Source organism: Maritimibacter sp. DP1N21-5 (assembly GCF_019218295.1).
Classification (GTDB): domain Bacteria; phylum Pseudomonadota; class Alphaproteobacteria; order Rhodobacterales; family Rhodobacteraceae; genus Maritimibacter.
The window spans coordinates 1,066,580-1,123,357 of sequence record NZ_JAHUZF010000006.1; the positions used below are offsets into that span (position 1 = coordinate 1,066,580).

At 64.9% G+C, this 56,778-nt stretch carries 52 protein-coding genes and 1 tRNA gene (2 of these 53 only partly in view); 29 read left to right on the forward strand and 24 right to left on the reverse strand.

What is annotated here, in order from left to right:
* From KJP29_RS12925 to typA, 7 genes are all read left to right on the forward strand, one after another.
* A protein-coding gene (locus KJP29_RS12925; RefSeq protein ID WP_218463950.1) for an NADP-dependent isocitrate dehydrogenase crosses the window boundary here: on the forward strand, window positions 1–75 show its end. 1,137 nt of this gene lie to the left of the window's left edge; 75 of the gene's 1,212 nt are visible here — the last part of the coding sequence; the start codon falls outside the window, past its left edge; it ends in the stop codon at window positions 73–75.
* 134 nt (window positions 76–209) lie between these two features.
* Window positions 210–527: a divalent-cation tolerance protein CutA gene (gene cutA / locus KJP29_RS12930; protein WP_218463951.1), complete on the forward strand. Its 318-nt coding sequence runs from the start codon at window positions 210–212 to the stop codon at window positions 525–527.
* Entirely contained in the window at window positions 528–857 is a 330-nt protein-coding gene (locus KJP29_RS12935; protein WP_218463952.1) for an SMR family transporter, read from the forward strand.
* Window positions 857–1,474: a YitT family protein gene (locus KJP29_RS12940; protein ID WP_218463953.1), complete on the forward strand. Its 618-nt coding sequence runs from the start codon at window positions 857–859 to the stop codon at window positions 1,472–1,474. The genes KJP29_RS12935 and KJP29_RS12940 overlap by 1 nt, the downstream gene beginning before the upstream one ends.
* 45 nt (window positions 1,475–1,519) lie before the next feature.
* Window positions 1,520–2,206, forward strand: coding sequence for a YitT family protein (locus KJP29_RS12945; RefSeq protein WP_255553610.1), 687 nt, complete (start codon window positions 1,520–1,522; stop codon window positions 2,204–2,206).
* Window positions 2,207–2,260: 54 nt separating this feature from the next.
* Window positions 2,261–3,223, forward strand: a complete 963-nt coding sequence (locus KJP29_RS12950; RefSeq protein WP_218463954.1) for an alpha/beta fold hydrolase — start codon at window positions 2,261–2,263, stop codon at window positions 3,221–3,223.
* A gap of 60 nt (window positions 3,224–3,283) precedes the next feature.
* The gene (gene typA, locus KJP29_RS12955) at window positions 3,284–5,101 is read left to right on the forward strand and encodes a translational GTPase TypA (protein ID WP_218463955.1); all 1,818 of its coding nucleotides are present in this window, start codon (window positions 3,284–3,286) and stop codon (window positions 5,099–5,101) included.
* A gap of 117 nt (window positions 5,102–5,218) precedes the next feature.
* Here the strand turns inward: typA and KJP29_RS12960 are convergent, their stop codons facing one another.
* From KJP29_RS12960 to dksA, 8 genes are all read right to left on the reverse strand, one after another.
* Window positions 5,219–5,506 carry a DUF1330 domain-containing protein gene (locus tag KJP29_RS12960; RefSeq protein ID WP_218463956.1) on the reverse strand — a complete coding sequence of 96 codons (288 nt, stop codon included), beginning with the start codon at window positions 5,504–5,506 and terminating at the stop codon, window positions 5,219–5,221.
* A gap of 1 nt (window position 5,507) precedes the next feature.
* A complete protein-coding gene (gene alaS, locus KJP29_RS12965; protein ID WP_218463957.1) occupies window positions 5,508–8,153 on the reverse strand; it encodes an alanine--tRNA ligase in 2,646 nt (881 codons plus the stop codon).
* 208 nt (window positions 8,154–8,361) lie between these two features.
* Complete coding sequence (recA, locus tag KJP29_RS12970; protein WP_218463958.1) at window positions 8,362–9,444, reverse strand: recombinase RecA; 1,083 nt, start codon at window positions 9,442–9,444, stop codon at window positions 8,362–8,364.
* A 210-nt stretch (window positions 9,445–9,654) separates the two neighbouring features.
* Complete coding sequence (locus tag KJP29_RS12975) at window positions 9,655–11,910, reverse strand: PAS domain-containing hybrid sensor histidine kinase/response regulator (protein WP_218464951.1); 2,256 nt, start codon at window positions 11,908–11,910, stop codon at window positions 9,655–9,657.
* 285 nt (window positions 11,911–12,195) lie between these two features.
* Window positions 12,196–13,380, reverse strand: a complete 1,185-nt coding sequence (locus KJP29_RS12980) for an RsmB/NOP family class I SAM-dependent RNA methyltransferase (RefSeq protein WP_218463959.1) — start codon at window positions 13,378–13,380, stop codon at window positions 12,196–12,198.
* Window positions 13,380–14,834: an IMP dehydrogenase gene (gene guaB, locus KJP29_RS12985; protein ID WP_218463960.1), complete on the reverse strand. Its 1,455-nt coding sequence runs from the start codon at window positions 14,832–14,834 to the stop codon at window positions 13,380–13,382. Before guaB ends, KJP29_RS12980 begins: the two co-directional genes overlap by 1 nt.
* Window positions 14,835–14,962: 128 nt before the next feature.
* Window positions 14,963–16,180 carry an FAD-dependent monooxygenase gene (locus KJP29_RS12990; protein ID WP_255553611.1) on the reverse strand — a complete coding sequence of 406 codons (1,218 nt, stop codon included), beginning with the start codon at window positions 16,178–16,180 and terminating at the stop codon, window positions 14,963–14,965.
* 193 nt (window positions 16,181–16,373) lie between these two features.
* Window positions 16,374–16,796, reverse strand: coding sequence for an RNA polymerase-binding protein DksA (gene dksA, locus KJP29_RS12995; RefSeq protein WP_218463961.1), 423 nt, complete (start codon window positions 16,794–16,796; stop codon window positions 16,374–16,376).
* A 408-nt stretch (window positions 16,797–17,204) separates the two neighbouring features.
* Here dksA and KJP29_RS13000 point away from each other — a divergent pair, with 408 nt between their 5' ends.
* From KJP29_RS13000 to KJP29_RS13030, 7 genes are all read left to right on the forward strand, one after another.
* Complete coding sequence (locus KJP29_RS13000) at window positions 17,205–18,047, forward strand: MoxR family ATPase (protein ID WP_218463962.1); 843 nt, start codon at window positions 17,205–17,207, stop codon at window positions 18,045–18,047.
* 843 nt (window positions 18,048–18,890) lie between these two features.
* Window positions 18,891–20,294, forward strand: a complete 1,404-nt coding sequence (locus KJP29_RS13005) for a DUF2927 domain-containing protein (protein ID WP_255553612.1) — start codon at window positions 18,891–18,893, stop codon at window positions 20,292–20,294.
* Window positions 20,295–20,335: 41 nt separating this feature from the next.
* Window positions 20,336–20,500, forward strand: coding sequence for a hypothetical protein (locus tag KJP29_RS13010; RefSeq protein ID WP_218463963.1), 165 nt, complete (start codon window positions 20,336–20,338; stop codon window positions 20,498–20,500).
* 14 nt (window positions 20,501–20,514) lie between these two features.
* Window positions 20,515–21,699 carry a VWA domain-containing protein gene (locus KJP29_RS13015; RefSeq protein WP_218463964.1) on the forward strand — a complete coding sequence of 395 codons (1,185 nt, stop codon included), beginning with the start codon at window positions 20,515–20,517 and terminating at the stop codon, window positions 21,697–21,699.
* Window positions 21,700–21,701: 2 nt separating this feature from the next.
* Complete coding sequence (locus KJP29_RS13020; RefSeq protein ID WP_218463965.1) at window positions 21,702–22,076, forward strand: hypothetical protein; 375 nt, start codon at window positions 21,702–21,704, stop codon at window positions 22,074–22,076.
* Window positions 22,073–22,690 (forward strand): DedA family protein, encoded by a 618-nt coding sequence (locus KJP29_RS13025; RefSeq protein ID WP_218463966.1) that lies wholly within the window; start codon window positions 22,073–22,075, stop codon window positions 22,688–22,690. Before KJP29_RS13020 ends, KJP29_RS13025 begins: the two co-directional genes overlap by 4 nt.
* 90 nt (window positions 22,691–22,780) lie before the next feature.
* Complete coding sequence (locus KJP29_RS13030; protein WP_218463967.1) at window positions 22,781–23,476, forward strand: M48 family metallopeptidase; 696 nt, start codon at window positions 22,781–22,783, stop codon at window positions 23,474–23,476.
* Between the two features lie 22 nt (window positions 23,477–23,498).
* On the opposite strand, the gene KJP29_RS13035 is transcribed toward KJP29_RS13030, so the two are convergent.
* Entirely contained in the window at window positions 23,499–24,053 is a 555-nt protein-coding gene (locus tag KJP29_RS13035) for an RSP_2648 family PIN domain-containing protein (protein ID WP_218463968.1), read from the reverse strand.
* Window positions 24,050–25,258 (reverse strand): RSP_2647 family RNA methyltransferase, encoded by a 1,209-nt coding sequence (locus KJP29_RS13040; protein ID WP_218463969.1) that lies wholly within the window; start codon window positions 25,256–25,258, stop codon window positions 24,050–24,052. Before KJP29_RS13040 ends, KJP29_RS13035 begins: the two co-directional genes overlap by 4 nt.
* Window positions 25,259–25,437: 179 nt before the next feature.
* On the opposite strand from KJP29_RS13040, the gene edd reads away from it, so the two are divergent.
* Both edd and eda read left to right on the forward strand, forming a co-directional pair.
* Window positions 25,438–27,243 (forward strand): phosphogluconate dehydratase, encoded by a 1,806-nt coding sequence (gene edd, locus KJP29_RS13045; RefSeq protein ID WP_218463970.1) that lies wholly within the window; start codon window positions 25,438–25,440, stop codon window positions 27,241–27,243.
* A gap of 10 nt (window positions 27,244–27,253) precedes the next feature.
* Window positions 27,254–27,895, forward strand: coding sequence for a bifunctional 4-hydroxy-2-oxoglutarate aldolase/2-dehydro-3-deoxy-phosphogluconate aldolase (eda, locus tag KJP29_RS13050; protein WP_218463971.1), 642 nt, complete (start codon window positions 27,254–27,256; stop codon window positions 27,893–27,895).
* Between the two features lie 131 nt (window positions 27,896–28,026).
* Here the strand turns inward: eda and KJP29_RS13055 are convergent, their stop codons facing one another.
* Window positions 28,027–28,299, reverse strand: a complete 273-nt coding sequence (locus KJP29_RS13055; protein WP_218463972.1) for a hypothetical protein — start codon at window positions 28,297–28,299, stop codon at window positions 28,027–28,029.
* Window positions 28,296–31,133 (reverse strand): glutamine-synthetase adenylyltransferase, encoded by a 2,838-nt coding sequence (locus KJP29_RS13060; RefSeq protein WP_218463973.1) that lies wholly within the window; start codon window positions 31,131–31,133, stop codon window positions 28,296–28,298. Before KJP29_RS13060 ends, KJP29_RS13055 begins: the two co-directional genes overlap by 4 nt.
* Before the next feature lie 65 nt (window positions 31,134–31,198).
* Here KJP29_RS13060 and KJP29_RS13065 point away from each other — a divergent pair, with 65 nt between their 5' ends.
* The 5 genes from KJP29_RS13065 to KJP29_RS13085 all read left to right on the forward strand — a co-directional run bounded on the left by KJP29_RS13065 (window position 31,199) and on the right by KJP29_RS13085 (window position 35,425).
* Complete coding sequence (locus tag KJP29_RS13065) at window positions 31,199–31,669, forward strand: YbaK/EbsC family protein (RefSeq protein ID WP_218463974.1); 471 nt, start codon at window positions 31,199–31,201, stop codon at window positions 31,667–31,669.
* Between the two features lie 114 nt (window positions 31,670–31,783).
* Window positions 31,784–32,269, forward strand: a complete 486-nt coding sequence (locus tag KJP29_RS13070; RefSeq protein WP_218463975.1) for a DUF2852 domain-containing protein — start codon at window positions 31,784–31,786, stop codon at window positions 32,267–32,269.
* 85 nt (window positions 32,270–32,354) lie between these two features.
* Entirely contained in the window at window positions 32,355–32,819 is a 465-nt protein-coding gene (locus tag KJP29_RS13075) for an RDD family protein (RefSeq protein WP_218463976.1), read from the forward strand.
* Between the two features lie 214 nt (window positions 32,820–33,033).
* Window positions 33,034–33,867, forward strand: a complete 834-nt coding sequence (locus KJP29_RS13080; protein ID WP_218463977.1) for an arginyltransferase — start codon at window positions 33,034–33,036, stop codon at window positions 33,865–33,867.
* A gap of 175 nt (window positions 33,868–34,042) precedes the next feature.
* Window positions 34,043–35,425: a uracil-xanthine permease family protein gene (locus KJP29_RS13085; protein ID WP_218463978.1), complete on the forward strand. Its 1,383-nt coding sequence runs from the start codon at window positions 34,043–34,045 to the stop codon at window positions 35,423–35,425.
* Window positions 35,426–35,483: 58 nt separating this feature from the next.
* Here KJP29_RS13085 and KJP29_RS13090 read toward each other — a convergent pair whose 3' ends face one another.
* Complete coding sequence (locus KJP29_RS13090; protein ID WP_218464954.1) at window positions 35,484–37,325, reverse strand: PhoX family phosphatase; 1,842 nt, start codon at window positions 37,323–37,325, stop codon at window positions 35,484–35,486.
* A 489-nt stretch (window positions 37,326–37,814) separates the two neighbouring features.
* On the opposite strand from KJP29_RS13090, the gene KJP29_RS13095 reads away from it, so the two are divergent.
* From KJP29_RS13095 to KJP29_RS13105, 3 genes are read left to right on the forward strand one after another with little or no spacing between them, the layout of a single operon-like run.
* A complete protein-coding gene (locus KJP29_RS13095) occupies window positions 37,815–39,569 on the forward strand; it encodes an acetolactate synthase 3 large subunit (RefSeq protein ID WP_218463979.1) in 1,755 nt (584 codons plus the stop codon).
* 12 nt (window positions 39,570–39,581) lie between these two features.
* Complete coding sequence (ilvN, locus tag KJP29_RS13100; protein ID WP_218463980.1) at window positions 39,582–40,145, forward strand: acetolactate synthase small subunit; 564 nt, start codon at window positions 39,582–39,584, stop codon at window positions 40,143–40,145.
* The gene (locus KJP29_RS13105) at window positions 40,142–40,570 is read left to right on the forward strand and encodes a hypothetical protein (protein ID WP_218463981.1); all 429 of its coding nucleotides are present in this window, start codon (window positions 40,142–40,144) and stop codon (window positions 40,568–40,570) included. Before ilvN ends, KJP29_RS13105 begins: the two co-directional genes overlap by 4 nt.
* A gap of 205 nt (window positions 40,571–40,775) precedes the next feature.
* Here the strand turns inward: KJP29_RS13105 and KJP29_RS13110 are convergent, their stop codons facing one another.
* The 6 genes from KJP29_RS13110 to pdxH form a co-directional block, all read right to left on the reverse strand.
* Window positions 40,776–41,072: a hypothetical protein gene (locus KJP29_RS13110; RefSeq protein ID WP_218463982.1), complete on the reverse strand. Its 297-nt coding sequence runs from the start codon at window positions 41,070–41,072 to the stop codon at window positions 40,776–40,778.
* A gap of 12 nt (window positions 41,073–41,084) precedes the next feature.
* Entirely contained in the window at window positions 41,085–44,801 is a 3,717-nt protein-coding gene (locus KJP29_RS13115) for a vitamin B12-dependent ribonucleotide reductase (protein ID WP_218463983.1), read from the reverse strand.
* A gap of 671 nt (window positions 44,802–45,472) precedes the next feature.
* Window positions 45,473–45,549, reverse strand: a tRNA-Pro gene (locus tag KJP29_RS13120).
* A gap of 41 nt (window positions 45,550–45,590) precedes the next feature.
* Window positions 45,591–46,109: a DUF192 domain-containing protein gene (locus KJP29_RS13125; RefSeq protein WP_370630872.1), complete on the reverse strand. Its 519-nt coding sequence runs from the start codon at window positions 46,107–46,109 to the stop codon at window positions 45,591–45,593.
* Window positions 46,110–46,113: 4 nt separating this feature from the next.
* A complete protein-coding gene (locus KJP29_RS13130) occupies window positions 46,114–46,656 on the reverse strand; it encodes a cold-shock protein (RefSeq protein WP_218463985.1) in 543 nt (180 codons plus the stop codon).
* A 110-nt stretch (window positions 46,657–46,766) separates the two neighbouring features.
* Window positions 46,767–47,372, reverse strand: a complete 606-nt coding sequence (pdxH, locus tag KJP29_RS13135) for a pyridoxamine 5'-phosphate oxidase (RefSeq protein ID WP_218463986.1) — start codon at window positions 47,370–47,372, stop codon at window positions 46,767–46,769.
* Window positions 47,373–47,500: 128 nt separating this feature from the next.
* Between pdxH and fabI the strand changes: the two genes are divergently transcribed.
* Both fabI and gpt read left to right on the forward strand, forming a co-directional pair.
* Window positions 47,501–48,325: an enoyl-ACP reductase FabI gene (gene fabI / locus KJP29_RS13140; RefSeq protein WP_218463987.1), complete on the forward strand. Its 825-nt coding sequence runs from the start codon at window positions 47,501–47,503 to the stop codon at window positions 48,323–48,325.
* Entirely contained in the window at window positions 48,322–48,825 is a 504-nt protein-coding gene (gpt, locus tag KJP29_RS13145; protein WP_218463988.1) for a xanthine phosphoribosyltransferase, read from the forward strand. Before fabI ends, gpt begins: the two co-directional genes overlap by 4 nt.
* Before the next feature lie 50 nt (window positions 48,826–48,875).
* On the opposite strand, the gene KJP29_RS13150 is transcribed toward gpt, so the two are convergent.
* The 3 genes from KJP29_RS13150 to KJP29_RS13160 are packed head-to-tail and all read right to left on the reverse strand — an operon-like array spanning window position 48,876 to window position 50,936.
* Window positions 48,876–49,397, reverse strand: coding sequence for a gamma carbonic anhydrase family protein (locus KJP29_RS13150; protein ID WP_218463989.1), 522 nt, complete (start codon window positions 49,395–49,397; stop codon window positions 48,876–48,878).
* A complete protein-coding gene (gene gmk / locus KJP29_RS13155) occupies window positions 49,394–50,035 on the reverse strand; it encodes a guanylate kinase (protein ID WP_218463990.1) in 642 nt (213 codons plus the stop codon). Before gmk ends, KJP29_RS13150 begins: the two co-directional genes overlap by 4 nt.
* A gap of 10 nt (window positions 50,036–50,045) precedes the next feature.
* Window positions 50,046–50,936 (reverse strand): YicC/YloC family endoribonuclease, encoded by an 891-nt coding sequence (locus tag KJP29_RS13160; protein ID WP_218463991.1) that lies wholly within the window; start codon window positions 50,934–50,936, stop codon window positions 50,046–50,048.
* Window positions 50,937–51,092: 156 nt separating this feature from the next.
* Between KJP29_RS13160 and KJP29_RS13165 the strand changes: the two genes are divergently transcribed.
* A complete protein-coding gene (locus tag KJP29_RS13165) occupies window positions 51,093–51,758 on the forward strand; it encodes a PAS domain-containing protein (RefSeq protein ID WP_218463992.1) in 666 nt (221 codons plus the stop codon).
* Between the two features lie 81 nt (window positions 51,759–51,839).
* On the opposite strand, the gene KJP29_RS13170 is transcribed toward KJP29_RS13165, so the two are convergent.
* Window positions 51,840–53,210 carry a class II 3-deoxy-7-phosphoheptulonate synthase gene (locus KJP29_RS13170; protein WP_218463993.1) on the reverse strand — a complete coding sequence of 457 codons (1,371 nt, stop codon included), beginning with the start codon at window positions 53,208–53,210 and terminating at the stop codon, window positions 51,840–51,842.
* A 201-nt stretch (window positions 53,211–53,411) separates the two neighbouring features.
* Here KJP29_RS13170 and KJP29_RS13175 point away from each other — a divergent pair, with 201 nt between their 5' ends.
* A complete protein-coding gene (locus KJP29_RS13175) occupies window positions 53,412–54,464 on the forward strand; it encodes a GlxA family transcriptional regulator (protein WP_218463994.1) in 1,053 nt (350 codons plus the stop codon).
* Window positions 54,465–54,470: 6 nt separating this feature from the next.
* Here the strand turns inward: KJP29_RS13175 and KJP29_RS13180 are convergent, their stop codons facing one another.
* Entirely contained in the window at window positions 54,471–55,601 is a 1,131-nt protein-coding gene (locus KJP29_RS13180; RefSeq protein WP_218463995.1) for a PQQ-dependent sugar dehydrogenase, read from the reverse strand.
* A 199-nt stretch (window positions 55,602–55,800) separates the two neighbouring features.
* On the opposite strand from KJP29_RS13180, the gene KJP29_RS13185 reads away from it, so the two are divergent.
* Window positions 55,801–56,778 carry the 5' portion of an ABC transporter substrate-binding protein gene (locus KJP29_RS13185; protein ID WP_218463996.1) on the forward strand. Its footprint extends 219 nt past the window's final position, so 978 of the gene's 1,197 nt are visible here — the first part of the coding sequence; its start codon is at window positions 55,801–55,803; the stop codon falls past the right edge of the window.

Here is a 56,778-nt window from a genome sequence, read left to right on the forward strand (position 1 = left end):
CCCGATCAGGGCTGGCTCACCACCACGGGTTTTCTCGATGCGGTCGACCGGAACCTGCAGAAGGCGCTGGGGTAGAGGCGCGGACACGACCGTTCCGCCACTGGTCGAGGTGAAACCGGCAACAGGTCCCGGGCGCGCGTCCCGATCGGGCGTTCGACGGCTTCCCTTTCGCCGGTCCGCGTCCTAGCGTGGCGGCAAGAGGACCCGCCATGACCGACGCCGTCGAACTTCAAGTCACCTTCCCCGACGCGCGGTCCGCGCAGGACGCCGCACGTGCGGCGGTGGAGAACCAGCTCGCTGCCTGCGCCCAGATCACCCAGGTCCAGTCGCTCTATCTCTGGCAGGACGTGATCCAGAACGACGCGGAATGGCTCGTCACCTTCAAGACACTCGCCGCGGCGGTGCCGGATCTGAGCGGCTTCCTTCGCGACATCCATCCCTATGACGTGCCCCAGATGACGGCCTTGCCCGTGGTCTGGACAACCGAGGACTACCTCGGCTGGATCGCGCGGAACGTGAGACACTGAATGCCCTACCTTATCCTCTTCTTCGCGGTGGTCGCCGAGACCATCGGAACCACCGCCCTGCAGGCGAGCCAGCAGTTCACCCGCCTTGGTCCTTCCATCGTCGTGGTGATCGCCTATGCCGTGGCCTTCGTGCTTCTGGGCTGGACGCTCAAGTTCCTGCCGGTGGGCATCGCCTATGCGATCTGGTCCGGTCTGGGTATCGTGCTCATCGCGGTGATCGGCTTTCTGGTCTTCGGGCAGAAACTCGACCTCGCAGCGCTTCTTGGCATGGCGATGATCCTTGGCGGTATCCTCGTCATCCACCTCTTTTCCCGCGCGACGCCGCACTGATGGCGTTCCTGTCGTCCCAGTCAGACCGTCATTCACTGATCGAAGATGCCTTCGCCTTTCTCACCGGCGCCGCGCTCATGGCGCTCTCGGTGCAGTTCCTGCAGTCTGCCGGCCTCTTCACCGGGCAGGTCGCCGGCGCGTCACTAATCCTGTCCTACCTGTCGGGCTACAGCTTCGGCGTGGTGTTCTTCGTTCTGAACTTGCCCTTCTATGCCTTTTCGCTCCTGCGCATGGGATTGCGTTTCACGTTGAAGAGCTTCGGGGCCGTGCTTCTGATGGCGGTGGTTGCGAATGCCATGTCGCGCCACATGGTGATCGAAGTTGCGCATCCCGCCGCCGCCGCGGTGCTCGCCGGTCTGATCGCAGGCGCGGGGCTGCTCGTCCTATTTCGCCACGGGGCGTCGATGGGCGGGATCGGAATGATGGCGCTTTTCCTGCAGGACAACCTCGGCATCCGGGCGGGTCTGGTGCAACTTGGCTTCGACGCCTGCATCTTCGTCATCGCCCTGTTCTTCTTTCCCTTCCCGCTCGTCATCTGGTCGCTTCTGGGAGCCGCCGTGCTCAATATCGTGATCACGCTGAACCACCGGCGCGACCGCTATATCGCAACGTCCTGAGCGCGCGCCCTTTCGCCATCCGCCAGAGCGTGGCACAATAAGGTCATGAATGCTGACCTTACGCCGAGACCGGACCCCGCGATGACCCATCCGCATCCCACGCCGCAGCACCCGCCCCATGTGGACGTGCCCCGCGAAGAGCCGCACTATTCGCTCTTCGAGGACTTGCAGGGCATCCTCATTGCGTCCGTGCAGGCGGCGCTCGGGATCCACCTCCTGCGCACGGCGGGGCTCATGACCGGGGGCACGGCCGGGCTCGCCCTCGTCATCGCCTACGCGACGGGCTGGAACTTCTCGCTCACCTTTTTCGCGATCAACATTCCCTTCTTCGCGATCGCCTGGTGGGCGCGCGGGCCGGTGTTCTTCGTCAAATCCATCGCTACGGTCACGCTCGTGTCGCTCATGGCCGAAGCGATCAAGCCGCTCCTCCAGATCGCCTCGATCCTCCCCGCCGCCGCTGCGATCCTCTTTGGCGTGAGCGCGGGCGTCGGGCTTCTGGGCCTGTTTCGCCACTCGGGGTCGCTTGGCGGCGTGTCTATCATCGCGCTCATCCTTCAGGACCGGTTCAACTTCCGCGCGGGCTATACCCAGCTCATCCACGACAGCGCGCTCTTCGTCATCGCCTTCCTCATCCTGCCCGCCGACAGGGTGCTCTGGTCGCTGCTGGGCGCGCTCATCCTCAACCTCGTGATTGCCTTCAACCATCGTCGCGACTGGTATGTGGTGACGTAACGGCCCGTTTGACTTGTGCACCTGCCCCGCGCCCCATGGCGGCAGGAGGACATCATGACGGAACCGGCATTGATCGAGGTGAACGGCATTCGCCTGCGCACATGGACCCTGGGCGATGGTCCGTTGGTGATCCTTGTCCACGGCTTTCCCGAGACGGCTCATAGCTGGCGTCATCAGGTCGCCGCCCTCTCCGCCGCAGGCTACCGCGTCGCGGCGCCCGATGTGCGCGGTTACGGCGGATCAGACGCGCCGGAGCCGGTCGAGGCCTATGCGATGGAGGAGATGACCCGTGATTTCGCCGACCTCGCGACGGCGCTGTCCCCCGATCCGGCGGTGATCGTGGGTCACGACTGGGGTGCGCCGCTCGCCTGGAACACGGCGCGGCTGTTTCCCGAGCGTTTCCGCGCCGTCGCGGGCCTGTCAGTGCCTTATGCCCCGCCCGGCGACCACGCACCCATCGACATCTACCACAAGCTCTTCACCGAGAAGGACCGCTTCTTCTATCAGGTCTACTTCCAGGACGAAGGCGTGGCCGAGGCCGAGCTCGAGGCCGATCCCGAGGATAGCCTCGTCAAGTTCTACTACGCATGGTCCGGCGACGCGCCCGAACACGGCTGGCCCACGGACAAGAAACACGGCGACAAGGTGCTGACCGGGCTCACCCGCCCTGATCTCCCGCTCTCCTGGTTCACCCAAGAGGACCTCGACGCCTATGCCGCCGCCTTCGAGGTCTCCGGCTTTCGCGGTCCGCTCAACCGCTACCGCAACCATCGGCGCGACCACGACTTCCTGAAGGCGCATCCGTCGAACCCGATCATCCAGCAGCCGAGCCTGTTCATCTATGGCGACCGCGACCCGGTCTTGACCATGTTCCGCACCCCGCCGGAAAAGCTCCTGCCCGCCACCCTCGCCGACCTGCGCGGTGTGCACCGCTTGCCGGGGATCGGCCACTGGACCCAGCAGGAGGCCCCGGAAACGGTCAATCGCCTGCTGATCGACTGGCTCAGGGCGCTATAGCACTGGCCTTTCCGGTCCTCCCCATGTATGCGCCCCGCAAGACGCGCATAAGGACGGACCATGGATCTTCGCAACATCGCCATCATCGCCCACGTCGACCACGGCAAAACGACGCTGGTGGACGAACTTCTGAAACAATCGGGCACCTACCGCGCCAATCAGGCGGTCGCCGAACGGGCGATGGATTCGAACGATCTCGAACGCGAGCGCGGGATCACCATTCTTGCCAAGGCGACCTCGGTCGAATGGAAAGGCACGCGGATCAACATCGTGGACACCCCCGGCCACGCCGACTTCGGCGGCGAGGTGGAGCGCATCCTGTCGATGGTCGATGGCGTCGTCCTGCTGGTCGATGCCGCCGAAGGCCCGATGCCGCAGACGAAATTCGTGACCTCGAAGGCGCTGGCGCTTGGCCTGCGCCCGATCGTGGTCCTGAACAAGGTCGACAAGCCCGACGCCGAACCCGACCGGGCGCTTGACGAGGTCTTCGACCTCTTCGCGAACCTCGGCGCCGATGACGACCAGCTCGATTTCCCGCATATGTATGCCTCGGGCCGCTCCGGCTGGGCCGACAACGAGCTCGACGGGCCGCGCAAGAACCTCGACGCGCTGTTCAAACTCATCGTCGACCACGTTCCGAAACCGCGCCAGCAGGCGCATCAGAACGAAGATTTCCGGATGCTCGCCACCACGCTCGGCGCCGACCCCTTCGTGGGGCGGATGCTGACCGGACGGATCGAGTCCGGCAAGATCAAGCCGGGCGCGACCATTCAGGCGATCTCCCGCGTGGGCCAGAAGATCGAACAGTTCCGCGTGTCCAAGATCCTCGCCTTCCGCGGCCTTGCCCAGACCGAGATCGAAGAAGGCGTGGCCGGTGACATCGTCTCGCTCGCCGGCATGTCGAAGGCCACCGTCTCCGACACGCTCGCTGCCCTCGCCGTGGACGAGCCGCTCGAAGCCCAGCCTATCGACCCGCCGACCATCACCGTGACCTTCGGCATCAACGACAGCCCGCTGGCGGGCCGTGACGGGAAAAAGGTGCAGTCGCGCGTGATCCGCGAGCGGCTCATGAAAGAAGCCGAATCCAACGTCGCGATCAAGGTCAAGGACACCCCCGGCGGCGAGGCTTTCGAAGTCTCTGGCCGTGGCGAATTGCAGATGGGCGTGCTCATCGAGAACATGCGCCGCGAGGGCTTCGAGCTGTCGATCTCCCGTCCGCAGGTCATCATGCGTGAAGAAGACGGCAAGCTCCTCGAGCCGGTCGAAGAAGCCACCATCGACGTGGACGACGACTATACCGGCGCCGTTATCGAAAAGCTGACCGGTCCGCGCAAGGGCGACCTGGTCGAGATGAAACCGGCGGGTGCCGGCAAGACCCGGATCATCGCCCATGTGCCGTCGCGCGGTCTCATCGGCTATCACGGCGAGTTCCTGACCGACACGCGCGGCACTGGCGTGCTGAACCGCGTGTTCCACGGCTGGACCCCGCACAAGGGCCCGATCGAGGGTCGGCGCGCCGGCGTGCTCATCTCCATGGAAGACGGCGAGGCGGTCGCCTATGCGCTGTGGAACCTTGAAGAACGCGGCAAGATGTTCGTCGTGCCGCAGGACAAGATCTATCAGGGCATGATCATTGGCGAGCACTCCCGTGACAACGACCTCGAAGTGAACCCGCTCAAGGGCAAGAAGCTGACCAACGTGCGCGCCTCCGGCACCGACGAGGCGGTGCGCCTGACCCCGATCACCAAGATGTCGCTGGAACAGGCCATCGCCTACATCAACGACGATGAGCTCGTCGAAGTGACGCCCAACGTGGTCCGGCTGCGCAAGCGCCACCTCGACCCGCACGAGCGCAAGCGCGCGTCGCGCGGGGCCTGAGGGCCTGCGATTGATCCGAAAGGGGCCCGGCGGTGATCGCCGGGCCTTTTTCGTTGTGCGCCATGACAAAGGGCCGGCGCTTTCGCCCGGCCCTTTCGCGTGTTGGTCCTGCGCCGATCACTCGGTGGTTTCGACGATCACCAGATCCCGTTCGCTTGCGCCCCGTGCATGATCGAGCGCCGCCTGGTATTCTTTCGAATGATAACAGGCTTCTGCTGCCTCGAGGGTCGGAAACTTGGCCACCACGTTGCGCGGCCGGTCCTTGCCTTCGAGCTGAACATAACGACCGCCGCGCGCGATGAAGGCGCCGCCGTGTTGCGCGATGGCGGGTCCGGCAAGCTCGGCATATTTCTTGTAGCTGTCCGGGTCCGTGACGTCGACATGTGCGATCCAGAGTGCGGGCATCTTAACCTCCGATGACGGCTTCGGCCGCCTTGATAGCATCTTCCGCTGCCGAGGCATCGCTGCCTCCGCCCTGCGCCATATCGGGCCGGCCACCGCCGCCCTTGCCGCCGAGCTTTCCAACCGCAGCGCGCACCAGATCGACCGCCGAAAGGCGTTCGGTCAAATCCCCGGTCACGCCCGCAGCCACGGCCGCCTTGCCTTCCACGTCCGCGATCAGAAGCACGGCGCCCGAGCCGAGCCGCGCCTTGTGTTCGTCGATGAGCGGCGGCAGATCCCGCCCGGAGACCCCCGACAGCACCTGTGCGAGGAACGTCACCCCATTTACTTCGCGGGCTTCGGCGGAGGCGCTCGGCCCGCCCGACATGGCAAGCTCCCGGCGCAGGGTCGCGACCTCGGAGGAAAGGGCCTTGCGTTCGTCCAGAATGGCCTGCAGGCGCGCCAGCACGTCCTGTTCCCCGGTCTTGAGCAGCCCCTCGACCTCGGACATGAGCACGTCGCGGCGGCGCAGTTCGCGCATCGCCTCTGCCCCGGTCAGCGCCTCGATCCGGCGCACACCGGCGGACGACGCGCTCTCTGCGGTCAGCACAAAGGCCCCGATGTCGCCCGTGCGCGCCACATGGGTGCCGCCGCAAAGTTCGATCGACCAGGTGTTCTTGTCCACGCCCTTGCCGGTCGGGGCGCGGCCCATCGACACGACGCGCACCTCATCGCCGTATTTTTCGCCAAAGAGCGCCTGCGCCCCCATCGCGCGGGCATCGTCGGGCGTCATGATCCGGGTCTCGACGGGCGAGTTCTGCCGGATGAAGGCGTTCACGTCGTTCTCGACCTTGGCCAGTTCCTCGCGGGTCAGAGCCTTCTGGTGCGTGAAATCAAAGCGCAGCCGGTCGGGCGCGTTGAGCGAGCCACGTTGTGCCACATGATCCCCGAGCGCCTCCCGCAGCGCTTCATTGAGAAGATGCGTCGCCGAGTGGTTGGCCCGGATGGTGGACCGGCGGTCGTGGTCCACGACCAGCTTCGCGCCCTGCCCGCGTTCGATCTTGCCTTCTTCGACGTCCGCGAAATGGATGAAGACGCCAGCGACCTTCCTGGTGTCGGTCACGCGGGCGCGTCCCGTGTCGGTCGTGATCGTTCCGGTGTCGCCCACCTGACCGCCCGCCTCGGCATAGAAGGGCGTCTGGTTCACGACGATCTGCACCGTGCCGGTGGCCGCCTCGACCTGTCCGCCCTCGGCGACCAGCGCCACGATCTGCCCTTCGGCGCTCTCCGTGTCATAGCCCAGAAACTCGGTCGTGCCCTTCGCCTCGGCGATGTCGTACCAGACGCTCGCATCAGCGGCCTCCCCCGACCCGGCCCAGGCCGCCCGCGCCTTGGCCTTCTGTTCGGCCATGGCGGCATCGAAACCGGCCGTGTCCACGATCCGGTCCCGCTCGCGCAGGGCGTCCTGCGTGAGATCGAGGGGGAACCCATAGGTGTCGTAGAGCTTGAACGCCGACTCGCCCGGCAGAGCGGCGCCTTCAGGCAGGCGGTCCAGTTCCTCGTCGAGCAGCTTGAGGCCCCGGTCGAGCGTTGCCTTGAACCGGGTCTCTTCGGCCAGCAGCGTCTCTTCGATCATCTTCTGGCCCTGACCCAGCTCGGGATAGGCCTGCCCCATCTGCTGGACGAGCGCCGGAACCATCCTGTGCATCACCGGGTCCTTCGCCCCCAGAAGATGCGCGTGGCGCATGGCACGGCGCATGATCCGGCGAAGCACGTAGCCACGCCCTTCGTTCGACGGCAGCACGCCCTCGGCAATCAGGAACGAGGTCGACCGCAGGTGATCCGCGATCACCCGGTGGTGGACGTTCTGGTCGCCATAGGGGTCGACACCGGTGGCCTGCGCCGAGGCCTCGATCAGCGCCTTGAAGAGATCGGTCTCATAGTTGTCATGCGTGCCCTGCAGGAGTGCTGCGATCCGTTCGAGCCCCATGCCGGTGTCGATCGACTGCATGTCGAGCGCACGCATCGAGCCGTCCTCGAACTGCTCGTTCTGCATGAAGACGACGTTCCAGATCTCGATGAAGCGGTCGCCGTCTTCCTCGGGCGAGCCGGGAGGACCGCCCCAGATATGATCGCCGTGGTCATAGAAGATTTCGGTGCAGGGGCCGCAGGGGCCGGTCGGGCCCATCTGCCAGAAGTTGTCCGACGTCGGGATCCGGATGATCCGGTCCTCGGGCACGCCGACCTTCTTCCAGATCTCGAAGGCCTCGTCGTCGGTGTGATAGACCGTGGTCATCAGGCGCGACTTGTCGACACCGAAGTCCTTGGTGATCAGCTCCCAGGCAAAGGGGATCGCTTCGGACTTGAAGTAATCGCCGAAGCTGAAGTTGCCCAGCATCTCGAAAAACGTGTGGTGGCGCGCGGTGTAGCCCACATTGTCGAGGTCGTTGTGCTTGCCGCCGGCCCGCACGCATTTCTGCGCCGTGGTCGCGCGCGTGTAGTCGCGTTTCTCGAGGCCGGTGAAACAGTTCTTGAACTGCACCATGCCCGAATTGGTGAACATCAACGTCGGATCGTTGCGCGGCACCAGGGGCGAGCTGTCGACGACCGTGTGGCCTTGACGTTCGAAATAGGAAAGAAAGGTCGAGCGGATATCGTTCAGGCTAACCATGGGTCCGGGGCTTCACTGGTTTCGGTTCGCCCGGTTTATCGACGGCATCACGGACTGTCCACCACGACAGGCGACGGACGAGCGGCCCATCACGAAAAAGGACGGGTCATCGTCGCCGATGCCCGTCCTCTCGCAGTATTCTCCGCCCCGGCGTGCCGGACCGTGGGCCGTTTCCGGAGTCAGCCCTCTCCGTTCCCGCGACGGAGGATCAGTCCTCCATGACCTCGCCGGTTTCCTCGTCGTAGTCGCCCGCGCTCATGTCGAAATCGAGCCCGTGCGCGGCCCGGATCTTGTCCTCGATCTCGGCGGCGACCTTGGGGTTTTCCTTCAGGAAGGTCTTAGAGTTCTCGCGGCCCTGCCCGATCCGTTCGTCGCCATAGCTGAACCAGGCGCCGGACTTCTCCACCACCCCGGCCTTGACGCCAAGGTCCAGAAGCTCGCCGGTCTTCGAGATGCCCTCGCCATACATGATGTCGAATTCCACCTGCTTGAAGGGCGGGGCCACCTTGTTCTTGACCACCTTGACGCGGGTCGCGTTGCCGACCACCTCGTCACGGTCCTTGATCGCACCGATGCGCCGGATGTCGAGACGGACCGAGGAATAGAACTTGAGCGCGTTGCCGCCCGTCGTGGTTTCAGGCGAGCCGAACATAACCCCGATCTTCATGCGGATCTGGTTGATGAAGATCACCGTGCATTTGGACCGGGAAATCGACCCGGTCAGCTTGCGCATGGCCTGCGACATGAGACGGGCCTGCACGCCGACCGAACTGTCACCCATGTCACCTTCGAGTTCCGACTTCGGTGTCAGGGCGGCGACCGAGTCGACCACCACCATGTTCACCGCGCCCGATCGCACCAGCGTGTCGACGATTTCGAGCGCCTGTTCCCCGGTGTCGGGTTGCGAGATGAGAAGCTCGTCCAGATCGACGCCCAGACGTTTTGCATACTGCGGGTCGAGCGCATGTTCGGCGTCGACGAAGGCGCAGACGCCGCCCTTCTTCTGTTCTTCGGCCACGCAATGCAGCGTGAGCGTCGTCTTGCCCGAGCTTTCAGGCCCGTAGATTTCGATGATCCGCCCCTTGGGAAGGCCGCCGATCCCCAGCGCGATGTCAAGCCCGAGCGACCCGGTCGAGGTCGACTCGATCTCGGCCACGGGATTGTCGGCCCCGAGCTTCATGATCGAGCCCTTGCCGAATTGGCGTTCGATCTGCGCGAGTGCGCTGTCGAGGGCTTTCTGCTTCTCGCTGTCGCGTTTCATTTCAAAGTCCAGAAGATTTGCTGTCGCCATGGTTTTCCATCCTTATTCCACACCCGGGTCCGGGCGGCAATTGGTGCTCTTGTTCACCTCTTGTTCTTGCGGTCCTTCATGAAGAACAAAGGAGAACATTTCAAGAATTTTCTTTCCTCGTGATCTTGCGGCAGGACAGGTTAACAAAGACTTAGCGTCGGTCGGGCCTTGGCGAGGATCTGCCATACGTGACGCAAGCGAATGACAAACCTAGTGAATTTGTGCCGAAACCGTGGCGGTCAATTCCGACAACGAGAAAGGTTTGGGCAGAAAAACCGAATTGGGGATTCGCTTCTGGTGCTCGGATACCGACTCTTCGGCATAACCTGACACGAAGACCACCTTGACGCCCGGCCGGGTCAGGATCGCCTGCGCCACCCAGGTCGGGCCGTCCATGCCGGGCATGACGACGTCCGTCACCACCACATCGACGCGAAGGTCCGGATCTTCGAGGAGCCGCAGCGCAACTTCGGCGTTCTCCGCCTCGATCACCTGATAGCCGCGCAGTTGCAGGGCGCGGGAGGCGAAAGCCCGCACGGGCGCCTCGTCCTCGACGAGGAGCACCGTGCCGCCCCGATCCGGCCCCGGCTCGTGTGTCGCGCGGGGCAGAGGAACGGTGGTCGGAGCCATGCGGACGCCGGGGTCTGACCCGTCGGTGGTAACGGGCAGAAGGACGGTCTCGGGCTCTGCCGGCGGATGATAGACCGGGAAATAGAGCGTGAAGGTCGTGCCGGATCCTTCGACCGAATCCACGAAGATATAGCCACCCGACTGCTTCACGATCCCGTAGGCCATGGAGAGGCCGAGACCCGTGCCCTTGCCCGCGCCCTTCGTTGTGAAGAAAGGCTCGAAGATCTTGGTCAGTTTATCGGGCGCGATCCCAGTCCCCTCGTCGATCACCCGAAGCGAGACGTATTGCCCCGGCGGGACCCGGACCTGGTCGCGTTCGAGGACCCGGTCGAGGGCGATATTGCGCACGTCCAGCCGGATCAGCCCGCCCTCCGGCATCGCATCGCGCGCATTCACAACGAGGTTCATCACCACCTGTTCAAGCTGCCGCCGGTCGGCGCGCACCGGCGCGATGTCCCTGTCATGGGCAAAGTCAATCCGGATTCTTTCGCCCACGAGGCGACCGAGGAGATGGGACAGGTCGGCGACCCCGTCGGCAAGGTCGATGACATCGGGCTTCAGGGTCTGCTTGCGGGAGAATGCCAGAAGCTGGCTCACCAAAGCAGCGGCGCGATTGGCGTTCTGGGAAATCTGGGTCAGGTCGGCAAAATCCGGGTCGCGGCTGTCTCGCCTGAGCAGAAGCAGGTCGCAGTGACCGGAAATCGCCGTGAGCAGGTTGTTGAAATCATGTGCGATTCCACCGGCCAACTGCCCGATCGCCTGCATCTTCTGGCTTTGCACGAACTGATTTTCGAGCGACTTCAGCTCGGTCGCGTCGTTCATCACCACGATAAGCGCGGGACCGCCGTCTTCCTCCATGAGATCGAGCGAGATCTGCAGGAAGGTCTCGTCCCGGCGGCGCACCGCCTTCACGGTTTCGGTCCGGCCGAGGTTGCGGCCCTGCCAGGCCTCGGCGAGCCAGTCGGTAATCGGCCGACCGAGCCCGTCGATCAGCCGGGCCAACGGTTGTCCGACGATGTCTTCTTCGCTCAGAAGCCGACGTGCCCGCGCGCTTGCCATCACGACGGTGCCATCGGGCGCGAGCTTCAGGATCGGCACCGGCAGCCCTTCCACGACGCCCCATTCGGTAGCTCCGGCCACCCGTTTGCGCGGCTCGGGCAGCAGAAAGACCTCGCGTCGGCCGGCAGAGAGATCGACTTCCGACACCAGCATCGGGACCGGCCCCTGCGCCGTCTGGACGAGGTTCACCTCACCCGACCGGAGCGGCAATTCGGGAAACACCTTGTCGATGGTCCTTTCCTGCCCGCCCAGCAACCTTTGGACAGCCTCGTTCATGGAGAGGATGACTCCGCTGCGAGCGACGGTCAGCATTGGAAGCCCCACGACTTCTGTGGCCTGAGCCTCGGCCGGGCTGTCGTCTATCCAGTCCAGACGCCAGAGAAACCCGTCGCGACCGATCGTATGGACCGAAATCACCGCCCGCCCGGCGCCAAGCACGACTTCGTCGCGGGCCGAGCCCGTCGCCAGTGCCCGGTTCTGCAACCGGCAAAGTAGCGCGCCGGGTTGCACCAGCAGATCGCCCAAGGCGGCGATTATGGAGCCTCCCGCGGCGGCGCCAAAACGCGCGATGGCGGCGTCATTCACGAAATGCACTTCGCCGTCTCGGTCCGTTGTCAGAACGGGAGAGGGATCGTCGGCGGCAATCGCCGTCAATGTCCGGGCCAATGTCCCATCGGACATCCGCGCGCGCCAGTCGATGGCCAGCGCCATAAGCGCGAAGGTCAGGACGGAACCGCCCAAGATCAGGAGCACCAGCGCCGGTAGCGGCGCGCTCATGAAGACGCCCGCGAACAAGGCTCCCGCGCCGATCAGGAAGACCCAACTGCGCGACGCTACATCGCCTGCGGCATTGCGCAACGCGCCCGCGGTCAGGACGAAGGTCGGTGCAGAACGGGGCAAGCTGTTTCCTCCGGTCGGGTCCGGCCACGCCGGATGGCTCTTCGTCCATATGCCGGGGTCCGTATTAACAAGCCCTTAACCCCGCACTGAAGCCTAGCGCGGCGACGGAATACAATCCAGAGTTGATTATCGCTACCTCACTGCACCTGCGACGTTGGCAGGTCAGCGCCGCTCAAACACGGCGACGTAGAACCCGTCGCCCCCGTCGAGCGGCGTGAACTGGCGTTCGGTCACGAGATGCCAGTCCGGATGGCGGGAGAGGAACGCCTCGACCTGCGCCCCGTTTTCCTCGTGCAGCAAGGAACAGGTCGCATAGCCGATCCGCCCGCCCGGTGAGACATGCGTCACAAGATCGTCAAGGATCCCGGCCTGAACCCGGCACAGCCGGTCGAGGCCCGCTTCGGTCAGGCTCCATTTCCCCTGCGGCGCCCGACGCCACGAGCCCGAGCCGGAACAGGGTGCATCCGCGAAAACGAGATCGAAACGCCCCTGCACCGCGCCGGACTTCGACAGCTTGATCCGCACGCCGGCCCGCTTGGCCCGGTCCGGGATGTCGCGCATCCGGCCGGCGTCCACATCATGCGCCGTCACGTGTGCCTCCCGCGCGGCGAGCGCGAGCGCCTTGCCTCCGCCACCTGCGCAATAGTCGAGCACGTCCAACCCGTCGACCGGCCCGAGCGCCTCGACCACGGCCTGACTGGCGGCGTCCTGCAATTCGACGAGACCGTTCTGATAGGCCTTGGACTGGCGCAGCCGTCGCGCGCCCTCGGTGATTTCGAGCGCCGTCCCGGCGAGCGGATGCGGGCGTGTCTCGATCCCCTCTCGGGCCAATGCGGCCTGCGACTCCAGAACCGCATCGGCGCCGCCCTTGGCGAGATTGACCCGAAGGAAAACGGGCGCGCGATGTCGCAGGACCGCCGCGACCGCGTCGAAGTCTGCGCCCAGCGAGGCCCGCATCCGGGGCAGGATCCAGTCCGGCATGTCGGATGCCACGTCTTCCGGCAGGTCTTCGAGCCCAACTGAAAGCGCCGCTTCGGCCTCGGTCAGCTCGTCGGGCGCAAAGCGCGCTCCGGTGAAGACCTCGGCCGGATCCCCACCCTGCGCCCGGATCCCGCCCAGCACGAGCCCGCGTCCGGTCTCGGCCCCCGGCGCGTCTCCTGCGAGCGCGGCAAAGGACCGGCGGCACCGGATCGCGTCATAGACGATGTCGCGCACGGCGGCGCGGTCGCCCGACCCGGCATAGCGGTTGGACCGCGCCCAGTTCGTGAGGAGCTGTTCCGCCGCCCCGCCCGCGAGCCAGTCGTCCAGAATGCGGATCGCGGCGGCATGTCGGGCGGCCGGGGTCATCAGCCGATCCGGTAGTTCGGGCTTTCGCGGGTGATCTGGACATCGTGGACGTGGCTTTCCTTGAGCCCCGCGCCGGTGATCTTCACGAACTGGCAATTCTTGCGCATCTCGTCCACCGTCGCGTTGCCGGTGTAACCCATCGCGGCCCGAAGCCCGCCCACGAGCTGGTGAATGACCGCCCCGGCCGAGCCCTTGTAGGCCACCTGCCCCTCGATCCCTTCTGGCACGAGCTTGTCGCTCGCCGCGTCCTTCTGGAAATAGCGATCCGCCGAGCCGCGCGCCATGGCACCAAGCGACCCCATCCCGCGATAAGACTTGAAGCTCCGGCCCTGATAGAGGATCACCTCGCCGGGGCTTTCGTCGGTGCCCGCGATCATCGAGCCGACCATCGCGCAGGAGGCCCCCGCCGCGATGGCCTTGGCGAAGTCGCCCGAGAACTTGATGCCGCCGTCGGCAATGACCGGAACGCCGGACTTGTCGGCCTCTTTGGATGCGTCCGAAATGGCGGTGAGCTGCGGCACGCCGACGCCTGCGACCATCCGCGTCGTGCAGATCGAGCCGGGCCCGATACCAACCTTCACCGCGTCGGCCCCGGCCCCGATGAGCGCCTTGGTCGCCTCGGCTGTGGCAACGTTGCCCGCGATCACCTGCACCTCGTTGGACAGCTTCTTGACCCGCGTCACGGCGTCCAGAACACCTTGGGAATGGCCATGGGCCGTGTCCACCACGACGATGTCGACGCCTGCGTCAATGAGCGCCTCGGTGCGCTCGAAACCGCTGTCGCCCACACCTGTCGCCGCCGCCACGCGCAACCGGCCCAGCGGGTCCTTGCAGGCGGTCGGGTTCAGAACGGCCTGCTCGGTATCGCGCAGCGTAAGAAGTCCGGTCAGTTTGCCCGCCGCGTCAGTCACGAGCAGTTTCTCGATCCGCCGCGCCTTCATGAGGCTTTTCGCTTCTTCGAGGTCCGCGGGCTCGCGCAGGATGGCAAGATCGTTCGAGGTCATCATCGCCTTGACCGGCGTCTTGTCGGAGGAGGCGAAGCGCATGTCGCGATTGGTGAGGATACCGACGACGTGGCCCTTTTCATCGACCACCGGGAACCCCGTGAAGTTGTAGCTGTCCACCAGCGCCTGCGCATCGGCCAGCGTCTGCTCGGGGGTCAGCGTCACGGGATTGTAGACGATCCCGCTCTCGAACCGCTTCACACGGCGGACCTCGTCGGCCTGCTGTTCCACCGTCAGGTTCTTGTGAATGACCCCGATCCCGCCAGCCTGTGCCATGGCGATGGCCATGCGCGCTTCGGTGACTGTGTCCATCGCCGAGGACAGAAGCGGGATATTCATCCTGATCGACTTGGTCACATAGGTCGTGGTGTCCGCCGTTGAGGGCAGAACGACACTGGCCGCTGGCACAAGCAATACATCGTCGAAGGTAAGAGCCTCGCGAATCTCCATGACCGGTCTCCTTTGGAGCTTTCGTTTGGCACTTCCCTATTTCATGGGGCGGCCGGAATGGAAAGGGCCGCCGGGCGATTTTGTCCGCCTCTTACGGGCAGCCGCCCGCGGTCCGAAAATCGCTGGCCTCAGCCCTCGCGCGTCACGTCCACGTCGTAGATCCAGTCGAACTGGCCGATCATGCGCGCGGGTGCGAACTGGCCTGCGAGGCGCAACGCATTGTGGCCCATGAAGCGGAGAACCGGGTTCGCGTAGTGATAATTGCGCGCGTTTCCGTTCGCCGCCTCGATCACCCGGGCCACGCGGCTGCGGCGCCGCGCCTGATAGAGCGCGGGCCCTTCGTCGAGCCCCGCCACGGCGAGGCAATGCGCCAGCACCCAGGCATCTTCCAGCGCCATCACCGCCCCCTGCGCCATGAAGGGCAGCGTCGGATGGGCCGCGTCGCCAAGGATCACGGCGCGATGCTTGTGCCACTGATCCGCGACCGGATGTCGAAAGAGCCCCCAGATATTGACCTGCTCGACCCGGTCCAGAAGCGCCCGGGACCCCGGCGCGAACTGCGAAAAGGCCCGGCGCAGGGCCTCGGGGTCGTCCTCGTGATGCCAGCCCTCCTCGGCCCAGGCCTCGCGTTCTTCGACCGCGACGATGTTGATCTCCCGCCCGCCGCGCAGCGGATAGGTCACCATGTGCCGGCCCGGCCCCATGAAGACCCGCGCCCGCGCCTTGGCCAGATCCACCTCACCCGGCTCTGCCGGCACGATCGCTCGCCAGGCCACCTGCCCCGTGAAAAAGGGTTTGCGCACGCCGTTGAGGACCGGGCGCAGCACCGAGTGGAGCCCGCCCGCCCCGACGGCGAAATCCGCGCTCCGGTCGCCCGCCTCGGTCGAAAGTACGGTCTGGTCAGGTTCGAGTCTGACCCCCGTCACGCGCTGCCCTGTCTCGATCGTAACGCCCAAGGCACGGGCACGTTCGGCCAGAACCGCGATCAGGTCGGCCCGGTGGAGAAGCAGGAACGTCTGCCTTGGCCGATGCGTGGCGAGGTCCATGTCGATGACCTGCCGCCCGGACAGACCGTCCATAAGCGTGACACCCTGGGACCGGACGGCCTGCGCGCGCGCCGCGTCGCCCAACCCGAAACTCTCGAGCACGGCCAGTCCGTTCGGGCTGATCTGGATGCCAGCCCCTGCTTCGCGTATCTGGTCGGCCTGTTCGAGGACCGTCACCCGCGCCCCGCGCATGGCGAGTGCGATGGCCGCCGCCAGCCCGCCGATCCCGGCGCCCAGAACCGTGATTTCCTGCCCGATCACCATCCGTCGATTCCCTTTCGCCGCTTCCCACGGTCTCATGACGGCCCTCCGGAGTGCAGGCCCCTTGCCAACAAAAAAGCACCGGGCGCGTTTGCGCCACAGTGCCCCGGCCCCATGGACCCTTTTCCATCAGTCCCGCCCGACCTGCCATCAGCGGTCCCTGCACTGCTTTGGCAAGACCTCGACCGCCACAGCCCCGAGGGCTGCCCGAACGATCCGGCGGACTGCGACCTCAGTCGTCGCGATGCACCCGTTCGCGTCGCTCGTGCCGTTCCTGTGCCTCAAGGCTCAGGGTCGCGATCGGACGCGCATCCAGCCGCTTGAGCGAAATCGGCTCCCCGGTCTCGTCGCAGTAGCCGTATTCGCCTTCTTCGATCCGGCGCAGCGCCGCGTCGATCTTGGCGACCAGCTTGCGCTGACGATCCCGCGTGCGCAGTTCCAGGGCCCGGTCCGTCTCTTCCGAGGCCCGGTCGGCGATGTCGGGAATGTTGCGGGTGGAATCCTGCAGCCCCTCGATCGTATGTTTGCTTTCGTTAAGAAGTTCGGCCTTCCAATTCAGGAGCTTGCGGCGAAAATATTCGAGCTGCCGCTCATTCATGAAAGGTTCGTCCTCGGCCGGAATATAGTCCTCCGGCAGGAAGGTCTCTGCCCTCATCCCACTCTCCTCTTCACCCGAGCGCGAGCCTGAAATGCCAAGTCTTGCAACCATATCGACCACCTAGCTCGCTCCTCAGGGCACGCTTTACTCCACGCTCCACGGGATGTCACTAGCCAAACGGGACGATGTGTTCACGTTTTGGCCGCCCGTGGACTAGGGGTTACAATTCTGTGCTCTTTCAAGCCCATTGGCAAGTGTAAGTAATTGATCAATCGCGGCATTTGCATGATTTGACACTGGGAGTCTCTGCACACCCGGACCGCCAGGTGGTTGACATCCGCTCAATTCTCCGGGCCCGTCAGGCACCTGCCCCGCGGATCGCAACGTAAGTGTCCCCCGCCCTTGCCTTTCTGGCCCCGAGACGATTACTTCCCCGGAACCACGAGGACCCGCGAGGAAGACCCCATGCGTTTTGAGAGCACCGACAGCTACGTCGCCACCGAAGATCTCAAGGTGGCCGTGAATGCCGCCGTGACGCTGGAGCGGCCGCTTCTGGTCAAGGGAGAACCGGGCACCGGCAAGACCGAGCTTGCCAAACAGATCGCCCAGTCGCTGGGTCTGCGGATGATCGAGTGGAACATCAAATCCACCACCCGCGCCCAGCAGGGTCTTTACGAATACGACGCCGTCAGCCGCCTGCGCGACAGCCAGCTGGGCGACGAACGCGTGCACGACGTCGCCAACTACATCAAGAAGGGCAAGCTCTGGACCGCCTTCGAGGCCGACGAAAAGGTCGTGCTCCTGATCGACGAGATCGACAAGGCCGACATCGAGTTTCCGAACGACCTCCTGCAGGAACTCGACAAGATGGAGTTCCATGTCTACGAGACTGGCGAGACGATCCGCGCGCGTCACCGCCCGGTCGTGATCATCACCTCGAACAACGAGAAAGAGCTGCCCGACGCCTTTCTGCGCCGCTGCTTCTTTCACTACATCAAGTTTCCCGACGTAGAGACGATGCGGAAGATCGTCGAGGTTCATCACCCCGGCATCAAGGAAGCGCTGCTCACCACCGCTCTCACGCAGTTCTACGAGATCCGGGAACAGACCGGGCTCAAGAAGAAGCCCTCGACCTCGGAAGTGCTCGATTGGCTGAAGCTCCTTCTGGCCGAAGACATGACGCCCGAGGACCTCAAGCGCGATGGCGGCTCGGCTCTGCCGAAGCTTCACGGCGCGCTCCTGAAGAACGAACAGGACGTGCATCTCTTCGAGCGTCTCGCCTTTCTCGCCCGCCGCGATGGCCGCTGACCATCTCCTGACCGAGACTCCGCGCCCGATATAAGGGCGCGGGTGGTATCTGCGGCCGGAATGAAGAAGCTGCCGCGCGGATACCCCGTAAAGACCGCCTCCTCGCCCCAAATTCGAGCGAAACGACCGCGACCGTGAACCTGATATGGTTACGATTCGCAGGTCATACGCCTTTGCGCCCCGCGGCGCGCCACAGTTTCGCCCTATTTCGGGGCGTCACCTTGTGACGCACGGACACAGGCCCGCAACATCTTGTGGGCCGATTGTTTCCCGCCACGCGACAAACCATCTTTCGCCCCATTTCGGCCATTTTTCGTTTTGGGAATCAGGGAAACCGTGTCTTACCCTAGGACTGCCTGGGGGGGCACAGAACGGTGAGAGAGTATTGGTCTTGGGAGACAATACGCATATCGCCGTCCGTTCGCTGATGCGAGCCGACGCGCCCCAGTGGCCCTGCCCCTGGTCAGTGCATCCGCCATCCGAACGGTCGTTGACCGCGCAAGGGGTGTGCCTGCCTCCTGCCCGGTTCCACGACCGAAGGACACGCGGAGACCTGACCACATGGTGGTCGGGACATTCGTGTCGCGTCACGGGCCGGACGCCCGGGGATCTGCCCCCCGGTTGCCCTGCCCACCGACCGACCCGACGCCACGTCCATCGGCCAAACCGCCCCCTGCCACGGGTCGGTCTGCGCCGCCAAATGCCTGAAATCGCGGAACAACGCCGCGTCATGGGCATTGGATCCTGGACAGATGGCGACGGATCGCAGCCGGGCAAGCTCCATTCAACGACAGGACAGCGTTCGCCGGACTCCCGTAACCCTGTAAGGTGAGGTTGAAGGGGATGACGAAGAGCTACCTGAGAAGCGCGGCCCTGGCAGGCCTGTTGGTCATGGCCTCCTGCTCCACGAATGGGAGTGACGCGCCCGCCCGCGACGACACCGCGCCCGAGGTGACGGCGCGCCAGACGAACCTGCCCACCGAATTGCCGCCGATGCGCGCATTCACCTCCGGGGCGGTGCTGCCGGTCAGCCGGTCGAATGCCGCCATCGCCGCCGATTTCCTCGATCTGTCCTTCGAGCTTGAGAGCGGTCGGGCATTGCCCGTCCTGTCACGCTTCGAGGGCCCGGTCACGATCCGCGTCACCGGCCGCGCGCCCGCCGTTCTGTCGGACGACCTCAACCGGCTTGTCGTGCGCCTGCGCAATGAGGCGGGGATCGACATCACCCGCGTCGCGCCGGCCACCGACGCGTCGATCACGCTCGAGATCATATCGAAGGCCCAGCTTCAGCGCCTCGTGCCCGGTGCGGCCTGTTTCGTGGCGCCAAACGTGGCGTCCTGGTCGGAGTACAAGTCCAAGCGCGGCACGGCGGACACTGACTGGACCGCGGTCCGCGAGCGCAGCCGCATGTCGATCTTCATCCCGGGCGACGTCGCCCCGCAGGAAATGCGCGATTGTCTGCACGAGGAAACCGCGCAGGCACTGGGGCCCGTGAACGACCTCTGGCGTCTCTCTGACAGCGTCTTCAACGACGACAACTTCCACACGGTGCTGACCGGCTTCGACATGCTGGTTCTGCGCACCTACTATGCGCCAGATTTCCATTCCGGCATGACGAAAGACGAGGTCGCGGCCCGGCTTCCAGGTGTTCTGGCCCGCCTCAATCCCGGCGGGGGCAGTGGTGCACCTGTCCCCGCCTCGAAGACCCCGGTCCTTTGGAAACAGGCGATCGAAACCGCGCTCGGCGGCCGCGTTCCGGCCGCAACGCGCCGGGTCGCTGCCGGGCGGGCCGTCGACATGGCGCGGGTCATGGGCTGGCGCGACACGCGGCTCGCCTTCGCGCTTTTCGTGCAGGGTCGGCTGAACCTCGGCGTGAACTCCGACGTCGCGCTCGCGTCGTTCCGGGAAGCCGAGGCAATTTATGGATCGACCCCCGGCAACCGGCTTCAGGCCGCCCATATGGGGGTCCAGCTCGCCGCGCATGCCCTGTCTATGGGCAATTCGGCCACCGCGATCCGCATCGCCGACGCGCATCTTCCATCGGTCCAGAACGCCCAGAACGCCGCCCTTCTCGCCACGCTCCTCATGATCAAGGCCGAGGCGCTGACCCTCGAGGGACGCGTGACCGAGGCGCAGCTCGTTCGCCTCGACAGCCTCGGCTGGGCACGGTATGGCTTCGGCTCTGACAGCGAAGTGACCGCGCGGCTCAATGAAATCGCGGCCATCTCGCCCCGTTCCCGCGGCTAGAACCCGATGAACCGGGCGGCCGCCCTTACAGGAGGCCGCCCTTGATCATTCTCGCCTTCGCCGTCTTCGGCGCGCTGCTCGGAGCCCTGCAGGCCCGCAATCGCAAGGGCAAACCGCTGGACATCGCGCAATATGCCGCCGTCTTCGCGATGATTTTTGCCATTCTCGGGGTTTTTGTTACGGTGTTCCTCAGCCGAGGCGCCTGATCAGGAGAACCCCCTTGTTCGTCCCCTTCTTCGAAACCCTTCGCGCCAACAAGGTGCCGGTCTCGCTGCGCGAGTATCTATCCTTTCTGGAAGCCATGAAGGCCGGGCTCGTCACTTATGACGTGGAAGGCTTTTACTTCCTCGCCCGGGCAGTGATGGTGAAGGACGAACGCAACCTCGACAAATTCGACCGCGCCTTCGCGATGACCTTCGAGGGGCTGGAGGCGATCACCTTCGACCAGGTGCTGGAAGCCGTGGATATCCCCGCGGGCTGGCTCGAGAAGATGGCCGAGAAGCACCTGACCGAAGAAGAGCGCGCCGAGATCGAGGCTTTGGGTGGTTTCGACAAGCTCATGGAAACGCTCAAGAAACGTCTCGAGGAACAGAAGGACCGCCATCAGGGCGGCTCGAAATGGGTGGGCACGGCCGGCACGTCGCCCTTCGGAGCCTATGGCTACAATCCCGAAGGCGTACGCATCGGTCAGGACAAATCGCGCCACCAGCGCGCGGTCAAGGTCTGGGACAAACGCGAGTTCCGAAACCTCGACGACAGCGTCGAACTGGGCACCCGCAACATCAAGGTCGCGCTCAAGCGCCTGCGCAACTGGGCGCGCGATGGCGCGCATGAAGAGCTGGACCTAGACGGCACGATCCGTTCGACGGCCGAGCATGGCTATCTCGACGTGAAGGTCCGCCCCGAGCGGCGCAACGCCGTGAAAGTGCTCCTCTTTCTCGACGTGGGCGGCAGCATGGACCCGCATATCAAGGTGGTGGAAGAGCTCTTCTCCGCCGCCCGCGCCGAGTTCAAGCATCTGGAATACTACTACTTCCACAACTGCCTTTACGAAGGCGTCTGGCGCGACAACCGCCGCCGCTGGGCCGAACAGACCCCGACCTGGGACGTGCTGCGCACCTATGGCTCGGACTACAAATGCATCTTCGTGGGTGATGCGAGCATGTCGCCCTATGAAATCGCGATGCCCGGCGGTGCCAACGAGCACTGGAACGCGGAAGCCGGCGTCACGTGGCTTGCCCGGGCCCGCGACCAATGGCCGGACAACCTCTGGATCAACCCGCTGCCCGAGAAGCACTGGCGCTATACCCAGTCGGTCGAGATGATCCGCGAGATTTTCGAGGACCGCATGGTGCCGATGACGCTCGAGGGCATCGACCGCGGCATGCGCGCCTTGGGCCGGTAGCCATGCCCGACCCCGCGCCGAAGCGGCCGCGACCGGCGACCGACCGGGCCTTCCGCCGACACCCGGTCCTGTTCCCGCTGTTTCTACTCGCGCTTCTCGCCATCGTCTGGTTCGGCGTGAAGTCCACGCAGGACATGATCGGCATGAAGTCGCGCTTTTCCGCCGATCCCGAGGTCGCAGGCTGGATGACGCCTCGCTACATCGCGCGAACGTGGAACATTCCTCCCGAGGTCATCCTTGAGTCGCTGGACCTCACCGCCGAACCGAGAAAGCGCATGACGATTTCCGAGATTGCCTTGGACAAGGGGCTCACCACACCGGACTACGCCGCCGAGGTCGAAGCGGCCCTCGACGCATGGGTGGCGGCCAACCGATGACCGGCGATCTCGTGGCCCTCGTGCCGACCTACGGGCTCGCGCTCCTTGGCGCGGCGACCTTCTTCTCCTGCATAGCGGTGCCGATCCCGGCTTCGCTCATCATGCTGGCAGGCGGCGCCTTCGCCGCAGGGGGCGATCTCGACGTTGCGACGACTTTCATTGCCTGCCTCGCCGGGGCGCTCGCGGGCGATCAGGCGGGCTATGCCATCGGCCAGCGGGGCGCAACGCTGATCGACCGGATCGAAGCGCGTTATCCCGCCCGCGCCGTTGTTCTCGCCCGTGCGCGCACCTTCACGGCCAAGTGGGGCGCGCCTGGCGTGTTCCTGTCTCGCTGGCTGGTGAGCCCGCTCGGTCCCTATGTGAACCTCCTCTCCGGCGCTTCGCGCACCCACTGGCGCGTGTTCACAATCTGGAGCGCCCTGGGCGAGGTCATCTGGGTCGGGCTCTACGTGGGGCTGGGCTTCCTCTTCTCGGCCCATATCGCCGATATCGCGCAGATCGCCGGGAACTTCTCGGGCCTTCTCGTCGCCATTCTCGTGGCCGTGCTCCTAGGCCGGATCATCTGGACCCGCATCGTGGAGCACAACACCGACGCGGCCCCCGACCCGACCTGATAGCGCCTGTGCAGGCTCCTGCCTCACGCTCCGGTGTGCGCTCTCACCAAGGCACTTTCGCGCAGGCGCAAAAGGCCACATATTCCACCTATGCTCAAACTCACGCCGCTTCTCATCGCCGCGCTCTATGGCTTCATCTTGTGGTGGTTCTCGGCCCTGCGCCTACGCCACGAGCTCGACGCCAAGTCGACCGAGCTTGCCGATCCGAAGCTCAAGACCCTGACCGACCGGATGGCCGGCGCGCTCGATCTGCCGCGCATCCGGGTGAACATCTATGAAATCGAGCCGGTGAACGGCCTCGCCTCGCCCGATGGACGCATCTTCATCACCCGCGGGTTCTTCGACCAGTATCGCGCCGGCAAGGTCACGGCCGAGGAAATGGCCAGCGTTATCGCCCACGAGCTTGGCCATGTGGCGCTGGGTCACGCGCGGCGCCGGATGATCGACTTCTCCGGGCAGAACGCGCTGCGCACCGCGCTCATGGTGGTGATCGGGCGCTTCATTCCGGGGCTCGGCCCGATCCTCGCGAACGTGTTGACCTCCATGGTGGCCGCACGCCTGTCGCGCGGCGACGAATACGAGGCCGATGCCTATGCCACGGCACTCCTCATCAAATCCGGGATTGGCGCGGGCCCGCAGAAAACGCTGTTCACCAAGCTCGAGGACCTCACCAAGATGCGTGGCAAGGGTCCGCCCGCCTGGCTCCTCAGCCACCCCAAGACCGAACAGCGGATCGCCGCCATCGAGGCGAACGAGGCGAAATGGACGGCGCCGGTCACGCACTGAGGCGCTGACAGACGTCTCGCAGTTATTCGACCCCTGCCGCCTCCAGCGCCTTGCCATACCTTGGCAGCCGCGCCTTCTTCATCAGCCGCCGCGCGCTCCAATTCTCGCCGGAAAGCCGCACCGCCTCAACCAGAATGGCGCGTCCCACGGCGATCATCGCCGCCTCGTTCGCGGCCCAGCATTCCATCACGAAGAGGTCCGGCACCGCAAGACGGAGCCCCTCTTCCGCAACGGTCGAACGGGGGAAGTCCTTCACGTTCATGGTCAAGAGCACATCTGCCGACCCGGCAATGGCCGCTGCCAGCACATGGACGTCGTTCGGATCGGGCAGCCAGAGCCGCGCCATATCGCCAGCCCGGACCTGAACGCTTGCCCTTGGAAAGGCCGCGACGAGTGCCGCGACCTCGGCCCGCGCCAGAGCCTCCTGCCCGGGGCCCAGCTTCGCCGCCGCCCGCGCCCATTCCTCGAGGATGCGCTCGGACCACAACGGCTGGAAGATCCCCGCCCGCGCCGCGCCCAGGACCACCTCGCGCATGACGGTGGGGTAAAGGACGCAGGCGTCGATCAGGACTTTCACGGGAGCAGCCGGTAGAACAGGGCCTTGAGATACCCGCTTTCGGCCAGGGCCGGATGCATCGGGTGATCGGGTCCGGCGAACCCGGTGTGAACGAGCTGCGCCGCGCGACCGGCCCGCCCAATGCCCCGGGTCGAGGCCTTGCGGAAGGCGTCGAGGTCGGCGGCATGGGAACAGGAGCAAAGGCCCAGATAGCCGCCCTCGGCCACCAGCGGCGCGGCCAGCCGCGCGATCCGCTCATAGGCCCGAAGCCCCGCCTCGAGCGCCTGCTTGTTGGGGGCGAAGGCGGGCGGGTCGCAGATCACCACATCGAAACGTTCGCCCTCGTCGGCCAGAGCCGCCAGCACGTCGAAGGCATCCCCTTGCCGGGTCGCGAAGCGGTCGGACATACCACTCGCCTCGGCGCCCTGCCGCGCGAGGTCGAGCGCCGGGGCGGAGCCATCGACCGCCAGGGCCGATTGCGCCCCGCCTGCCAGACAGGCGAGCGAAAACCCTCCGACGTGGGAAAACACATCGAGCACCCGCGCGTCCCGGGCCAGCCCGGCGGCAAAGGCATGGTTCGGGCGCTGGTCGAAGAAGAGACCGGTCTTCTGACCACCCAGGAGATCGGCCATATAGGTGGCGCCGTTCATCGGCACCGGAACGTGACCGTCCAGCGCCGCCCCCTCGCCCCAGAGGGTCACGCCTTCGTCCAGCCCTTCGAGCGCCCGGGCGCGTCCGGCGGCGTTCTTGATCACACGAGTGACGCCGGTCACCTCGACCAGCACGCGCGCCAGGTCGTCGAACAGCACATCTGCCCAGGCCGCGTTGGGCTGGACCACCGCCGTTTCGCCGAAGCGGTCGATCACCACACCCGGCAGACCGTCTGCCTCGGCATGGACGAGCCGGTAGAAGGGCGCGTCATACAGCCGGTCTCGATGGGCAAGTGCCGCCTTGATCTTGGCGCGCAGCCAGTCGGCACCAATCTCGGCTTCGGGGTCGCGGTCCAGCATCCGGGCGAAGATGCGCGAGTTCGGGTTGACCCCCACCGTGCCCAGCGGTGTCCGTTCGGCATCCTCGAGCCGCGCGATCGTGCCGGGCGCGATGGATTTCGACCGGCGGTCTGTCACGAGCTCGTTGTCGAAGACCCAGGGCGCGCCATGGCGGATCGCGCGGGCGTTGGCCTTGGGCTTGAGACGGATGGTCGGGCGGGAGGTGGTGTCGGTCATGGCGGCTCGCTTTCTTTCTCCCCTCCCTACACCGGGCCCGGTGCCCCCGAAAGCCCCGATGGGCCCGGTCTCGTGCGTCGCCCGCGCCTTTGAAAATGACCGGACAGCGCGGGTTGTTAGCGCTAAACCTCCGTGCTAAAGAAGCCGCGAAACCGCGCCAGTATCGAGCAGGACCTCCTATGCCCCTCCACTCCGACATAGCCCGCGTCACAGACCGTATCGCCGAACGCTCTCAGGCGCGCCGCAGCCGCTACATGGAGGTGATCCGCGCCCAGATCGACAAGGGACCAAAACGCGCGCATCTGTCCTGCTCGGGTCAGGCCCATGCCTATGCCGGGGCGGGACCCGATCAGGCAGCACTGGCGACCAAGCCCGGGCCCAACATCGGGATCGTGACGACCTACAACGACATGCTCTCCGCGCATCAGCCCTTCGAGCGCTTCCCGGCCCTGATCAAGGAGACAGCCCGCGCCGAGGGGGCCACGGCCCAGGTCGCCGGCGGCGTTCCGGCCATGTGCGACGGGGTCACGCAGGGCGAGACCGGGATGGAGCTGTCGCTCTTCTCGCGTGACGTGATCGCGCTCGCTTCCGGGGTCGCGCTGTCGCACAACACCTTCGACGCGGCCCTCTACCTGGGGGTCTGCGACAAGATCGTGCCGGGACTGATCATCGCCGCAGCCACCTTTGGTCATATCCCGGGCATCTTCCTGCCGGCCGGCCCCATGACCTCGGGCCTGCCCAACGACGAGAAAGCCAAGGTGCGCCAGCGGTTTGCCGCGGGCGAAGTGGGTCGTGATGCTCTCATGGAGGCCGAGATGGCCGCCTATCACGGGCCGGGTACCTGCACCTTCTACGGCACCGCCAACTCGAACCAGATGCTCATGGAGTTCATGGGTCTTCACCTGCCGGGCGCGAGTTTCGTCAACCCGAACACGCCGCTTCGGGATGCCCTGACCCAGGAAGGCGCGCGGCGGGCCACGCAGATCACCCATATGGGCAACGAATTCACCCCGGTCGCCGATGTGCTTGACGAGCGGGCCTTTGTGAACGGGATGGTCGGGCTCATGGCCACGGGGGGATCGACGAACCTGATCCTGCACCTGCCCGCCATGGCGCGGGCGGCGGGCATCGAGATCACGCTGGAGGACTTCGCCGACATTTCCGCCGTGACACCCTTGATGGCCCGGGTCTATCCCAACGGTCTCGCGGATGTGAACCATTTCCACGCAGCGGGTGGGCTTGGCTACCTGATCGGTTCGCTTCTGGAGGCCGGGCTCCTGCATGACGATACCCTGACGGTCGCGGGCAAGGGGCTCGAACGTTACACCCGCGAACCCAAGGTGTCGGGTGACCGCGTCGTCTATGAGCCCGGCCCGCGAGAGAGCCTGAACGACAAGATCGTGCGGCCCGTGTCTGACCCGTTCCAGAAGACCGGAGGGCTTTCTCAATTGACGGGGAACCTCGGCCACGCGGTGATCAAGGTCTCGGCGGTGGACGAGGCCCGTCATGTCATCGAAGCACGCGCCCGGGTGTTTCACGATCAGGACAGCGTCAAGGCCGCCTTCAAGGCGGGCGAGTTCACCGAGGACACCATCGTCGTCGTGCGCTTCCAGGGGCCGAAGGCCAACGGGATGCCGGAACTTCACGGGCTGACACCCACGCTCGCCGTGCTGCAGGACCGGGGGCTGAAGGTGGCACTGGTGACGGACGGACGCATGTCGGGTGCCTCCGGCAAGGTTCCCGCCGCGATCCACGTCTCGCCCGAGGCGGTGGACGGCGGCAATATCGCGCGGGTGCGCGACGGCGACCTGCTGCGCCTCGACGCGAGGACCGGGGTGCTAGAGGTCCTCGAGGACGGTTTCGAAGCGCGGGAGCCCGTGGTCGCGGACCTGTCGGCCAACAGCCACGGACTGGGCCGCGAGATGTTCGAGATGTTTCGGCAGAATGTCGGCCTCGCCTCGACCGGCGCGGCTGTGGTGGTGTAAGGAGAGCGCGATGACCCCCTATGAAGCGAGCGCCGAAGCGCTGAGGATCTGCAAGCTCGCGCCGATCGTTCCGGTGCTCGTCGTCGAGGACGTCGCCCATGCCGTGCCGCTGGCACAGGCGTTGGTCGCAGGCGGATTGCCGGCGCTCGAAGTGACACTGCGGACCGAGGCGGCGCTCGACGTGATCGCCGCCATGGCGCGGGTCGAGGGCGGCGCGGTCGGAGCAGGCACGCTGCTCACACCCGACGACGTGAAGCGCGCGAAGGATGCGGGCGCGACCTTTGGCGTGTCACCGGGAGCCACGGACAGGCTTCTTGACGCCTGCGAAGAGGTCGGACTGCCGCTCCTGCCCGGATCGGCCAGCGCGACCGAAGCGATGCGGCTTCTGGAGCGCGGCTATTCGGTCCAGAAATTCTTCCCGGCCGAGGCGGCCGGTGGCGCTCCTTTCCTGAAATCACTGGCGTCGCCCCTGCCCCAGATCCGCTTCTGCCCGACCGGGGGCGTGTCGATGGCCAATGCGACCGACTACCTGTCGTTGCCCAATGTGATCTGCGCCGGGGGGTCCTGGGTCGCGCCAAAGGATATGGTCACCAGGGGCGACTGGGCGGGGATCGAAGCGCTCGCGCGCGAGGCGGCGGCGCTTCCGAGTTAAGAGTTTCGCTTCCTTCGCGGGCGTCGGGAGGATGAGCATCGGATCTTGTTGCGCAGAACCCGACCGACTGGAGGGGCTCTGCCCCTCCAGACTACCCCGAAGTTTTCATGAATCCGTGAAGGGGAAGCGGTCTAGCTGCGGCGCGCGCGCCAGCCGCCGCGGCGTTGCGGGGTGGCGGCGGTTTTCTCCAGCCCTTCGCGTAGCACGCGGGTCATCGGGTGCTCGGGCGCGTCCGATCCATAGGTGTCGAGCAGGCTTTGCACCGTGTCCCGGTCGAGCTGCCCGCCGCGCGTGCCAACCGCCCAGTCGAAAAAGATTGCCCGGCAATCCTCGTCGGTGATGCCGTCGATGCGATAGGCCTCCTGTATCAGGCCGGTGGGGTCGAGGGGATGAGCGCCTTTCATGCAAGGTCTCCGGGGGTGCGCGCCAGAATGGCGTCGATGGCGTCTGCCGCGCGGGCGGCACAGGTGGTGGCGCGGGCGATGAGACCTTCGGTGTCCTCGGTCCCGGTTTCGCGCAGAAGAAAGCTGCGGGCGCCTTCGCCGATGGCGTCGAGGTCGAGGGGCCCGTCGGTGATGAGCTTCGAGGCGGTCTGAAGCCGACGGAGCAGCCCGTAGGCGGCGATGAGCGCCTGTGCCTCGTCCGGGGTGATCCAGCCGATGTCGACACCGGCCCCGATCTGGTCCGCCGTGGCCCGCGGCGTCACCGGCGAGAGGACTGCGGCGCATTGGGCGGTCAGTTCGATGTCCTGAATGCGGCCCGGCCCGATCTTGGGTTCGAGCGGGCTCTGGTCCCCCTTGGCCTCAGCGATGCGGGCGCGCATGTCGATGACGTCCTTGATTGTCGCGGACGCGTCGCGCGTGCGGGACAGGATCTCTTCCCGGATCGCCTCGACCGCCTCACCGATCGCGTCGTCTCCCGCAACGGCACGGGCACGGGTGAGCGCGAGATGTTCCCAGGTCCAGGCCTCGTTGCGCTGGTAGTCGCCGAAGGAGGTGAGCGAGGTTGCTACCGGCCCCTGCCGCCCGGACGGACGCAGCCGCATGTCGACCTCGTAGAGCCGGCCCTCGGGCATCGGGGCGGTGAGCGCGGTGACCAGAGCCTGTGTGAGCCGCGCGTAATAGGCGCGCGCGCCGAGCGGGCGCTTCCCGGTCGATTCCGCGTCTCCCGGCGCGTCGTAGATGACGATGAGGTCGAGGTCGGAGGCCGCCGAAATGCGCCGCGCCCCGAGCGATCCCATGCCAATGAGCGCGGCCCCCTCACCGGGCGGATCACCGTGCTTGCGCGCAAACTCCTCCACCACGACAGGCCAGAGCGCTGTGATCACGGCCTCGGCGAGGTCAGTATACTGGTGCCCGGCGTCGTCCGCGGAGATCAGGCCGCGCAGGTGATGCACCCCGATCCGGAAGTGCCATTCCTTCTGCCAGCGCCGGGCGGTATCGAGACAGGCCTCATAGTCGGACGCCTCGGTCAGTGCCTCGGCGAGATCGGCCCTGAGCCGCTCCTCGCCGGGCCAATCGGTGAAGAAGTCGCCGCCGATCACCGCATCGAGCACCGCCGCGTTCTGCCCGAGATAGACCGAAAGCGCAGGCGCGGTGGCGGCGATGTCGACGATGAGATCGACGAGCGAGGGGTTGGCCTCGAAGAGAGAAAAGAGCTGAACGCCCGCTGGCAAACGGCTGAGAAACTTGTCGAAATTCAGGAGCGCCTCGCGCGGGCGGGCGGCCTTCTCGAACCGCGAAAGCAGGTCGGGCTTCAGGCGGTCGAAGATCTCGACCGCGCGGGACGACCGCAGCGCGGGATAGGCCTTCCAGCCCTCGACGATGGCGAGTTCATCTTCGGCAAGGCCGGTGGCGAGCGGTTGGGAGGGCGCCGGGGCGAAGAAGCCCTCGGTCAGGTCATGGACCTCGGCCAGGGCGTCGGTCAGATCGCCTTTGAGAGTGTCGGGGTCGGAAATCCCCATCATGCACGCGAGCCTGCGGAAGCCATCGTCCGACTGCGGCAGCCTGTGGGTCTGGGCGTCGTGCACCATCTGGACCCGGTGTTCGACCGTGCGGTGGCAGCGGTAATGGTCGGTGAGCGTCCTGGCCACATCGTCAGGCACCCAGCCTTTCGCGGCAAGTGCGGCGAGACCCTCGACGGTGCTGCGCAGGCGCAGGTCCGGGTCGCGCCCGCCGGCGATGAGCTGGCGGGTCTGGGTGAAGAATTCGATTTCCCTGATGCCGCCACGCCCGAGTTTCATGTCATGGCCTGGAAGCGTGATCGGCCCGCCCAGCCCCTTGTGTTCGCGGATGCGCAGGCGCATGTCGTGGGCGTCCTGGATGGCGGCGAAGTCGAGGTGCTTGCGCCACACGAAGGGGCGGAGGCGGTCGAGATAGGCCCAGCCCGCCTCGATATCGCCCGCGCAGGGTCGTGCCTTGATATGGGCGGCGCGTTCCCAGGTGCGGCCAAGGCTTTCGTAGTAGCGTTCCGCCGCCTCCATCGACAGGATCACCGGCGTTACCGAGGGATCGGGGCGCAGGCGCAGGTCGGTACGGAAGACATAGCCCTCGGCCGTGTTCTCGGAGAGGAGTGCCGCGACCCGGCGCGTCGCGCGGATCAGGATGGCGCGGGCGTCGTCGAAATCCTCGGGCGCGTAGCGGTCCTGGTCGAAGACGAGGATGAGGTCGATGTCGGAGGAATAGTTCAGCTCTCCCGCCCCCATCTTTCCCATGGCGAGTGCGACGACGCCGGCGGCGGTGGGCAGATCCGTCTCGGTCATGCCCGGGAGCTTGCCGCGCGCGATCTCGCGTCCGATTTCGGCCTTGAGGGCGAGGTCGGTGGCGAGCCCCGCGAAATCGGTGAGCGCGCCGGTGACCTTTTCAAGCGGCCAGACCCCGGCGAGGTCCGCGAGCGCAGTGAAGAGGGCCACGCGGCGTTTCGCCCGGCGCAGATCAGAGCCGAGGGTGGCGCCCTGCCCGGCCTCGATGCCCGGGATCGCAAACGCATCTGCGATCGCCGCGTCGGGGTCCATGACAAGCGCTTCGCGCAGCCATTCCGCCTCGCGGTCGATAAGCCCCTTGAGGTAAGGCGCGCATCCGCCAGCCCCCGCCAGAACATCACGCACTTCAGGCGCGAGGTCCGAGAAGGCGGCGCGCAGTTCCGCGCCCATCTCGGCGTCAAACGCGATGGGTGTCCGGTCGATCAGCGCGGCGAAGGGTCGGGACGAGGTTTTTCGGGCAATCTGGGCGTCTGTCATGGGGCGGAGAGTGCGCATGTGGCCGGGGGCTGGTCAATATCCTGCGCTCGTGCTTCAAGACGAACATGTCGAAGTCATTGAAACGCGTTGAACGGGCGCTGGTCGAGGCCGGTGTCGAAGTGGAGATCCTCGAGATGGCCGAGGGCACCCGAACGGCGGAGGATGCCGCGCGGGCGGCGGGATGCCATCTCGACCAGATTGCGAAGTCGATCATCTTTCGGGGCGAGGCCGACGGGCGCGTGGTGCTGTTCCTCACCGCGGGCGGCAACCGCGTCGATGCGGACAAGGCGAGCGCGGTGGCGGGCGAGGCGCTGGGCAAGGCTGATGCCTCTGTCATCCGCGAGCAGACCGGGTTCGCCATCGGGGGCGTCGCGCCGGTGGGGCATGTGTCCCAGATTCGCGCCTTCATGGACCCACGGCTGCTCGAGTTCGACGTCGTCTGGGCCGCCGCCGGCACGCCCCGGCACGTCTTTGCGGCCGATCCGAAGGACATAGAGCGGATATGCGGCGCGCAAGTGGCTGATTTTACAGGCTGATCCAAAGTAATGTGAAAATCTTTCACATTGACCCTTGCAGGATGCGCCCTTGGTGCCAATCTTTGCAATGTGAAGGCAATTCACATAGCTACCCAACCAAGAGGAAACCCGACAATGACCACTGCCTATGAAACCACCCCGCCGTCACCGCAGGGCTGGCTTTCCAAGTCCGAGGCATGGCTCGACGACAAGGGCAAAGGTGCCTGGATCGCGGTCATGGTTCTGGGCTTCATCTTCTTCTGGCCCTTGGGCCTCGCCCTTCTCGCCTATATGATCTGGAGCAAACGCATGTTTTCCAAGTCCTGCCGGTCCCACGGCCACCACGCCAAGTGGGAGCACAACCGCCACGCCCACATGGGTCGCCGTCACGGCTTCCGCCCGACCGGCAACTCGGCCTTCGACGCTTACAAGGCTGATACGCTGCAACGGCTGATGGACGAGCAGGAGCAGTTCGAGGCCTTCCTCGACCGGCTGCGTCAGGCGAAGGACAAGTCCGAGTTCGACCAGTTCATGGACGAACGCGCCAGTGCCGCCCGCAAGGGGCGCGACACGGACCGCGATACCGGCGCTGTGGAACTGGATGAGCCCGAGGACAAGTAACCTCGACGCGAATGACGCGAATGACCGGGGCGGCCTCTTCACGGGGGCCGGCCCTCACTCTATCTGACAGGGTATGACACGGAACATGAGCACCTACGACCACCCCACACGCTCCTTTGGCTTGCCGGACCCGGATTACCAGGCCGAGTTCTACGCGGATGTGCCGACCAAGCGGCTGATCGCCTGGATCATCGACACGGTGATCGTGGCGATGCTCGTCGTGCTGGCCATTGTCTTTACCGCCTTCATCGGCGCCTTTTTCGCGGGCTTCCTCTGGCTCGTCCTCGGGTTCGCCTACCGGACCGTGACGATCGCGAACGGCTCGGCCACGCTGGGAATGCGGATGTGTTCGATCGAGCTCCGCCGCGCGGACGGGAGCCGGATGGATTTCGGCGCCGCGCTCCTGCACACGCTGGGCTACTCGATGTCGATGGCCTTTGTCCTGCCGCAGATCGCGAGCGTGGTGCTCATGCTGACGAATGATCGCAAGCAGGGTCTGACCGACATGGTCATGGGCACGGCGGCGATCAACCGGCCCTCGCGCTTCTGATCCGCGACCGGGGCGCGCGCCCTCCTGGGGCCCGCCCCGGTTTCGCCCAGTAATGGCCCACGGGGGGTCATTTCCCGGACAATCGCTCGCGGTAGCTTCACATTCACGCGGGCGACGTCGCGAATGTTTACCGTTTCCTTACGAGGGACTTGGCGATTTTCGGATTGATTGTTAGTTTTCCCGCAACCGGACACGAAAGACCTCTCACCGCGTCATGCGCCACACGCTACCGCTCGCCCCGCAGTTCTATGTGACTGCCCCGCAGCCCTGCCCGTATCTTGCGGGCCGGATGGAGCGTAAGCTGTTTACCGCGTTGCAGGGCGAACATGCCGAAGCGCTGAACGATACCCTGTCGAAACAGGGCTTCCGGCGGTCCCAGAACGTGCTATATCGGCCGTCTTGCTCGGAATGCAGCGCCTGCCTGTCGGCGCGCGTCCGGGTGCGCGACTTCAAGCCCTCGAAAAGCCAGCGGCGCACGGAAAAGCGCAATGACCACCTGGCCCGGCGCACCCGCGCGCCTTGGGCCACCGAGGAGCAATACGATCTGTTCCGGCGCTATCTGGACGAACGCCACGCCGACGGCGGCATGGCGGATATGGATGTCTTCGAGTTCGCGGCGATGATCGAGGAGACCCCGATCAAGTCGCGGGTGATCGAGTATTCGCATCGCTCTGAAGATCGCCGGACCCGCGAACTGGCGGCGGTCTGCCTTACCGATGTGCTCGATGACGGGCTGTCGATGGTCTATAGTTTCTATGATCCCGCATTGCAGACGTCCTCCCTCGGAACCTATGTGATCCTTGACCATATCCGGCTCGCGCAGGAGGCGGGGCTGCCTTACGTCTACCTCGGCTATTGGGTGCCCGGGTCGCCGAAGATGGCCTACAAGGCAAAGTTCTCGGCGCTGGAGATCTATACCGGCGGGCAGTGGATGGAACTTGCCGATCCCGCCCGATTCGATGCGGAGACTCATCCGCTTTCGAACGATCCCATCGCCGAACAGGTCGCCCAGATCATGCTTCCCGGGTCGCAACCGATCAAACGCTGATCCGATTCGCATATCGCGAGGAATTGGGCGCGTCTGCCTGTTTACAAGGCGCATCGACCCAAAACGTCTGCCCCCGCCAATCCGCCCCTGGTCCCCCGCCGCGCTTTTCCCTTGGCGCAACCTGACCCCGGGCGCAGGCTGATCCCAGGGACAACCGGGACGAAAGGGGGCCGAGATGGCCGATCCGATACCATCCACGCTGATCTACGGGCTCGAAGACAAACCCGCGCCGGGGCCGGCGCTGCTGGCCGCGCTTCAGCATATCCTCGCCTCCATCGTCGGGATCGTGACGCCGACGCTGGTCATCGGTGGCGTGCTGGGGCTGGGCGAGCATGTCCCCTACCTTATCGCGATGTCGCTCTTCGTCTCGGGGATCGCCACGGCGATCCAGTCGAAGGGCATCGGCCCGGTCGGCTCCGGGCTCCTGTCGGTGCAGGGCACGAGTTTTGCCTTTCTGGGGCCGATCCTCGCGGCGGGTTTCGCGGTCAAGAACGCGGGCGGCACGCCAGAGGATATCCTCGCGATGATCTTCGGGCTCTGTCTGGTCGGTTGCTTGATCGAGATCGGCCTGAGCCAGGTCATCCACAAGCTGGGCCGGATCATCACACCCACCGTAACGGGCATCGTCATCACGGTGATCGGCCTGTCTCTGGTCAAGGTGGGTTTCACGGACTTCGCGGGCGGGACGCAAGCGGGCGAGAGCCTTGGCGCGCCGGTGAACCTTCTCATGGGGACCGTGGTGCTGGTCTCGATCCTCGCGCTGTCCTTCATCGGGCACCCGATCCTGCGGATCTCGGCCATCATGATCGGGCTTATCATCGGGACACTCGTCGCGCTCATTTTCGGACAGGTGAATTTCGCGAGCTTCGGGACCGGACCGATGGTCGCCCTGCCCGTTCCGTTCAAATACGGGATAGACTTCGACCTCGCACTTTTCGTGCCACTCGCTTTCATCTTCCTCGTGACCGCGATCGAGACCTCGGGCGACCTGACCGCCAATTCGGTCATTTCGAACCAGCCGGTGCGCGGGCCGGTCTACCTGCAACGCATCAAACGCGGCGTTCTAGGCGACGGCGTGAACTCGGGGCTTGCGGCGATCTTCAACACCTTCCCCAACACCACGTTCTCGCAGAACAACGGCGTGATCCAGATGACCGGGGTCGCATCGCGCCACGTGGGCCTCTACATCGGCGGGCTTCTCGTGATCATGGGGTTCCTGCCGGTGATCGGTCAGGTCTTCCTGTTGATCCCGAAGCCCGTTCTGGGGGGCGCGACGCTGGTTCTTTTCGGGACCATCGCCGTCGCGGGCATCCGCATTCTGGCAAGCGAGCCAATCGACCGGAAGAAGGTCTATATCATGGCGGTGAGCTTCGGCCTCGGGCTGGGTGTCACTCTGGTGCCGGAGGCGACGCAGAACCTGCCTGACTTCGTGCGCAACGTCTTTGCGACGCCGATCACGCTGTCCGGTCTCGCGGCGATCCTCCTGACCCTTCTGATCCCGGATGACAAGGAAAGCGTGGACGTCACCAGCGCGCCGGTCGTCGATCCGGCGGAGTAACGAAAAACGGGCGCCCGAAACGGGCGCCCGAAGTTTGCACAATTTTACTTTTTAAATGTCAGCCGACGACGACATTGCCGTCGGTGCGCCAAACGGCGATGACCGACGAGCGCGGCAGGCCGTTGCCGTCGGGCCAGGAGCCGCCGGGGTGCTGGATGCCGACGAAGGCGGTCTTGCCATCGAGCGACCAGCACAGTCCCGTCACTTCCGCGCCATTGGGCGCGGTCAGGAAGCGGGCGATTTCGCCGGTTTCCGGGTTGCCCACGAGCATCTGGTTGTTGCCCTGACCGGCGAAGTCACCTTCGTTCGAGTCGTCACCATCCGTCTGGATCCAGAGCATCCCGGAGGCGTCGAAGGCCATCCCGTCGGGCGAGTTGAACATGTTGCCGTCGGTCACGTTCTCGGAGCCACCATAGACGTTGTCGTAAACGGTCGGGTTACCGGCCATCACGTAGAGGTCCCAGGTGAAGCCGTCGGCGCCGTGGTCGTCACCTTCCGGCGCCCAACGCACGATCTGGCCGTAGTCGTTGGTTTCCCGTGGGTTCGCCGCGTTCACCGGCATACCTTCGCCACCACGCTTGGAGTTGTTGGTGAGCGCGCAGTAAGCCTCCGCCTTCATCGGGTTTACCGCGATCCACTCGGGACGGTCCATGGTGGTCGCGCCGACGGCGGAACCGGCCATCCGGGAAAAGACCAGAGTTTCTTCAAGGGTCATGCCGGTGGCTTCGGGCGTGAGCGCACGCCATTCCCCGGTCATGTCGTCATTGAACACGGCGACATAAAGCTGGCCATCGGACAGCAGACCCTCGGTCGAGCCGCCTTCGCTCCAGGTGCCGTTCGAGACGTAGCGATAGATGAACTCGCCTCGCTCGTCGTCGCCCATGTAGACCACGACGCGGCCGTCGGCCGCCTGGGTCATGGCGGCGTTCTCGTGCTTGAAGCGACCGAGGGCGGTGTGTTTCACCGGGGTCGAGTCCGGGTTGGCCGGGTCGATTTCGGTGATCCAGCCGTGGCGGTGCGGCTCGTTCGGCTCTTTCGAGATGTCGTAGCGGACGTCGAATTTCTCATAGGAATAGTTCGACTCACCCCCAATGCCGTAGCGGGCTTCGCCTTCGGTCGGCTCGCGGGCTTCGGTCGCGCCGAAGTAGCCGTTGAAGTTCTCTTCGCAGGTCAGGTAGGTGCCCCAGAGCGTCCGGCCAGAACCGCAGTTGTTCATGGTGCCCTTTGGCGACTTGCCTTCGGGGTCGGCATTTGTCTTGACCAGATCGTGACCGGCAGCGGGGCCGTCCATGGTCATCTGGGTCTCATGGGTGATGCGGCGGTTGAAAGGGCTGTCCACGACGACCTCGTAGCCGTTCGCACCCATGGCGACTTCCATGACGGTGACGCCCTGAAGGTTCTTCAGAAGCATGACTTCGTCGGCATTGGCCGGAACGCCTTCGGATGCGGCGGGCAGGTTGATTTTCGGGTTCACATACTCCGAGTTCACCGTGATGATCTCTTTTCCGTCGACCTCGAACAGTTCCATACCGTCGGTGTTCTCACCGAAGACCTTGTCCGACATCTCGAGCGAAACGCCGGTTTCGGCATCGAACGCACCTTCGGCTTCCGACCAGAGGGCGTCGCCCCAGCGCACCAGCGGCTTCCATTCGAAACCTTCGGGCACATGGATCGTGGCATCGGTAAAGGTCGGGATCGGCTGGAAGCTGAAGGCGCCATGCGCTTCGGCGCGGGCGGCATTCGGGGTCAGCATCGAGGTGCCGAATAGCGCCGAGGCCGACCCGAAGGCCAGCGCACCGCCGAGGAACCCGCGACGGGAAATCGCGCGCTCGACCACTCGGTCGAAATCGTTCTCGGCCGGACGCGGGTCGCGCATCTCGTCGAATTCATCCCAGGACATGTCGGTGTGACGTTTGTTCACAGGCTTGCTCCATAACTGCTGGCTGTAAAGAATCCCCCGTGGGCGGCCGCCCCGAAGTTGCGCGAAGACTGGCCGGGGCGTGTGACAGGCAGGCTGCAGTTTTGTAACGTCGGGATGAATTCCGTCCGGCACGGTGGAAACACCAAGGAAACAAGGGTTAGCCCGGACGCCGATACCGAAAATTACAAAAACCACCCCTCCCACGACATTTTCTTCACAGTATCGTCGGTTTTGCCGTTGACGCCCCCTGCCCGCCCTCCTAATACTCCCCGCACCAAACTGGAGACGGTCGTGAAGAACCTCGTAGTCATTGTAGGACATCGGCGCATGGGACGGTAACGGACCCCTGACGGTTCCCCATGCGCCCCCGGAAAACCACCGGGGGCTTTTTTGTGACTACGACGAAGACTTCGAGGACAGGGACTTCGCCGACCAAAGCGGGCCAAGGGCGCCCAGACGGAGAGTGACATGACACGGCAAATGACCGGCGCGAAAATGGTTGTTCAGGCTCTGAAGGATCAGGGCGTGGATACGGTATTCGGCTATCCGGGCGGTGCAGTCCTTCCGATCTATGACGAGATTTTCCAGCAGAACGACATCCAGCACATCCTTGTGCGTCACGAACAGGGCGCGGTGCACGCCGCCGAAGGCTATGCACGGTCGACCGGCAAGCCGGGCGTGGTGCTCGTGACCTCGGGCCCCGGTGCGACGAATGCGGTGACGGGTCTGACCGACGCGCTGCTCGATTCGATCCCGATCGTGGTCCTCACCGGACAGGTGCCGACCTTCCTCATCGGCACGGACGGGTTTCAGGAGGCCGACACCGTCGGCATCACCCGCCCCTGCACCAAGCACAACTGGTTGGTGAAGGATACCGACGCGCTGGCCGACACGATCCATCAGGCATTCCACGTCGCCACTTCGGGCCGGCCCGGTCCGACGCTCATCGACATTCCGAAGGATGTGCAGTTCGCCACCGGCACCTATGTGCCCCCCGGCAAGGCCAAGACCTCGCGCTACCAGCCCAAGGTCAAGGGCGACCGCGCGGCGATCGAACAACTCGTCGAGTGGATGGAGACGGCGGAGCGCCCGGTCTTCTACACCGGCGGCGGCGTGATCAACTCGGGCACCTCGGCTTCGACGCTCCTGCGCGAGCTTGTCGACGGCACCGGCATTCCGATCACCTCGACGCTCATGGGGCTCGGCGCCTACCCGGCGTCGGGCAAGCATTGGCTCGGGATGCTCGGCATGCACGGGCTTTACGAAGCCAACATGGCGATGCACGACTGCGACCTGATGATCTGCGTCGGCGCACGGTTCGACGACCGGATCACCGGCCGTGTCGATGCCTTCAGCCCGGACAGCCGCAAGGTCCATATCGACATCGACCCTTCGTCGATCAACAAGATCATTCACGTGGACCTGCCCATCGTGGGCGACGTGGGTCATGTCCTCGAGGACCTGCTGACCATCTGGAAATCGCGCGGACGCAAGGCAAACAAGGCCGCGCTTACCAATTGGTGGAAGCAGATCGACGCCTGGAAGGACGTGAAGTGCCTGACCTACCGCAATTCGGACACCGTCATCAAACCGCAATACGCGGTGGAGCGGCTCGAGGCGATCACCCGTGGCATGGACCGCTACATCACCACGGAAGTCGGCCAGCACCAGATGTGGGCGGCGCAGTTCCTGGGCTTTGACGAACCGGGCCGCTGGATGACCTCGGGCGGACTCGGCACGATGGGCTACGGCCTGCCCGCCTCGGTCGGCGTGCAGAAGGCGCATCCGGACGCGCTCGTCGTGAACGTGGCCGGCGAAGCGAGTTGGATGATGAACATGCAGGAGATGTCGACCGCCGTGCAGTTCCGCCTGCCGATCAAGCAGTTCATCCTGAACAACGAACGCCTCGGCATGGTGCGCCAGTGGCAGCAGCTTCTCCATGGCGAGCGCTACTCCCAGTCCTGGTCCGAAGCGCTGCCCGATTTCGTGAAACTGGCCGAGGCTTTCGGCTGCAAGGGCCGGCTGGTCAAGGACCCCGCCGACCTCGACGACGCGATCCGCGAGATGATCGAATACGAGGGGCCCTTCATCCTCGACGTGATGGTCGAGAAGCACGAGAACTGCTTCCCGATGATCCCGTCGGGCGAGGCTCACAACAAGATGCTTCTTGGCGACGCCTCGACCGAGGACGCCATCGGCGAAGCCGGCGCGGCGCTGGTGTAAGGAGGACAGGCGATGAACGCTCTCAAGATCAAAAAAGGCTCGTCCCGCAAATCCGCCTATGACCTGCGCGACCCGCACAAGGACGTGGAGGAAAAACACACCCTCGCCGTGCTCGTGGACAACGAGGCGGGCGTGCTGGCCCGTGTCATCGGGCTCTTCTCGGGCCGGGGCTATAACATCGACAGCCTGACCGTGGCCGAGGTCGATCATCTGGGACATACCTCGCGCATCACCATCGTGACGCGCGGGACGCCCGAGATCATCGAACAGATCAAGGCGCAGCTCGGGCGCATCGTGACCGTGCGCGAAGTGCACGACCTGACCGTCGAAGGCCCCTCGGTCGAGCGCGAACTGGCGCTCTTCAAGGTGTCCGGCACCGGCGAGAAACGGGTCGAGGCGCTGCGTCTGGCCGATATCTTCCGCGCCAACGCGGTCGACTCGACGCTCGAGAGCTTCGTTTTCGAACTGACCGGCGCGCCGGACAAGATCGACGCCTTCGCCGATCTCATGCGCCCGCTCGGCCTTGTGGAAATGGTGCGCACCGGCGTCGCTGCGCTGTCGCGCGGAGCGGAATGATCGCAGGGCTCGACTGGGCGGCCATTGCCTGGGCCCTTTTCGCGCTTTTTGGCGTCTCAACGATCGGCGGGCTCGTCTTCGGGATGGGCCTGTCGATGGATGCCCTGCGCGGGATCGAGGACCGGGACCGGCTCCGAGGTGACCAGATCGACGAGAAGATGGACGAGCGCCTGGATGCGGCGCTTCTGGACCGCACGACCCAGATCCAGCTTGTCGCCCTGACCTTCGGGGCGGCGCTCGTAGGCGGCGCCGTCGTGGCGCTCCGCGCGCCCGCCGCGCCGCTTGCCAATGCCGCCGTCGTCGCGGGAATCGCCGCGCTGGCCAATTTCATCCCGCTGGGGGGAACGGTGCCGCGCCGTGTGCAGGTGGCGGGCTTCGTCGCCTCGGCCCTTGGCGTCATGGGCGCCGCCATCGTCCTGTCCTAACCCGATCCGAAAAAGAAAATGGGGTGCCCCCAGGCACCCCAGTTTCGCTGATAAGGCTCATATTTGTACCGCCCGGTGTTTTCTGCCTGCGGCCTTATCCGCGTCAGGGGCGAACGCATCCGCCCCGTGTCCGGTTGTTTCGTCGGGCCGCCCTCGCACCGAAGCCCTCGGGCGACCCTAAGCGACGTTGCCGTCGCCTCTTGCGTTACCCCGCGGCGCGCTGCGATCCCGCGTCCGTGTCCGGCACCGCCCCGTCCGTGAGGAAATAGGCCACGCCGTTCACCAGATCGAACTCGCGCACGATCAGGGTCATCTCTTCTCCCTCCGATGTCCGGAAGGTGAGCGGTCCTGCCGCCTCCATCCCGATCATCGCGGCGGGCACCCGGAAGGCGCCGGAGCCGTGGGTTTCGCCCCCGCCCACCGTGAGGAGGACCCGGAGGTCCATCGTCTCGGTCTCGCGACCCTCGACGATGAAGCACCCAGAGAAATCACGCAGTTCCATCGGCCCCGCTCCTCAGCTGCAGCCGCTCGTGGCGCCGCAGGTGTTGCACTTCATGCAGGTTCCGTTGCGCACGAGTGTGTAGTTGCCGCAGTCGCCGCAGGCTTCGCCTTCGTAGCCCTGCATCCTGGCCTTGGTCCTCGCGTCCATCGAGGTGACACCGGTGCCGAGCGAGGTCTGCGGCCGGTCGGCCAGCATCACCCCACCGGCGAGCCCCCCCGCCGTTTCCGGCACGAGCGTGGTGAGCGCGGTCACGCTGTCGACGCTGCCCATGCCGCCGGTCCCGGTGGCGAGCGACGCGCCCCCTTGCAGGACGACAAGTTCCTGCGGCAGGCGCTTACGCAGATAGCCGGTCGAGGAAATCTGCTTGAGCACCTCGAGCGAACGGTTTGCGGCGGTCTCGGACATCTCCTGCACATTGGCGACGCCCTCTTCCTGACCGCGGCCCAGATCGTCGAAGGTCGAACCTTGCGGTTTGACATGAGCGAGGTCCGTGCGGTCGAGGTAGCTGACCGCCAGTTCGCGGAAAATGTAGTCGAGGATCGAGGTCGCGTTCTTGATCGTGTCGTTGCCCTGGACCATGCCCGCGGGCTCGAACTTGGTGAAGGTGAAGGCGTCGACGAACTCCTCCAGCGGCACGCCGTATTGGAGACCAACCGAGACAGCGATGGCAAAGTTGTTCATCATCGCCCGGAAACCGGCACCTTCCTTGTGCATGTCGATGAAGATCTCACCGAGCGAGCCGTCCGAGTATTCGCCGGTGCGCAGGTAGACCTTGTGGCCACCGACCACGGCCTTCTGGGTGTAGCCCTTGCGGCGGTCCGGCATTTTCTCCCGGCCCGCGCGGGCCACTTCCTTGATGACCACCTTTTCGATGATCTTCTCGGCCAGCACTTCGGCTTTTTGCTGCGGCGTCCCGGTGGCGAGGATTTCTTCGGCTTCCTCGTCGTCCTCGACCAGCGCGGCGGCGAGTGGCTGCGACAGTTTCGAACCGTCGCGGTAGAGCGCATTGGCCTTCACGCCAAGTTCCCAGGACCGTTCATAGGCCGCCTGGCAATCCTCGATCGTCGCGTCGTTGGCCATGTTGATGGTCTTGGAGATCGCACCGGAGATGAAGCTCTGTGCCGCCGCCATCATGTCGATGTGGGCGTTGACCGACAGGTAGCGCTTGCCCGTCTTGCCGCAGGGGTTGGCGCAGTCGAACACCGCGTAATGCGCTTCCTTCAGATGCGGCGCGCCTTCCAGCGTCATCGTGCCGAGTGCGTGGTCGTTCGCCCGCTCGATGTCGCCCTTGGAGAAGCCAAGGTGCTTCAGCATGTCGAAGGCCGGATCGTTCAGTTGCGCATTGGTCAGGCCGAGGTCCGACTTGCAGAACTCTTCGCCCAGCGTCCACTGGTTGAACAGGAAGCGGATGTCGAAGGCCGAGGCGAGACCCTTTTCGAGTTTCGCGATTTCCGCCTCGCCGAAGCCCTTGTTCATCAGGGTCTGGGTGTTGATCCCCGGCGCGTTGCCAAGGCTCTGGTGACCCACGGCATAGGCGATGATCTCTTCGATCTGGGCCGAGGAATAGCCCAGTTTCTCGAGCGCGGCCGGCACCGAGCGGTTGATGATCTTGAAGTAGCCGCCGCCCGCGAGCTTTTTGAATTTCACCAGCGCGAAGTCGGGCTCGATGCCGGTGGTGTCGCAATCCATGACCAGACCGATGGTGCCGGTGGGCGCGATGACCGAGACCTGCGCGTTGCGGTAGCCGTGCTTTTCACCCAAGGCGAGCGCCTCGTCCCAGGCGGACATGGCAAGATCGGCGAGCTTCGCGTCGGGCACATTGGCAAGGTCGAGCGCGACCGGCTTCACCGCCAGCTTCTCGTATCCTTCCGTCGCGCCGTAGGACGCAGTGCGGTGGTTGCGGATGACCCGGAGCATGTGCTCGCGGTTGCGGGCATAGCCGTCGAAAGCCCCAAGCTCGCCAGCCATCTCGGCCGAGGTCGCATAGGCCACGCCGGTCATGATCGCGGTCAGGGCACCGGCGAGCGCCCGGCCTTCTTTCGAGTCGTAGCCAAGACCCATGTTCATCAGGAGACCGCCGATGTTGGCATAGCCGAGCCCGAGGGTCCGGAAATCATAAGACAGCTGCGCGATTTCCTTGGAGGGGAACTGCGCCATCGTCACCGAGACTTCCAGCGTCACGGTCCAGAGCCGCGTGGCGTGCATGTAGTCGTCGGCCTGGAACTCGCCATCCTTGAGGAAGGTGAGCAGGTTCATCGAGGCCAGGTTACAGGCGGTGTCGTCCAGGAACATGTATTCCGAGCAGGGGTTCGAACCGCGGATCTCGCCGTCTTCCGGGCAGGTGTGCCAGGCGTTGATCGTGTCGTGATATTGGATCCCCGGATCGGCGCAGGCCCAGGCGGCGTGGCCGATCTGTTCCCAAAGCTCGCGCGCCTTGATGGTCTTGGCGACCTTGCCGTCAGTGCGGCGGATCAGCTCCCAGTCGGCGTCATCCTTGACCGCCTTGAGGAAGGCGTCGGTCACGCGCACCGAGTTGTTGGAGTTCTGGCCCGATACGGTGGCGTACGCTTCCGAATCCCAGTCGGTGTCATAGGTCGGAAACTCAATGGACGCAAAGCCTTGGCGGGCATAGTCGAGAACCCGCTTGATGTAGGTCTCCGGGATCGCGACCTTTTTGGCGGCGCGAACGGCATCCTTCAGACCCTCGTTCTGTTTGGGGTCGGTGGCGGCTTCGATGGAGCCGTCCCAGGCGTGGATCGCCTTGAAGATGTCGTTCAGGTGCCGCTCGTGCATCTTGGACCCGGCGACGAGCGACGCGACCTTCTGCTCTTCTTTCACTTTCCAGTTGATGTATTCCTCGATGTCCGGGTGATCGGCATCGACGATGACCATCTTGGCTGCTCGACGGGTCGTTCCGCCCGACTTGATTGCGCCCGCCGCGCGGTCGCCGATTTTCAGAAAGCCCATGAGGCCCGAGGACTTGCCCCCGCCCGACAGCGGCTCGTTCGCCGCGCGCAGGTGCGAGAAGTTGGTGCCGGTGCCGGAGCCGTATTTGAACAGACGCGCCTCGCGCACCCAGAGGTCCATGATGCCACCGTCACCGACGAGGTCGTCACCGATCGACTGGATGAAACAGGCGTGGGGCTGCGGGTGTTCGTAGGCCGAGGACGACTTGGTCAGTTCCTTGGTCTCGAAATCCACGTAGTAGTGACCCTGGCTCGGGCCGTCGATCCCATAGGCCCAATGCAGGCCCGTGTTGAACCACTGCGGCGAGTTCGGCGCGGCGCGTTGCGTGGCGAGCATGTAGCGCATTTCGTCGAAATAGGCGCGGGCATCGGTTTCGTTGGAGAAATAGCCACCCTTCCAGCCCCAGTAGGCCCAGGCGCCGGCAAGGCGGTCAAAGACCTGTTTGGACGAGGTTTCGCCACCGAAGCGGGCTTCTTCGGGCAATTGCTCGAGCGCCTTGGTGTCGGGCACCGAGCGCCACAGGAACTCCGGAACGCCTTCTTCGGGCACGCGCTTGGACACGGCGGGCACACCGGCCTTACGGAAGTATTTCTGCGCGATCACGTCCGAGGCGACCTGGCTCCAGCTGTCCGGCACTTCGATGTCGTCGAGGTGGAAGACGATCTTGCCGTCGGGATTGCGGATCTCGGAGGTCGCCGTCGTGAATGCGATGGCCTCGTATGCGTCTTTTCCTGCCTCGGTGAATTTGCGTTCGATCTTCATTATGTGCCCCTGCGTGATCGCATCTGTGGTTTGTGGGACGCCCCTGCTCACGCAGACGGCCCGTGAATATGTGCGGTCGGTGCGGAGGCCCAGGGAACAGTCAACCGGTCGCCCCCGACTTCGCGGAGGCGCCAAATGCTCGTGAACACGAGACCCGATTGTGAAAGTCTATCCCCGCCTGCCAGCGCCACTATATGTTGTGGCTTGTCCGACCTGCTCCAACAAAGTGCCGTGTCCGCCCCTATGGGTCAACGCCAATTAGGTCCCCGTTAACCCAATTTTTTCGTTGACCAGCAAAGCCGCAGATTCGCGACTTATCCACAGGCTGTGGGCAGGTTGCCAAGACGACTGTTTTTTCAGGCGCTTCGCGGCCTGTCCTGCCCGTTTGGGTGAGATCAGGGGCGAAGCATCGAAGCTTCGAAAGGATATGTCCCTCGGGTCACAGTCGGGGGCGGATGTTCGATTTGGTCGCGAATCGCACAGTAATCCGGCGGCGATGTCACCACATGTATTGGGGATGTACCGTTTCGGACACCAGATATGGTGGAAACCCGGACCGCCATTTTGGGGGAGGATTCGACGCGCGAAGCGGAGGGACAAGACCGGAGCCTGCAACCGCACCGCGCCGTAGGGTTACGCGCAGGCGGTGCGACGATGACGAAATAAGGAGATGGTCGGGGCGGCGAGATTCGAACTCACGACCTACTGTACCCAAAACAGTCGCGCTACCAGGCTGCGCTACGCCCCGACGAGCGCCTCAATAACGAGACGCCGGGAAAAGGGAAAGACCTATTGGGCGTCCCCTTGATCGGCGCAGGACCATTGGGCCGTGTCGCCGAAGGCCGGGTGGCGCATTTCGTCGCCGGCCTTGATCCCAATGGCACCGGCGAGACCGCCCTTGATCTCGAGCACGGCAAGGATCTCGTCCCCGCCCCGGATCGGGCTAAGGTCGCCTGGCACGGCATTGGCGTGCACGCTGTCGATCACGCCGTCTGGTCCGACGAAGATCATGTCCAAAGGAATGAGCGTGTTCTTCATCCAGAACGACGCTGGACCCGGTGCAGGATAGACGAAGAGCATCCCCTGACCCGAGGGCAGGCTTTCGCGGAACATGAGCCCCTGTGCCCGCTCGGCATCGTCGTCGGCGATTTCCACCGAGAAGCGAGCACTGCCGAAGTCGCCGCGAATGTCCACCTGGGACGGAGCGCATTGGGCGAGCGCCACGCTCGCCCCGCCGAGCGTCAGCACGGCAGCCCCGATGAAGCTGGCAATCGGCCCTGCCGAGCGGTTCCTCTTTGCGATCTGCACGCGCCTATCCTTCGCCCGTTCCTTCGTCGAGCGCCGCATCCCACGGCGTGACGAGAAGTGCCATACGTCCACGTTCTCCCATCGCGGCCCGAAGACCGATGGCCTCGCCCGGTTCCAGGTCGGCAAGGCCGGAGCGACGCAGCACCTCGATATGAATGAAGACATCGTCGGGCTTGCCGAAGACGTTGGCGAAGCCGAAGCCCTTGCCCTTGTCGAACCATTTCACGCGCGCAGGCTCGAGCGGATCGGCCCGCGAGAGGTCGAGGTCTTCGTGAAAGGTGGAAAGGTTCTCTTCGAGCGGGGTCGGCGCGGAGATGGAGAGGACCTCGATTGCCTGCATGCCGCGTGGCGTTCTTTGAACCACGACTTCGATCCCGGCGCGGTCCGCGACGGACCCCTGACCGAAATTGCGAAGCACATTCGCATGCAGGAGAACGTCCGGCCCCCCTGTCTCGGATACCACAAAGCCAAAGCCCTTTGCGGGATCAAACCACTTAACAAACCCGCGGAGGACCTCCCTTTCCATCCGTGTCTCGTCATCATTCATCCGAACACCTGCAATGTTCGCATCCCATCCCTATGTGTCTCATTGTACGCAGTGGAACAAGCTCTGGTTTAGGCGCGACGCGGTGATTTGTAAAAAGGATAATGGACAACTCAGGGATGCAAGCGCGTGATTTTCCAAGAAGTTTCACCCGCCGCGCGGGTCCAGCGGAAGCGGTCGTGCAACCTGAAGGCGCCGTCGGCCCAGAATTCGATCTCGGTCGGGGCGATGGCGAAGCCCCCCCAGAACGGCGGCCTGTGCGGCGCGGTGCCATGCTGTGCCGTGACGCGGGCGACCTTGGCCATAAGGGCCGCGCGGCTTTCGAGCGGGGCGCTCTGATCGCTGGCCCAGGCACCCAGGCGCGATTTGAGTGAACGCGATGCAAAATAGGAATCCGCCTCGGGACCGTCGAGCTTCGTCACCGCCCCGCGAACCCGGATCTGCCGACGCAGAGATTTCCAGTGCATGACGAAGGCCGCCTGCCCGTTGCCCGCGATTTCCTGCCCCTTGCGGGAGCCGTAGTTGGTGAAAAACACGAAATCCTCGGCCCGAATCTCTTTCAGAAGCACCATTCGGACATTGGGCAAGCCGGTCGAATCGACCGTGGCCAGGGCGATGGCATTTGGGTCGTTCGGTTCGCTGGCCTCGGCCTCGGCCAGCCAGGCGCGCGCGATGGCGAAGGGGTCCTCGCCCGCGAAAATCCCGCTTCGGTCACTCATACCCTGCCCTCATTCATCCTTGGACCACTGCCCATCCCTTCGGCACCGCGCCTGTCACGCAGGCTTGAAGCCGCCACTGCAATCTCATAAACCCGGTTAAACCAGAACAAAGGGACGGGGAACAGGCCATGTCAGGCGGATTGATGAGCGGCAAGCGCGGGCTGATCATGGGCCTTGCGAACGACAAGTCGATCGCATGGGGGATCGCCAAGGCGTTGCACGACGCGGGCGCCGAACTTGCCTTTTCCTATCAGGGCGAGGCGATGAAGAAGCGGGTCCTGCCGCTCGCCCAGCAGCTTGGATCGACCTTCGTCGTGGATTGCGACGTATCGGACGGCGCTTCGATCGACGCGCTCTTCGACGAGTTGTCGAAGGCCTGGGGCAAGATCGACTTCCTAGTTCACGCCATCGGATTCTCGGACAAGAGCGAGCTGCGCGGTCGCTACATCGACACCAGCCGCGACAACTTCCGCACGACGATGGATATCTCGGTGTTCTCCTTCACGGCCGTCGCCCGCCGCGCCGCCGCGATGATGCCCGAGGGCGGCGCGCTTCTGACGCTGACCTATTACGGCGCCGAACAGGTCATGCCGCATTACAACGTCATGGGCGTCGCGAAAGCCGCGCTCGAGGCGAGCGTGCGCTACATGGCCGAGGACCTTGGTAAGGACGGCATCCGCGTGAACGCGATTTCGGCCGGACCGATCAAGACGCTGGCCGCCTCCGGCATCGGCGACTTCCGCTATATCTTGAAGTGGAACGAGATGAACTCGCCGCTGCGCCGCAACGTGACCATCGACGACGTGGGCAAGTCGGCGCTCTACCTCCTGTCCGATCTTGGCTCGGGCGTGACCGGCGAAACGCATCACGTGGACGCGGGCTATCACGTGGTCGGGATGAAAGCGGTGGACGCGCCGGACATCGACACCACCACCGGGAGAAAAGCGGAATGAACGACAACCGCCTGCCCCACGAGAAAGGCTTCCACGTCAGCTGGGACCAGATCCATCGTGACAGCCGGGCGCTTGCCTGGCGTCTTTCGGACATCACGCCGCCTGATGGCTGGCGCGCCGTTGTGGCGATCACGCGCGGCGGTCTCGCCCCGGCCATGATCATCGCGCGAGAGCTCGACATCCGGACCGTCGATACGATCAGCGTGAAGAGCTACAACCATCAGACACAAAGCGCTCCCATCGTCATCAAGTCGCCCGACATGGAGGTGATCGGCGAAGGGGACGGCGTGCTCGTCATCGACGACCTCGTGGACACAGGCAAGACGCTCGAAGTGGTGCGCAACCTCATGCCCAAGGCGCATTTCGCGACCGTCTATGCCAAGCCAATGGGCAAACCGATGGTGGAGAGTTACATCACCGAGGTGAGCCAGGACACCTGGATCTTCTTCCCGTGGGACATGGCGCTTCAGTATGTGGAGCCCTACCGGGGCAAGGACTGAGGTCGCCCACTTACGGTGAAGAACGGCCCCTGCGCGGGGCCGTTGTCATCTCAGCGGATCTGGACGAGCCCTGCCCGGAAGCGCCGCATGTTGGCCTGATAATGCTCGGCCGACTGGATGAGACCGGCCTTGGCGGCATCGTCCAGTTCGCGCACGACCTTGCCGGGGGCGCCCATCACGAGCGACCCGTCGGGGATCACCTTGCCCTCGGTCACAAGCGCGCCGGCGCCGATGAGACAGCCTTTGCCGATCACCGCCCCGTTGAGGACCGTGGCCCCCATGCCGATGAGCGAGCCGTCGCCCACGGTGCAGCCGTGCAGCATCACCTTGTGCCCGATGGTCACGTTTTCGCCGAGCGTGAGCGGCGAGCCGGGATCGGTGTGAAAGACGCAGTTCTCCTGCACGTTGGTCCCGGCCCCGATCAGGATCGGCTCGTTGTCGCCCCGGATGGTGCAGCCGAACCAGACCGACGATCCCGGCTCCATCGTCACGTCGCCGATGACATTGGCGTCGGGCGCGACCCAGGTGTCTTCGGCGATCACGGGTTCGATCCCGTCGAGTGCATAGATCATGCTTCGGCCTCCTCGAATTCTTCCTGAAGCTGGCGGATGAAAGGTGAAAGATTGGGCTGCTGAACGAGCCGCAGACGTTCGCCGCTGACGATGGTCTTGAGCTTCTCGAAGGTGGTTTCGAGATCGTCGTTGACGAGGACGTAATCGTAGCCGTCCCAGTGGGAAATTTCGTCCCAGCTTTTCTTCATGCGGTCCCGGATCACCTCGGGCGCGTCCTGGCCGCGTTCGACGAGCCGGCGGCGCAATTCCTTTATCGACGGCGGCAGGATGAAGATCGACAGCACGTGGTCGCGCAGCGCCGAGTGTTTGACCTGAACCGCGCCCTGCCAGTCGATGTCGAAAAGCACGTCATGCCCGGCCTCGATCGCCGCGCGGACGGGGCCTTCGGGCGAGCCGTAGAAGTTGCCGAACACATGGGCGTGCTCGAGCATCTTGCCGTTCTTCACCATGTCGCGGAACGCGGCTTCGTCCATGAAATGGTAATGGGTTCCGTCGATTTCCCCCTCGCGCGGCTTGCGCGTGGTGGCGGAGACCGAGAAGGTCAGCGACGGGTCCCAGCCCATGAGCTTCTTCGCCAGCGTGGACTTCCCCGCGCCCGAAGGCGACGAAAGAATGATCAGAAGGCCGCGTCGGGTCATGGTCGTCGCCTCACTCAATGTTCTGCACCTGCTCGCGCATCTGGTCGATGGTCGCCTTGAGGTCAAGACCGATCCGGGTCAATGCCTGGAACCCGGCCTTGGAGCAAAGGGTGTTGGCCTCGCGGTTGAATTCCTGCATCAGGAAGTCGAGCTTGCGGCCCGAGGGCTCCGGTGCGGCGAGGAGGCTGCGCGCCTGCGCCACATGGGCGGTCAGGCGGTCGAGTTCCTCGCGCACGTCGGATTTCACCGCGATGAGCGCGAGTTCCTGTGCGACCCTGTCGGGGTCCGCAACCTCGGTGTTCTCCATCACGCGGGCAAGCGCCGTGCGCAGGGTCTCGGCCTGCTGGTCCCGCCGTGCGTCCGCTTCGGTCACGGCTTCGGCGACGAGAGTTTCGAGCGCGGCGAGCTGCCCCTCGATGATTCTCGCCAGCTCGGCGCCCTCATGGGCGCGCATACGGTCGAAATCCGCCACAAGCCCGGGAAGCTCGGACGAGAGCCGGGCGAGAAGATCCGTCGTGTCGTCCTGCACCGGGGCCGCATCCAGAACGCCGCGCATGCCGGTCACCTGCACCGCAGTGGCGGGCGTCAGCGTCACGCCGCGCAGTTTTGCCGCGGCCTCGACCTCGGCCAAGAGGGAAAGTGCCTGATCGAGCGCGGCATCGTTGAGCCGGGCGCCGCCCTCCTCCATGTCGCGGGTGATCTTCAGGGACACGCTGACGTTGCCACGTGCAATCCGTTCGGACACCGCTTTGCGGATCGCGGGTTCCAGCCCCTCGATCCAGTCCGGCACGCGCATCCGGATATCGAGCCCCCGGGCATTGACCGACCGCATGTCCCAGGTCCATGTCCATGGAGCCAGCGCGCCCTTGGCGGCCGCGAAACCGGTCATGCTCTTCGTCATACGCGTTAACCCCTCTTTTAGATATTGCCCCAATTCAGGCCGAAATGTGGCAGATTAAGGCATCGGTAAGGAACGCCGACAACTCGTTAACACCCGACCCATCCCGGAGCAACGCGAAGGGTGCGGCGCAATCGGCGACGACGGAGGACCAGAGGGATGAAGATCGAGATCACCGACGCATCGAACGTCATCCCGCTTGCCGAGCGTCGCACCGAGGCACAATTCCCCTCGATCAGGCGGATCGAAAGCTATTGGGAGGGCCTGCGCGACGGACGCATGATGCCCGCCCGGGCCGAAATCGACCCGCGCGGCATCGCGGATGTGCTCGAGTTTGCCTTCGTGCTCGAAAAGGTCGCGCCGGGCATTGCCCGGATCCGGCTGGCTGGCATGCATCTGAACGACCTCATGGGCATGGAGGTGCGCGGCATGCCGATCACGGCGATGTTCCTGCCGGAAGCGCGCCGCGGGTTGCAGCATGTGCTGGAATCGGTGCTCGAAAGCCCGGCGGCGGCGGCCCTGCGGCTGGAGAGCGACAGCGGCTTCACCCGACCGCGGCTCGACGCGCAGATGATCTTGTTGCCGATAAAGGACGAACAGGGGCGCCCGACCCGTATCCTTGGGGCCTTGCAGGCCAAGGGGACCATCGGGCGCGGGCCGCGACGCTTCAGGGTCCTGTCGCAGACGGTGACGCCTGTTTCGGGGTGCGAAGAGCGCGACGACCGTCCGGGAGACCCGCGCCCCGTGTCGCAGATTCAGCCAAGCGCGACGTCGGAACGCAAGCCGCATGTCCTGCGACTGGTTCATGACGCGGACGGGCTTTGACTTCATCGCACGCCATGTCCGAAACAAAAGACCCCGGCGTCGCCGCCGGGGTCTTTCGAATCTGGCAGGTCCGACGCTGTCTCAGGCCGTCGCCGCGTCCACCTTGGGCGATTTGCGGTTCGCCAGTTCCTCGGCCACCAAGAACGCGAGTTCCAGTGCCTGAGAGGCGTTGAGCCGGGGGTCGCAGGCGGTGTGGTAGCGGTCGGACAGATCCTCGTCCGTCACGGCGCGCACGCCGCCGGTGCATTCGGTAACGTCCTGACCGGTCATCTCGAAATGCACGCCGCCGGGGACCGTGCCCATGTCGTTATGGACGGCGAAGAACTCCTGCACTTCGGAGAGCACCTGGTTGAACGGCCGGGTCTTGTAACCGGTGGCCGACTTGATGGTGTTGCCGTGCATCGGGTCGCAGGACCACAGGACCTTGGCGCCCTCGGATTTTACCGTCTCGACCAGACGCGGCAGGTGATCAGCCACCTTGCCCGCCCCGAAACGCGCGATGAGCGTGAGCCGCCCCTCTTCGTTCGTCGGGTTCAGCTTGCCCATCAGGACCTTGAGGTCTTCAGGCGTCGTGGTCGGCCCGCACTTGAGACCGATCGGGTTCAGAACCCCGCGGCAGTATTCCACATGCGCACCGTCGGGCTGACGCGTGCGGTCGCCGATCCAGATCATGTGGCCCGAGCCGGCGACGGTCTTGCCGGTCGTCGAATCGACGCGGGTCAGCGCCTCTTCGTACTCGAGCAGGAGCGCCTCGTGCGACGTATAGAAATCGACGGTGGACAATTCGTGGTTCGCCTCTGACGTCAGGCCCGCCGCGGCCATGAAGTCGAGCGCATCCTGGATACGGCTGGCCATATCCCGATACTTCTCGGCCTCGTCACTTTCGGTGAACCCCAATGTCCAGGAATGGACATGGTGAATGTCCGCGAAACCGCCGGTCGAAAAGGCGCGCAGCAGGTTGAGCGAGGCCGCCGACTGCGTATAGGCCATGAGCATCTTCTGCGGGTTCGGGATGCGGGCATCCGCCGTGAAGTCGAGCTCGTTGATGATGTCGCCCCGGTAGCTGGGGAGTTCGACGCCATCAACCGTTTCCGTCGGTGCGGAGCGCGGCTTGGCGAATTGCCCGGCCATGCGCCCGACCTTCACCACCGGAACCTTTGCCCCGTAGGTGAGCACCATCGCCATCTGCAACATCACCTTGAAGGTGTCGCGGATGTTGTCGGCCGAGAACTCGGCAAAGCTTTCGGCGCAGTCACCGCCCTGCAGGAGGAACGCCTCGCCACGCGACGCGGCCCCGAGGGATTTCTTGAGCTTGCGGGCCTCACCGGCAAAGACGAGCGGCGGATACTTGGCAAGCTGCGCCTCGACCTGAGCGAGCGCGGCCGCGTCGGTATAGTCGGGCATCTGCACCCGGGGCTTCTTGCGCCATGCAGATTTGGTCCAGTCCGTCATTGTCGTCTCCATCACTTCGAATGTCGGAAGGGGCCGCGCGTCATGCGTCTGTTAGCGGCAACAATCCCTCCGAAACATGGGCGGTATAGCCTTGTGCGCCCCCTATGGCAAAACAAACTTGGACGATTGGAGCCGCTTGGCCCGCTCTTGCGCAGGGACGGGAAAAGTGGTCCTGTCTTGGCCGCAGCACAGGGACAGCCGATGCCACCTCTCAAGCCCGCCCCAAACCCCGGACCGGACGCTGTCCGCCGCTTTGTCTTCGTCCTGATGAAGAACTTCACGCTCCTGAGTTTCGCGGGCGCGGTCGATGCGTTGCGGCTCGCCAACCGGCAGTTGGGATATCGCGCCTACGACTGGCGCGTGGTGGGCGAAGGCGGCGTGGCGACGCGGTGTTCGGCGGGCACCGTGGTGAACCTCGACGGCGATCTGGATGAACTACGCCATGACGACACCGTGATCCTCTGCGGGGGCATAGACGTGGGCACCGCCACGACCCAGAAGCTCGTGTCCTGGCTCCGGCGCGAAACCCGGCGAGGGGTGCGCGTGGGCGCGCTCTGCACCGCGACCCATGCGCTGGCCAAGGCCGGGCTCCTGGACGGCAAACGCGCGACGATCCACTGGGAAAACCACGACGCCTTTCTCGAGGATTTCCCGGATGTCGACCTCGCCAAGTCGATCTTCGTGATCGACGGCAAGACGATGACCACGGCGGGGGGCACCTCGTCCATCGACCTGATGCTGGCGATCATCGCGCGCGATCACGGCCAGGACGTGGCGAATTCGGTCGCCGACCAGCAGATCTATACCTCGATCCGCACTGACCGCGACAACCAGCGGCTCTCGGTCCCGACAAGGATCGGCGTGCGGCACCCCAAGCTCGCGACGGTGATCCAGCGGATGGAAACGACCATCGAGGAACCAGTGTCGCCCTCGCTCCTAGCCGAGGAGGTCGGGTTGTCCACACGGCAGTTGGAGCGGCTGTTCCGGCGGTATCTGAACCGTTCGCCCAAGCGATACTACATGGAGCTGCGGCTTGCGCGGGCGCGCAATCTTCTGATGCAGACCGAGATGAACGTGATCAACGTGGCGCTGGCCTGTGGCTTCACCAGCCCCTCGCATTTCTCGAAATGCTACCGGGCGCAATATGGCACGACACCCTACCGCGAACGCGGGAGCCACGAGGCCGCCGAGGGCGACCCTGACGACGGGACCGCCGCCCACCTGCCGATGGACGACGATCTCGACGACTTCTGAGGCTGGTCATTCAGTCGGCGTCATCCGGTAGGCCGCGCCATTTCCGACCGAAAGGAACCAGACCGACCCGTCGGGCGCTTCAGCGACATCGCGCACGCGCAGGGTCTCATCGCTTTCGATCTGAACTTCGGACCAATCCGACGGATCGAGAACGGCGATATAGTTGAACTTGAGCGACCCGACGAGCGCGTGCCCTTCCCAGTCGGGAAACGCCGTGCCCGAGTGAAACGCCATACCGGAGGGCGCGATCGAGGGGTCCCAGTAATGCGCGGGCTGGGCCATGCCCTCTTTCGTCTGGCCCTCGCCGATCGGGGTCCCGTTGTAGTTCTGGCCGTAGGAGATCACCGGCCAGCCGAAATTCACGCCGGGCTCGACAAGGTTCACCTCGTCTCCGCCCTGCGCGCCATGTTCGACGACCCAGAAGCGGCCTTCGGCGTCGATGTCGGCACCCTGCGCGTTGCGGTGACCGTAGGACCAGATTTCGGGCTGTGCGCCCTCCTGCCCCACAAATGGATTGTCCTCGGGCACGCTGCCATCGCGGTTCAGGCGAATGGTGGTCCCGTTGTGCACCGTCAGATCCTGAGCAAGATCGCGGTTTCCACGTTCGCCGATGGTGACGAAAAGGTGCGCGTCGGGCCCTTCGACAACGCGCGAGCCGAAGTGCTGGCCCCGGCTGCCGCCCGGCGTCATCACGAAAAGGTCGGCCAGTCCTTCGAGCGCGGTGCCGTTGTCGGAAAGCCGCGCGGAGGCGAGCGCGGTGCCGGCCTCGCCACCGTCCTGCGGTTTTGAATAGGTCAGAAACACTTCGCGCGTTTCGGCGAAGTCGGCCGGCACCATCACGTCGAGCAGTCCACCCTGCCCTTCGGCCCAGACTTCCGGCACGCCGGTCACCTCGACCGTCGGGCCGTCAACCGTTGCATGCAGGAGGCGGCCGTCGCGCTCGGTGATCAACTGGCTGCCATCGGGGAGAAAGGCGATTCCCCAGGGTTCGGTCAGTCCGCCGACCATTTCTGTGATCTCGACGGGGCCGTCGTCGGTCTCGACAACGGCTGCGGTTGCAAAAACGGGTGCGATCACAACTGCGGAAAGCAGAGCGCAGCCGCGAACGAAGCGGGGGGCGAGGACAGATCGTTTCATGGGACGACAATGGGTGGCCCGAATGCGACCACCAAGGGCACAAACGCGAACGTGACCGAAGGTCAACGTCACGTCATCGGCTCGCAAGAAACGTCAGACGCACATGACGCACGGTTAGCGGCAACAGAGGCCCCCTTTTCATTCCCGATTTCAACGTTAGTGTATCGGGCAGGACATTGATCCAACTGGGAGAAAAATCATGAAAAAACTGCTTCTCGCGACGGCTGTCGGCGCGCTTGCCTCAGGTGCCGCTTTTGCCGAGAGCCACGGATCGGCTGCCAAGATCGGGATTATCCTCGGTTTCACAGGCCCCATCGAATCCATCACGCCGAACATGGCGACCTCTGCCGAAATGGCGATCTCCGAGGTCAACGACTCGGGCAACTTCATGGACGGCATGATGATCGAAGCCGTGCGCGCGGACTCGACCTGTGTCGACGCTGCCGCCGCAACCGCGGCCGCCGAACGTCTGGTGACCACCGATGGCGTCGTCGGCATCATGGGCGCGGACTGCTCGGGCGTGACCGGCGCGATCCTGTCGAACGTCGCCGTGGCCAACGGCGTGCCCATGATTTCGCCCTCGGCCACCTCGCCCGCGCTGTCGGAAGCCGAAGACAACGGCCTCTTCTTCCGCACCGCCCCGTCTGACGCCCGTCAGGGTGAAGTCATGGCGCAGGTGCTTGCGGACAAGGGCGTGACCTCGGTCGCGGTGACCTACACCAACAACGACTACGGCAAGGGCTTTGCCGATGCCTTCACTGCCGCTTTCGAAGCGACCGGTGGCTCGGTGACGGCAACGGTGCCGCATGAAGACGGCAAGGCCGACTATTCGGCGGAAGTGGGGTCGCTCGCCTCGGCTGGCGGCGATGCGCTCGTCGTGCTGGGCTATGCCGACCAGGGCGGCAAGGGCATGATCCAGGCCTCGCTCGACACCGGCGCCTTCGACACCTTCGTCATGGGCGACGGCATGTATTCCGACGCGCTTCTGGCCGACCTTGGCTCGGGTCTCGACGGGTCCTACGGCACGCTGCCGGGCACCGAAGGCGAAGCAGCCGAGAAATTCGCGGCCCTCGCCGAAGCGGCTGGCTTCGATGCCTCGTCCTCCTATACCCGCGAAAGCTATGACGCCGCCGCGCTTCTCATCCTCGCCATGGCGAAGGGTGGCGAGGCGACCGGT

Excerpts from the sequence above, each read along its gene's own strand:
- cutA (WP_218463951.1), top strand. The coding sequence starts at position 210 with ATGACCGACGCCGTCGAACTTCAAGTCACCTTCCCCGACGCGCGGTCC.
- KJP29_RS12935 (WP_218463952.1), top strand. The coding sequence starts at position 528 with ATGCCCTACCTTATCCTCTTCTTCGCGGTGGTCGCCGAGACCATCGGA.
- KJP29_RS12940 (WP_218463953.1), top strand. The coding sequence starts at position 857 with ATGGCGTTCCTGTCGTCCCAGTCAGACCGTCATTCACTGATCGAAGAT.
- KJP29_RS12945 (WP_255553610.1), top strand. The coding sequence starts at position 1,520 with ATGAATGCTGACCTTACGCCGAGACCGGACCCCGCGATGACCCATCCG.
- KJP29_RS12950 (WP_218463954.1), top strand. The coding sequence starts at position 2,261 with ATGACGGAACCGGCATTGATCGAGGTGAACGGCATTCGCCTGCGCACA.
- typA (WP_218463955.1), top strand. The coding sequence starts at position 3,284 with ATGGATCTTCGCAACATCGCCATCATCGCCCACGTCGACCACGGCAAA.
- KJP29_RS12960 (WP_218463956.1), bottom strand. The coding sequence starts at position 5,506 with ATGCCCGCACTCTGGATCGCACATGTCGACGTCACGGACCCGGACAGC.
- alaS (WP_218463957.1), bottom strand. The coding sequence starts at position 8,153 with ATGGTTAGCCTGAACGATATCCGCTCGACCTTTCTTTCCTATTTCGAA.
- recA (WP_218463958.1), bottom strand. The coding sequence starts at position 9,444 with ATGGCGACAGCAAATCTTCTGGACTTTGAAATGAAACGCGACAGCGAG.
- KJP29_RS12975 (WP_218464951.1), bottom strand. The coding sequence starts at position 11,910 with ATGAGCGCGCCGCTACCGGCGCTGGTGCTCCTGATCTTGGGCGGTTCC.
- KJP29_RS12980 (WP_218463959.1), bottom strand. The coding sequence starts at position 13,380 with ATGACCCCGGCCGCCCGACATGCCGCCGCGATCCGCATTCTGGACGAC.
- guaB (WP_218463960.1), bottom strand. The coding sequence starts at position 14,834 with ATGGAGATTCGCGAGGCTCTTACCTTCGACGATGTATTGCTTGTGCCA.
- KJP29_RS12990 (WP_255553611.1), bottom strand. The coding sequence starts at position 16,180 with ATGAGACCGTGGGAAGCGGCGAAAGGGAATCGACGGATGGTGATCGGG.
- dksA (WP_218463961.1), bottom strand. The coding sequence starts at position 16,796 with ATGAGGGCAGAGACCTTCCTGCCGGAGGACTATATTCCGGCCGAGGAC.
- KJP29_RS13000 (WP_218463962.1), top strand. The coding sequence starts at position 17,205 with ATGCGTTTTGAGAGCACCGACAGCTACGTCGCCACCGAAGATCTCAAG.
- KJP29_RS13005 (WP_255553612.1), top strand. The coding sequence starts at position 18,891 with ATGACGAAGAGCTACCTGAGAAGCGCGGCCCTGGCAGGCCTGTTGGTC.
- KJP29_RS13020 (WP_218463965.1), top strand. The coding sequence starts at position 21,702 with ATGCCCGACCCCGCGCCGAAGCGGCCGCGACCGGCGACCGACCGGGCC.
- KJP29_RS13025 (WP_218463966.1), top strand. The coding sequence starts at position 22,073 with ATGACCGGCGATCTCGTGGCCCTCGTGCCGACCTACGGGCTCGCGCTC.
- KJP29_RS13030 (WP_218463967.1), top strand. The coding sequence starts at position 22,781 with ATGCTCAAACTCACGCCGCTTCTCATCGCCGCGCTCTATGGCTTCATC.
- KJP29_RS13040 (WP_218463969.1), bottom strand. The coding sequence starts at position 25,258 with ATGACCGACACCACCTCCCGCCCGACCATCCGTCTCAAGCCCAAGGCC.
- edd (WP_218463970.1), top strand. The coding sequence starts at position 25,438 with ATGCCCCTCCACTCCGACATAGCCCGCGTCACAGACCGTATCGCCGAA.
- eda (WP_218463971.1), top strand. The coding sequence starts at position 27,254 with ATGACCCCCTATGAAGCGAGCGCCGAAGCGCTGAGGATCTGCAAGCTC.
- KJP29_RS13055 (WP_218463972.1), bottom strand. The coding sequence starts at position 28,299 with ATGAAAGGCGCTCATCCCCTCGACCCCACCGGCCTGATACAGGAGGCC.
- KJP29_RS13060 (WP_218463973.1), bottom strand. The coding sequence starts at position 31,133 with ATGACAGACGCCCAGATTGCCCGAAAAACCTCGTCCCGACCCTTCGCC.
- KJP29_RS13065 (WP_218463974.1), top strand. The coding sequence starts at position 31,199 with ATGTCGAAGTCATTGAAACGCGTTGAACGGGCGCTGGTCGAGGCCGGT.
- KJP29_RS13070 (WP_218463975.1), top strand. The coding sequence starts at position 31,784 with ATGACCACTGCCTATGAAACCACCCCGCCGTCACCGCAGGGCTGGCTT.
- KJP29_RS13075 (WP_218463976.1), top strand. The coding sequence starts at position 32,355 with ATGAGCACCTACGACCACCCCACACGCTCCTTTGGCTTGCCGGACCCG.
- KJP29_RS13080 (WP_218463977.1), top strand. The coding sequence starts at position 33,034 with ATGCGCCACACGCTACCGCTCGCCCCGCAGTTCTATGTGACTGCCCCG.
- KJP29_RS13085 (WP_218463978.1), top strand. The coding sequence starts at position 34,043 with ATGGCCGATCCGATACCATCCACGCTGATCTACGGGCTCGAAGACAAA.
- KJP29_RS13090 (WP_218464954.1), bottom strand. The coding sequence starts at position 37,325 with ATGTCCTGGGATGAATTCGACGAGATGCGCGACCCGCGTCCGGCCGAG.
- KJP29_RS13095 (WP_218463979.1), top strand. The coding sequence starts at position 37,815 with ATGACACGGCAAATGACCGGCGCGAAAATGGTTGTTCAGGCTCTGAAG.
- ilvN (WP_218463980.1), top strand. The coding sequence starts at position 39,582 with ATGAACGCTCTCAAGATCAAAAAAGGCTCGTCCCGCAAATCCGCCTAT.
- KJP29_RS13105 (WP_218463981.1), top strand. The coding sequence starts at position 40,142 with ATGATCGCAGGGCTCGACTGGGCGGCCATTGCCTGGGCCCTTTTCGCG.
- KJP29_RS13110 (WP_218463982.1), bottom strand. The coding sequence starts at position 41,072 with ATGGAACTGCGTGATTTCTCTGGGTGCTTCATCGTCGAGGGTCGCGAG.
- KJP29_RS13115 (WP_218463983.1), bottom strand. The coding sequence starts at position 44,801 with ATGAAGATCGAACGCAAATTCACCGAGGCAGGAAAAGACGCATACGAG.
- KJP29_RS13130 (WP_218463985.1), bottom strand. The coding sequence starts at position 46,656 with ATGAATGATGACGAGACACGGATGGAAAGGGAGGTCCTCCGCGGGTTT.
- pdxH (WP_218463986.1), bottom strand. The coding sequence starts at position 47,372 with ATGAGTGACCGAAGCGGGATTTTCGCGGGCGAGGACCCCTTCGCCATC.
- fabI (WP_218463987.1), top strand. The coding sequence starts at position 47,501 with ATGTCAGGCGGATTGATGAGCGGCAAGCGCGGGCTGATCATGGGCCTT.
- gpt (WP_218463988.1), top strand. The coding sequence starts at position 48,322 with ATGAACGACAACCGCCTGCCCCACGAGAAAGGCTTCCACGTCAGCTGG.
- KJP29_RS13150 (WP_218463989.1), bottom strand. The coding sequence starts at position 49,397 with ATGATCTATGCACTCGACGGGATCGAACCCGTGATCGCCGAAGACACC.
- gmk (WP_218463990.1), bottom strand. The coding sequence starts at position 50,035 with ATGACCCGACGCGGCCTTCTGATCATTCTTTCGTCGCCTTCGGGCGCG.
- KJP29_RS13160 (WP_218463991.1), bottom strand. The coding sequence starts at position 50,936 with ATGACGAAGAGCATGACCGGTTTCGCGGCCGCCAAGGGCGCGCTGGCT.
- KJP29_RS13165 (WP_218463992.1), top strand. The coding sequence starts at position 51,093 with ATGAAGATCGAGATCACCGACGCATCGAACGTCATCCCGCTTGCCGAG.
- KJP29_RS13170 (WP_218463993.1), bottom strand. The coding sequence starts at position 53,210 with ATGACGGACTGGACCAAATCTGCATGGCGCAAGAAGCCCCGGGTGCAG.
- KJP29_RS13175 (WP_218463994.1), top strand. The coding sequence starts at position 53,412 with ATGCCACCTCTCAAGCCCGCCCCAAACCCCGGACCGGACGCTGTCCGC.
- KJP29_RS13180 (WP_218463995.1), bottom strand. The coding sequence starts at position 55,601 with ATGAAACGATCTGTCCTCGCCCCCCGCTTCGTTCGCGGCTGCGCTCTG.